General features: G+C 65.0%; 51 protein-coding genes and 4 pseudogenes (1 of these 55 cut by a window edge). 33 read left to right on the top strand and 22 right to left on the bottom strand.

What is annotated here, in order from left to right:
• Positions 1–1,942, bottom strand: a pseudogene (locus IPK65_03385) (cation:proton antiporter); it reaches 11 nt to the left of the window's first position.
• Positions 1,943–2,254: 312 nt separating this feature from the next.
• On the opposite strand from IPK65_03385, the pseudogene IPK65_03380 reads away from it, so the two are divergent.
• Together IPK65_03380 and IPK65_03375 are read left to right on the top strand one after the other, a co-directional pair.
• Positions 2,255–3,121, top strand: a pseudogene (locus IPK65_03380) (universal stress protein).
• A 68-nt stretch (positions 3,122–3,189) separates the two neighbouring features.
• A complete protein-coding gene (locus IPK65_03375; protein MBK8162215.1) occupies positions 3,190–3,651 on the top strand; it encodes a phosphate-starvation-inducible PsiE family protein in 462 nt (153 codons plus the stop codon).
• A 1,016-nt stretch (positions 3,652–4,667) separates the two neighbouring features.
• Here the strand turns inward: IPK65_03375 and IPK65_03370 are convergent.
• The gene (locus IPK65_03370; GenBank protein ID MBK8162214.1) at positions 4,668–5,948 is read right to left on the bottom strand and encodes a M48 family metallopeptidase; all 1,281 of its coding nucleotides are present in this window, start codon (positions 5,946–5,948) and stop codon (positions 4,668–4,670) included.
• Positions 5,949–6,028: 80 nt separating this feature from the next.
• Between IPK65_03370 and orn the strand changes: the two genes are divergently transcribed.
• Entirely contained in the window at positions 6,029–6,586 is a 558-nt protein-coding gene (orn, locus tag IPK65_03365; protein MBK8162213.1) for an oligoribonuclease, read from the top strand.
• A 209-nt stretch (positions 6,587–6,795) separates the two neighbouring features.
• Here the strand turns inward: orn and IPK65_03360 are convergent, their stop codons facing one another.
• A complete protein-coding gene (locus IPK65_03360; protein ID MBK8162212.1) occupies positions 6,796–7,398 on the bottom strand; it encodes a hypothetical protein in 603 nt (200 codons plus the stop codon).
• 26 nt (positions 7,399–7,424) lie between these two features.
• On the bottom strand, positions 7,425–8,537 hold the full coding sequence (queG, locus tag IPK65_03355) for a tRNA epoxyqueuosine(34) reductase QueG (GenBank protein ID MBK8162211.1): 1,113 nt from the start codon (positions 8,535–8,537) through the stop codon (positions 7,425–7,427).
• Positions 8,538–8,556: 19 nt separating this feature from the next.
• On the opposite strand from queG, the gene IPK65_03350 reads away from it, so the two are divergent.
• From IPK65_03350 to mutL, 4 genes are all read left to right on the top strand, one after another.
• Entirely contained in the window at positions 8,557–10,056 is a 1,500-nt protein-coding gene (locus tag IPK65_03350) for an NAD(P)H-hydrate dehydratase (protein MBK8162210.1), read from the top strand.
• 11 nt (positions 10,057–10,067) lie between these two features.
• Positions 10,068–10,553 (top strand): tRNA (adenosine(37)-N6)-threonylcarbamoyltransferase complex ATPase subunit type 1 TsaE, encoded by a 486-nt coding sequence (gene tsaE / locus IPK65_03345; protein ID MBK8162209.1) that lies wholly within the window; start codon positions 10,068–10,070, stop codon positions 10,551–10,553.
• A 226-nt stretch (positions 10,554–10,779) separates the two neighbouring features.
• Positions 10,780–12,183, top strand: a complete 1,404-nt coding sequence (locus IPK65_03340) for an N-acetylmuramoyl-L-alanine amidase (GenBank protein ID MBK8162208.1) — start codon at positions 10,780–10,782, stop codon at positions 12,181–12,183.
• 199 nt (positions 12,184–12,382) lie between these two features.
• Entirely contained in the window at positions 12,383–14,188 is a 1,806-nt protein-coding gene (gene mutL, locus IPK65_03335) for a DNA mismatch repair endonuclease MutL (protein ID MBK8162207.1), read from the top strand.
• 77 nt (positions 14,189–14,265) lie between these two features.
• Here the strand turns inward: mutL and IPK65_03330 are convergent, their stop codons facing one another.
• The 6 genes from IPK65_03330 to ald form a co-directional block, all read right to left on the bottom strand.
• The gene (locus IPK65_03330; protein ID MBK8162206.1) at positions 14,266–14,466 is read right to left on the bottom strand and encodes a hypothetical protein; all 201 of its coding nucleotides are present in this window, start codon (positions 14,464–14,466) and stop codon (positions 14,266–14,268) included.
• A 132-nt stretch (positions 14,467–14,598) separates the two neighbouring features.
• Positions 14,599–14,973, bottom strand: coding sequence for a fluoride efflux transporter CrcB (gene crcB, locus IPK65_03325; GenBank protein MBK8162205.1), 375 nt, complete (start codon positions 14,971–14,973; stop codon positions 14,599–14,601).
• A 24-nt stretch (positions 14,974–14,997) separates the two neighbouring features.
• Positions 14,998–16,329, bottom strand: coding sequence for a replication-associated recombination protein A (locus tag IPK65_03320; GenBank protein MBK8162204.1), 1,332 nt, complete (start codon positions 16,327–16,329; stop codon positions 14,998–15,000).
• A gap of 54 nt (positions 16,330–16,383) precedes the next feature.
• Entirely contained in the window at positions 16,384–17,052 is a 669-nt protein-coding gene (lolA, locus tag IPK65_03315) for an outer membrane lipoprotein chaperone LolA (protein ID MBK8162203.1), read from the bottom strand.
• Positions 17,053–17,063: 11 nt separating this feature from the next.
• Positions 17,064–19,373 (bottom strand): DNA translocase FtsK 4TM domain-containing protein, encoded by a 2,310-nt coding sequence (locus IPK65_03310; GenBank protein MBK8162202.1) that lies wholly within the window; start codon positions 19,371–19,373, stop codon positions 17,064–17,066.
• 49 nt (positions 19,374–19,422) lie between these two features.
• Positions 19,423–20,490 carry an alanine dehydrogenase gene (gene ald, locus IPK65_03305; protein MBK8162201.1) on the bottom strand — a complete coding sequence of 356 codons (1,068 nt, stop codon included), beginning with the start codon at positions 20,488–20,490 and terminating at the stop codon, positions 19,423–19,425.
• Positions 20,491–20,718: 228 nt separating this feature from the next.
• Here ald and trxB point away from each other — a divergent pair, with 228 nt between their 5' ends.
• The 6 genes from trxB to infA all read left to right on the top strand — a co-directional run bounded on the left by trxB (position 20,719) and on the right by infA (position 25,033).
• Positions 20,719–21,681, top strand: a complete 963-nt coding sequence (gene trxB, locus IPK65_03300) for a thioredoxin-disulfide reductase (protein MBK8162200.1) — start codon at positions 20,719–20,721, stop codon at positions 21,679–21,681.
• Between the two features lie 49 nt (positions 21,682–21,730).
• A complete protein-coding gene (locus IPK65_03295; GenBank protein MBK8162199.1) occupies positions 21,731–22,054 on the top strand; it encodes a PilZ domain-containing protein in 324 nt (107 codons plus the stop codon).
• A 59-nt stretch (positions 22,055–22,113) separates the two neighbouring features.
• A complete protein-coding gene (locus IPK65_03290; GenBank protein ID MBK8162198.1) occupies positions 22,114–23,238 on the top strand; it encodes an N-acetyltransferase in 1,125 nt (374 codons plus the stop codon).
• Positions 23,239–23,243: 5 nt separating this feature from the next.
• On the top strand, positions 23,244–23,990 hold the full coding sequence (locus IPK65_03285) for a leucyl/phenylalanyl-tRNA--protein transferase (protein ID MBK8162197.1): 747 nt from the start codon (positions 23,244–23,246) through the stop codon (positions 23,988–23,990).
• Positions 23,971–24,702 carry an arginyltransferase gene (locus tag IPK65_03280; GenBank protein ID MBK8162196.1) on the top strand — a complete coding sequence of 244 codons (732 nt, stop codon included), beginning with the start codon at positions 23,971–23,973 and terminating at the stop codon, positions 24,700–24,702. Before IPK65_03285 ends, IPK65_03280 begins: the two co-directional genes overlap by 20 nt.
• 112 nt (positions 24,703–24,814) lie before the next feature.
• Positions 24,815–25,033, top strand: a complete 219-nt coding sequence (infA, locus tag IPK65_03275) for a translation initiation factor IF-1 (GenBank protein ID MBK8162195.1) — start codon at positions 24,815–24,817, stop codon at positions 25,031–25,033.
• 3 nt (positions 25,034–25,036) lie between these two features.
• On the opposite strand, the pseudogene clpA reads toward infA, so the two are convergent.
• Positions 25,037–27,299, bottom strand: a pseudogene (clpA, locus tag IPK65_03270) (ATP-dependent Clp protease ATP-binding subunit ClpA).
• 32 nt (positions 27,300–27,331) lie between these two features.
• Entirely contained in the window at positions 27,332–27,655 is a 324-nt protein-coding gene (gene clpS / locus IPK65_03265) for an ATP-dependent Clp protease adapter ClpS (GenBank protein MBK8162194.1), read from the bottom strand.
• Positions 27,656–28,328: 673 nt separating this feature from the next.
• Here clpS and IPK65_03260 point away from each other — a divergent pair.
• Positions 28,329–28,541 (top strand): cold-shock protein, encoded by a 213-nt coding sequence (locus tag IPK65_03260; GenBank protein ID MBK8162193.1) that lies wholly within the window; start codon positions 28,329–28,331, stop codon positions 28,539–28,541.
• A 37-nt stretch (positions 28,542–28,578) separates the two neighbouring features.
• Here the strand turns inward: IPK65_03260 and icd are convergent, their stop codons facing one another.
• Positions 28,579–29,835 carry an NADP-dependent isocitrate dehydrogenase gene (gene icd, locus IPK65_03255; protein ID MBK8162192.1) on the bottom strand — a complete coding sequence of 419 codons (1,257 nt, stop codon included), beginning with the start codon at positions 29,833–29,835 and terminating at the stop codon, positions 28,579–28,581.
• Positions 29,836–29,942: 107 nt separating this feature from the next.
• Here icd and IPK65_03250 point away from each other — a divergent pair, with 107 nt between their 5' ends.
• The 6 genes from IPK65_03250 to IPK65_03225 all read left to right on the top strand — a co-directional run bounded on the left by IPK65_03250 (position 29,943) and on the right by IPK65_03225 (position 35,699).
• Positions 29,943–30,392, top strand: coding sequence for an NUDIX hydrolase (locus IPK65_03250; GenBank protein MBK8162191.1), 450 nt, complete (start codon positions 29,943–29,945; stop codon positions 30,390–30,392).
• Between the two features lie 82 nt (positions 30,393–30,474).
• Positions 30,475–31,623: a tRNA 2-thiouridine(34) synthase MnmA gene (gene mnmA, locus IPK65_03245; protein ID MBK8162190.1), complete on the top strand. Its 1,149-nt coding sequence runs from the start codon at positions 30,475–30,477 to the stop codon at positions 31,621–31,623.
• 57 nt (positions 31,624–31,680) lie between these two features.
• Positions 31,681–32,301 (top strand): high frequency lysogenization protein HflD, encoded by a 621-nt coding sequence (gene hflD / locus IPK65_03240; protein ID MBK8162189.1) that lies wholly within the window; start codon positions 31,681–31,683, stop codon positions 32,299–32,301.
• Between the two features lie 20 nt (positions 32,302–32,321).
• Complete coding sequence (gene purB, locus IPK65_03235) at positions 32,322–33,692, top strand: adenylosuccinate lyase (protein ID MBK8162188.1); 1,371 nt, start codon at positions 32,322–32,324, stop codon at positions 33,690–33,692.
• Between the two features lie 268 nt (positions 33,693–33,960).
• A complete protein-coding gene (locus tag IPK65_03230; protein ID MBK8162187.1) occupies positions 33,961–35,193 on the top strand; it encodes an alpha/beta fold hydrolase in 1,233 nt (410 codons plus the stop codon).
• Positions 35,190–35,699 carry an NUDIX hydrolase gene (locus tag IPK65_03225; protein MBK8162186.1) on the top strand — a complete coding sequence of 170 codons (510 nt, stop codon included), beginning with the start codon at positions 35,190–35,192 and terminating at the stop codon, positions 35,697–35,699. The genes IPK65_03230 and IPK65_03225 overlap by 4 nt, the downstream gene beginning before the upstream one ends.
• On the opposite strand, the gene IPK65_03220 is transcribed toward IPK65_03225, so the two are convergent.
• Positions 35,700–36,515 (bottom strand): 1-acyl-sn-glycerol-3-phosphate acyltransferase, encoded by an 816-nt coding sequence (locus IPK65_03220; protein ID MBK8162185.1) that lies wholly within the window; start codon positions 36,513–36,515, stop codon positions 35,700–35,702. It lies immediately after the preceding gene.
• A gap of 87 nt (positions 36,516–36,602) precedes the next feature.
• On the opposite strand from IPK65_03220, the gene IPK65_03215 reads away from it, so the two are divergent.
• The 10 genes from IPK65_03215 to IPK65_03170 all read left to right on the top strand — a co-directional run bounded on the left by IPK65_03215 (position 36,603) and on the right by IPK65_03170 (position 43,780).
• Positions 36,603–36,890 (top strand): Rdx family protein, encoded by a 288-nt coding sequence (locus IPK65_03215; GenBank protein ID MBK8162184.1) that lies wholly within the window; start codon positions 36,603–36,605, stop codon positions 36,888–36,890.
• Between the two features lie 94 nt (positions 36,891–36,984).
• Entirely contained in the window at positions 36,985–37,608 is a 624-nt protein-coding gene (locus IPK65_03210) for a methylthioribulose 1-phosphate dehydratase (protein MBK8162183.1), read from the top strand.
• Positions 37,605–38,162, top strand: coding sequence for a cupin (locus IPK65_03205; protein ID MBK8162182.1), 558 nt, complete (start codon positions 37,605–37,607; stop codon positions 38,160–38,162). Before IPK65_03210 ends, IPK65_03205 begins: the two co-directional genes overlap by 4 nt.
• Positions 38,159–38,845: an acireductone synthase gene (gene mtnC / locus IPK65_03200; protein MBK8162181.1), complete on the top strand. Its 687-nt coding sequence runs from the start codon at positions 38,159–38,161 to the stop codon at positions 38,843–38,845. Before IPK65_03205 ends, mtnC begins: the two co-directional genes overlap by 4 nt.
• A gap of 10 nt (positions 38,846–38,855) precedes the next feature.
• Positions 38,856–39,317: a CopD family protein gene (locus IPK65_03195; protein ID MBK8162180.1), complete on the top strand. Its 462-nt coding sequence runs from the start codon at positions 38,856–38,858 to the stop codon at positions 39,315–39,317.
• Positions 39,318–39,420: 103 nt separating this feature from the next.
• Positions 39,421–39,714: a DUF503 domain-containing protein gene (locus IPK65_03190; GenBank protein MBK8162179.1), complete on the top strand. Its 294-nt coding sequence runs from the start codon at positions 39,421–39,423 to the stop codon at positions 39,712–39,714.
• 58 nt (positions 39,715–39,772) lie between these two features.
• Positions 39,773–41,122 carry a 23S rRNA (uracil(1939)-C(5))-methyltransferase RlmD gene (gene rlmD / locus IPK65_03185; GenBank protein MBK8162178.1) on the top strand — a complete coding sequence of 450 codons (1,350 nt, stop codon included), beginning with the start codon at positions 39,773–39,775 and terminating at the stop codon, positions 41,120–41,122.
• 155 nt (positions 41,123–41,277) lie between these two features.
• A complete protein-coding gene (locus IPK65_03180) occupies positions 41,278–41,625 on the top strand; it encodes a c-type cytochrome (protein ID MBK8162177.1) in 348 nt (115 codons plus the stop codon).
• 113 nt (positions 41,626–41,738) lie between these two features.
• Positions 41,739–42,422: a response regulator transcription factor gene (locus IPK65_03175; GenBank protein ID MBK8162176.1), complete on the top strand. Its 684-nt coding sequence runs from the start codon at positions 41,739–41,741 to the stop codon at positions 42,420–42,422.
• Positions 42,419–43,780, top strand: a complete 1,362-nt coding sequence (locus IPK65_03170; GenBank protein ID MBK8162175.1) for a GHKL domain-containing protein — start codon at positions 42,419–42,421, stop codon at positions 43,778–43,780. The genes IPK65_03175 and IPK65_03170 overlap by 4 nt, the downstream gene beginning before the upstream one ends.
• Positions 43,781–43,992: 212 nt before the next feature.
• On the opposite strand, the gene IPK65_03165 is transcribed toward IPK65_03170, so the two are convergent.
• Together IPK65_03165 and IPK65_03160 are read right to left on the bottom strand one after the other, a co-directional pair.
• Positions 43,993–44,745, bottom strand: a complete 753-nt coding sequence (locus tag IPK65_03165) for a DnaJ domain-containing protein (protein MBK8162174.1) — start codon at positions 44,743–44,745, stop codon at positions 43,993–43,995.
• A gap of 5 nt (positions 44,746–44,750) precedes the next feature.
• Complete coding sequence (locus tag IPK65_03160) at positions 44,751–45,464, bottom strand: VWA domain-containing protein (protein MBK8162173.1); 714 nt, start codon at positions 45,462–45,464, stop codon at positions 44,751–44,753.
• 218 nt (positions 45,465–45,682) lie between these two features.
• On the opposite strand from IPK65_03160, the gene IPK65_03155 reads away from it, so the two are divergent.
• Positions 45,683–46,237: an O-acetyl-ADP-ribose deacetylase gene (locus IPK65_03155; protein MBK8162172.1), complete on the top strand. Its 555-nt coding sequence runs from the start codon at positions 45,683–45,685 to the stop codon at positions 46,235–46,237.
• A 93-nt stretch (positions 46,238–46,330) separates the two neighbouring features.
• On the top strand, positions 46,331–47,194 hold the full coding sequence (locus IPK65_03150; protein MBK8162171.1) for a DUF3014 domain-containing protein: 864 nt from the start codon (positions 46,331–46,333) through the stop codon (positions 47,192–47,194).
• Positions 47,195–47,203: 9 nt separating this feature from the next.
• Here IPK65_03150 and trxA read toward each other — a convergent pair whose 3' ends face one another.
• The 3 genes and pseudogenes from trxA to IPK65_03135 form a co-directional block, all read right to left on the bottom strand.
• Positions 47,204–48,067 carry a thioredoxin gene (trxA, locus tag IPK65_03145; GenBank protein ID MBK8162170.1) on the bottom strand — a complete coding sequence of 288 codons (864 nt, stop codon included), beginning with the start codon at positions 48,065–48,067 and terminating at the stop codon, positions 47,204–47,206.
• A 49-nt stretch (positions 48,068–48,116) separates the two neighbouring features.
• Entirely contained in the window at positions 48,117–49,454 is a 1,338-nt protein-coding gene (locus IPK65_03140) for a nicotinate phosphoribosyltransferase (protein ID MBK8162169.1), read from the bottom strand.
• An 18-nt stretch (positions 49,455–49,472) separates the two neighbouring features.
• Positions 49,473–50,071, bottom strand: a pseudogene (locus tag IPK65_03135) (isochorismatase family protein).
• 171 nt (positions 50,072–50,242) lie between these two features.
• Here IPK65_03135 and IPK65_03130 point away from each other — a divergent pair.
• Positions 50,243–50,686, top strand: coding sequence for an NUDIX domain-containing protein (locus tag IPK65_03130; protein MBK8162168.1), 444 nt, complete (start codon positions 50,243–50,245; stop codon positions 50,684–50,686).
• A 6-nt stretch (positions 50,687–50,692) separates the two neighbouring features.
• Here IPK65_03130 and IPK65_03125 read toward each other — a convergent pair whose 3' ends face one another.
• The 3 genes from IPK65_03125 to IPK65_03115 form a co-directional block, all read right to left on the bottom strand.
• Positions 50,693–55,192, bottom strand: a complete 4,500-nt coding sequence (locus tag IPK65_03125) for an EAL domain-containing protein (protein MBK8162167.1) — start codon at positions 55,190–55,192, stop codon at positions 50,693–50,695.
• 15 nt (positions 55,193–55,207) lie between these two features.
• On the bottom strand, positions 55,208–56,188 hold the full coding sequence (locus IPK65_03120; GenBank protein MBK8162166.1) for an ABC transporter substrate-binding protein: 981 nt from the start codon (positions 56,186–56,188) through the stop codon (positions 55,208–55,210).
• Positions 56,189–56,303: 115 nt separating this feature from the next.
• A partial coding sequence (locus IPK65_03115; GenBank protein ID MBK8162165.1) for a TonB-dependent receptor occupies positions 56,304–56,788 on the bottom strand: 485 nt, incomplete at its 5' end.

Raw genomic sequence — 56,788 nt, 5'->3', positions numbered from 1 at the left:
GGATCGCCTCGGCACGCTGCAGATCTTCGGGAGAACCGAACAGCACGACGGCATCGCCCGCTTCCAGTACGGTTTCGCCCGCCGGTGACAGCCGCCGCTCACCCTGGCGCACCAGCGCGGTCACCACTACGCCCGCGAAGTTGAGTTCGGCGAGGGTGTGGCCGATCGCCGGGCTGTCCGGCGGCAGCAGCACCGGCCGCAGCCGGTCGGCGTCCGCCTCCTGCGGGTCTTCTACGAGGGCGCTGTCGCCGCGGTACACTTCGCGCAGCAGGCGGTAGCGTGTCGTGCGCTGCTGCTGCATGCGGCGTACCACGCGCGCGAGAGGGACATTGAGCAGCAGCAGGGCGTGCGAGGCGATCATCAGGCCGGCCTCCAGCGTTTGGGCACCACTTCCGAGGCGCCGGCCTGTTTCAGCTCCTCGACGTGGGCCTCGTCGCGCGTGCGCACCATCACCGGCAGGTCCACGCAGCGCGCGGACGTGGTGCAGCACCTTGTGCGCGGCCGCGGTGTCGGCGTGGCTGATGACCACCAGCCGCGCGCGGTCGACGCCGAGCGCCTCGAGGAGGTCGCGTTCGGTGGCGTCGCCGTAATAGACACGTTCGCCGGCGAGGTGAGCCTCCTTCACCCGCGCGGGATCGAGGTCGAGCGCCACGCAGGGGATATGCTCCTCTTCCAGGAAGTGGGCCACGCTCTGGCCGACGCGCCCGTAACCGCAGATGATCACATGGTCGCGCAGCTGCGCGATCGACCCCGATGTCGATCCGCGCCGCCGCCCGGCGTCCGCCCGGCCGGTCGGCGCAGCAGGCGGCCCGCCAGCGCGTGGTTGTAGCGGATGAGGAACGGCGCCGCGATCATGGAGAGCAGCACGGAGGTCAGCACGATCTGTGTCCGGCGTCCTCCGCGATCACGCCGGCGTCATGCGCGATGGCGAGCAGCGCGAAACCGAACTCGCCGCCGACCGCTAGCAGCAGGCCGGTGCGCCAGGCGGTGAAGGCGTCGATTCCGGCCCGGCGCACGATCTGCGCCACCAGCAGGATCTTGACCAGCAGCAGGATCGCCGCGTACCTGCCAGGGTCCAATGCCAGATGCAGGATCGCGAACGGATCGAACAGCATGCCGATGCCGACGAAGAACAGCCCCAGCAGCACATCGCGAAAGGGGCGGATGGTGGATTCCACTGTTGGCGGAACCCTGGTCTCGCCGAGGATCATGCCGGCGAGAAAGGCGCCGAAAAGCCATCGACAGGCCGAGGCTGTGAGTGGTCCAGGCCGCTGCGAGCGAGATGAACAGCACGGTGAGCGTGAACAGCTCGGCGGAGCGCCGCGCCGTGACGGCATGGAACAGCGGACGCAGGAAGCGGCGGCTGATCTAGGAAAACCAGCGGCAAAGGCCAGCACCGCCTTGGCGAGCGCCCAGCCGAGCGCGCCGGCCAGCGCCGCGGAGCCGGTCGCCAGGCCGAGCACGGGGATGACGACGACGAAGGGGACGGCGGTGACATCCTGGAACACGGACATGGCCGTGCCCAGCCGCCCGTGCCGGCTGTATTCCTCGCCCCTGTTCGGCGAGCTGCTTGCTGATGATGGTGGTGGAGGACGGCGCGAAGCACGCGCCGACCACGAATGCCGCCGCAGGTGGCAGGCCGGCCAGCCAGCCGGCGACGCCGACCACGAGCGTGGTCAGCAGCACCTGGCCCGTCCCGACCCAGGCAACGGGATGCCGCAAAGGCGTGCGGATCTGCGGCAGCGAAAACCAGGACCGATCGGGAACAGCAGGAAGACGACGCCGAATTCTGCCAGCCCCTGATCTGCCCGCTCTCGATGACCGGGGCCGGCGGTGTGGGGCCGAGCAGGCCACCGACCAGCAGATAGCCCAGGCTGGCCGGAATGCGCAGGCGCTGGAACGCGATCACGATCACGACCGCGGTACCGAGCAGCAGGAGCACCTGGGTGAGGGCAGGTCAATCGCAAGCGCGGGGTAACTTGTGCGGGTATCCGATGTTGCACGCGGAATTCGCATCATGGAGGTCGGGTGTCTCGTCAAGGCCCATGGCGTCCGTGCCGGTTCGTGACAGCTGGGGAGGTGCTGGCCTGCATATCCGCGGCGCGAGACGGAATCCCGTGCAGCAGCAGAGTGCACCACCGGCGACGCTCTAAGTCTTCCATCTTGCGTCGAGAAGAAAATGGCTTAAGAATTCTATCGATTCCGGCACCCCCGCGTCTACCCGGTAAGGCACCCGCGGTGAAACCGGCGGCCGATCAGCAAAGGGTTACGCGGTGACACGCATCAAACGATTTCGGCCTCCACCGGCCTATCGGCGCCTTCGCGCCATGCGGCGGAGCGGGCGGCGCTGCACATCCACAGAGGCGGGGGTGCGCTCGATCTGCACGTCATCGCTGCCAGGTCGTCCGCTGGGCAAGCTGCGTCAGCTTGTGCGCGAGGTTCCCGCGGACGCCGAGCAGCGCCTGGTCGACGCCGTTCGGGAGGAAGTGCGCCAACTGGCCGGGAATCTGCTGAGCCAGCATGGAGTGACCGCCGGGGTGCATGTCGTGCTGGGCACGGTAATACATCGCCTGAACGAGGAAGCGGATGCCTTGGGGGCGGACCTGATCGTACTGGGCGCCCGGGGCACGAGCTTCGTGCAGCATCTGCTGCTTGGCTCGACTGCGAAAGATGGTGAGCCGGGCCGCGCTCCCGCTGCTGGTGGTCAAGCAGCCACTACACGAGGATATCGCAGGCTGTTGGTGCCGATCGATTTCTCGCCGGCCCCTGCCTGCGCTCACTCGTGCTGCTGCACGCCTTTGACGTGCCCTTCGAGGGCAAGTTGCGCCTCGCCGGGGTCTCGGAAGAAGCCGTGACATATTATCGCGCCGCAGCACGGGACGAGGCACTGCAGAGGATGCGCGAGCTGCTTGCCGGGGCCGGTATCGCACTGGAGGAGGCGCGCCTGCTTGTGCGGCACGGAGATCCTTGGCGGAATATCGTCGAGCAGGAACAGGAACAGATTGCGATCTTATCGTGATGGGGCCGGCACGGCGAAGGCATGCTTGAGGAATTTTTCCTGGGCAGTGTTACGAAGCGCGTGCTGATGGACTGTCAGGCTGACGTACTGGTGTCGGTGTGAGCCCCGTCGTATCGCCACAGGCTGGTCGTATGACGGGATTATTCGGTTTGGCAACATGAGAGCGGGATATGGGTGAGAAAGAGGAAAAACTGGCGAAGATCGGCGGGTATCTGGTCGACGGATTTCATTACCTCGCGCTGTTCGCCATCGGCGCCACCGTGGTATGGTCGGCCGTGCACGAGTACATCGGCATCGTCGAAAAGGGTTATGCCGACCTGAAGGACATCCTGCTGCTGTTCATCTACCTGGAATTCGGCGCGATGATCGGATGCTATTTCAAGAGCAACAAACTCCCCGTGCAGTTCCTGATCTTCATCGCCATCACCGCCCTGGCGCGGCACCTGGTGATCGACGTGCAGAAGGAGCTCACGGAATTCGGGCTCTATCTCTACCTCGCGGTGACCGGCGCGATCCTGCTGCTGAGCGGGGCGCTGTTCATCATCGCGTACGCGGAAAAGCGATACGGCAGCCCGGAAGACGGCATCGAACGCAGGCCGAAGTTCCCGCGCAGACCTGCTGCGACCGAGTGAATGCGGAAAAGGGGACGGATTTAAATCCGTCCCCCTCGGCACGGCTGAATGGAATCTGAATGGTGACAGATTTATAAATCTGTCACCTAGTCGTACTCCACCGCCATGCAGGATCTCGCGGTAACTGTCCAGGCGCAGCCGGCTGATCTTCCCCCGCTCCCGGGCGAGCGCGATCGCGCAACCGGGTTCGCCGTCGTGTATGCAGTCGCGGAATTTGCAGTCGCCCAGGAAGGGCCCGAATTCACGAAAGCCCCGCGCCAGCTCGGCGGGACTGATGTGCCACAGCCTGAATTCGCGCACGCCGGGCGAGTCGATGATGTCCCCGCCCTCCGGCAGGTGAAACAGGAGGGTGCTGGTGGTGGTGTGGCGGCCCTTGCCGCCGGCCTCGGACAGTGCGCCGACGCGGATCTCCAGTTCGGGCAGCAGCGACTGCAGCAGGGAGGACTTTCCGACGCCGGACTCGCCGACGAACACGCTGGTTCTGCCGTGCAGTTGCGTGCACAGTCCGGACAGGCCGAGTCGCGTCCTGGCGCTGAGGAAATGCGGCTCGAATCCCACCGCGCGGTAGCCGCCCATCTCATCCCGCAGCTTCATCGCCAGGGTTTCATCGATCAGGTCGAATTTGTTCACGACCAGGACGGCGCCTAGGCCGAGCAGCTCCGCGGTGACGAGGTAGTGATCGATGAGCGAGTGGTTGATGCCGGGCGCTGATGCGCCGGCGGCGGTATTCGGCTGCGCGGCCCCGACCACGATCAATTGATCGATGTTGGCGCACAGCGGTTTCGATTTTCCGCGCGCATCCATGCGCGCCAGCAGCGAGCGGCGCGGCTCGACCGCCACCACGGCGCCGTGCGCATTTCCGTGTCCCGCCTCCCACAGCACCCGGTCGCCGCACACGGCCTGTCCGGCCGATTTTCTCGCGACGCACGCGCAGGTCGTCCCGTCGGCGGCCTCGACCAGCAGGGTCTGGCCGTAATTCGCGATGACCAGTCCCGGCTGCGTCGCGGTGGCGGACGTCATGCGGGTCTGCCCTGTGCGCGCGCCGCGAGATGGGCGATGCGCGCGGCCGCCGGCGGGTGGCTGTAATGGAAGGCCGAATAATACGGATCGGGCGTCAGCGTCGAGGCATTGTCCTGGTAGAGCTTGACCAGCGCGCTGATGAGGTCGCCCGCGTCCGCCTCGCGCGCGGCGAAGTCGTCGGCCTCGTATTCGTGCCGGCGCGAGAGCATGCCCGTCAGCGGGCTGAGGAAGGTGCCGAAGACCGGCGCGACGAACAGGAACAGCAGCAGGGCACCGTGGTTCGAGGCGTGTTCCAGCCCGAGACCGGCGTAGAAGCCGGGCTGGCGGAGCAGCCAGTCGAGGATCAGCACGGCGCCGAGGCCGCCGATCGCCGCCAGCGCGATGCGCTTGGCGACGTGGCGGCGCTTGAAGTGGCCGAGCTCGTGCGCCAGCACCGCCTCGATCTCCGCCGGGCGCAGGGATTCGATCAGGGTATCGAAGAACACGATGCGCTTGCCGCGGCCGAAGCCGGTGAAATAGGCGTTGCCGTGCGCGGAGCGGCGCGATCCGTCCATCACGAAGACGCCGCGGCTGGCGAAGCCGGTGCGCTCGAGCAGCGCGCCGATGCGCCGCTCGAGTTCGGCGTCCGCGAGCGGGGTGAAGCGGTTGAACAGCGGCGCGATCACCAGCGGATAGATCCAGCTCATCAGCAGGGCGAAGGCGAGCCAGCCGGTCCAGACGTAGAACCACCAGAATGGGTCGGCCTGGCCACCGGCCGCCTGCGGCGCGGGCGCCATCAGCCACAGCGCGGCGAAGATCAGCGGGAATCCGATGATCGCGCCGAGGAGTAGACCCTTCAACAGATCCGCGATGAACAGCGCAGGCGTCATGCGGTTGAAGCCGAAGCGCTGCTCGATGACGAAAGTGTGGTAGATTGCGAAGGGCAGGTGCAGCAGCGTATTGATCAGCAGCGCGCTCGCGACGACGCAGGCGCCGGCAGCCAGCGGCGGGAGGTCGAGTCCGCGCCAGGCGAGGTCGATGAGATCGAGGCCGCCGCCCAGCGTCCAGCCCAGGAGCAGCAGGGCGTTGTACGCCAGCGCCGCCCGGGCCGCGCCGATGCGCGCGACGGTGTAGTCGGCCGCCCTCTGGTGATTCGCCAGGCTGATGCGGCCGGCAAAGGGTTCGGGGACACTGCCGCGATGGGCCCGCACGCTGCGCAGCTGCCGGCCGTCGAGCCACCACTCCACGGCGCTCGCCAGGGTGAGGGCGGCGAGAAAGACGAGGGTGAAGTCGTTCATCGGAGGATGGACAAGGAAGACGGTTCCGACGATATACTTGGACTGTTACGCAAACATGACGCGATGCGGGTAATGCGGCGATGGCACAGGATGCGAATCATCTGATCTGGATCGACCTCGAAATGACGGGGTTAAGCCCGGAAAGCGATTATATCATCGAGATCGCGACCATCGTGACGGACGGCACCCTGAATATCCTGGCGGAAGGTCCGGTGATCGCGATCCACCAGCCGGATTCGGTGCTGGACGGGATGGACGACTGGAACACGCGCCAGCACGGCCAGTCCGGATTGGTCGGGCGCGTGCGCAGCAGCGGGATCGGGGAGCGCGAGGCGGAGCGGCTCACCCTGGATTTCCTGCGCCAGTACGTCCCGCCGGGCAGGTCCCCGATGTGCGGCAACAGCATCTGCCAGGACCGGCGCTTTCTCGCGCGCTGCATGCCCGATCTCGAGCGCTATTTCCATTACCGCAATCTCGACGTCAGTACCCTGAAGGAGCTGGCGCACCGCTGGGCCCCGGAGGTCTACAACGGTTTCACCAAGACGAGCACCCACCAGGCCCTCGACGATGTGCGCGATTCGATCAACGAACTGCGCTATTACCGGGAACGCTTCATCAAGTTGCCGGTGAAGAATTAGGTGAGGCGTGAGGAGTTAGGCGTCAGGAGTAAGAAAGAAATACTGAAACATCGTCGGACAAAGTACTTGACAGGATATATGAGGCCGGCAAACATTTTGCTCACGCCTCACGCCTCACGCCTCACGCCTCACGCCTCACGCCTCACGCCTCACGCCTCACGCCTCACGCCTCACGCCTCACGCCTCACGCCTCACGCCTCACGCCTCAATCACCACCACTTCCCCACTGACCCGTGCGGCACGCTGTGGCAGCGCTCGCAGGTCCACAGCGAGAACGAGACCTTGTCGTGGCAGCGGCCGCAGTACTGGCCGTTGAGGATCTTGGTCATGGTGATCGGGTTGGCGTCCTTCTGCGGGATGAAGATCTCCGTGTGGCAGTTGCCGCAGGCGAGCCACTCGGTGTGCTGGCGGTGGGGGAACAGCACGTACGGCATGTCGGCGGTGGAGGTCATCAGGATGTTCATGTCCATGGGCTGCATCAGGGCGGTTTCCCAGGGATCGTCGGTGCGGCTCTTGCGCGGATTGATGACGCCCTGGTCGAGCGCCTTGACCCAGTCGACCTCGCCGCGCTTGTCCTTGGGGAAGGCCTTCATCGACTCGGTCGGATCCTGCAGGATGTTGATGGCCTCGCCGGTGGGATCGTGGATGCCGTCTTCGGCGAGCGGAGACAGCGGCGGGGCCTTGAGGTCGAGCGCCGCGGCCTCGGGCACGGGCGGCGTGTGCAGCAGCAGGGCGATGCCGGCGCAGGCGGCCAGGATGACGAAATTACGGATCCATCCCGCGGCGCGGCGCCGCGGTTGAGGCTGTTTCATGTCCCGGTCTCCCCCGCCTTCCGGCGCTATGCCGTTGCGGCCTGTTGTTCCAGCGCCCAGTGGACGTGTTCCCGCACCAGATCCGAGGGATCGTCGCTGCGCGCCGTCAGGCTCTCTGTGATGGTCGTTCTGTCCGGATCCTCCGCGGCGCGCAGGGCGTTGCCCAGCGCGACCGCGAGATTGCGCCGCCAGCCGTCGTAGCCGACGCGCCGGATGGCGGAACCCGATGTGTATTGTAAGAATTCCGCCTCGCTCCATGCAAACAATGCGCACAGCGCGGGTGCGTCGAGGCCGTGGCGAGGCGTGAAATCGGATTCGGCGGCAGGGACGGCGAAACGGTTCCACGGGCACACCAGCTGGCAGTCGTCGCAGCCGAAGACGCGGTTGCCGATCAGCGGCCGCAGCTCGACCGGTATCGGGCCGCGCAGCTCGATCGTGAGGTATGAGATACAGCGGCGTGCGTCGAGCTCGTAAGGTCCGACGATGGCCTGGGTCGGGCAGACGTCGATGCACGCGCGGCAGCTGCCGCAATGGTTCGTGCCGGGCGCGTCGGACGGCAGCGGCAGGTCGGTGTAGAGTTCGCCGAGGAAGAACCATGATCCGCTGCGCGCGTTGATCAGGTTGGTGTGCTTGCCGATCCAGCCGAGCCCGGCGCGCTCCGCCAGCGCCTTCTCCAGCACCGGCGCGCTGTCGACGAAGGCGCGGTAGCCGAAGGGGCCGGTGGCGGCGGCGATGCGCTCCGCCAGCGCCTGCAGGCGGGCGCGCAGCACCTTGTGATAGTCGCGCCCGAGCGCATAACGCGAGACGTAACCGAGCCGGGGATCGCCCAGCACCTCCCAGGGATCGCGCCCGCCCGGCGGAAGATAGTCCATGCGGACGGAGATCACGCGCAGTGTGCCGGGCAGCAGGTCACGCGGGCGGCTGCGGCGGGTGCCGTGGCGCGCCATGTACTCCATCTCGCCGTGGCGGCCCTGGTCGAGCCAGTTGAGCAGGCGGGTCTCGTGTTCACCCAGCGCGGTATCGGCGATGCCGGCCTCCGCGAAGCCGAGCTCGCGCGCCCAGGCCTTGATGCTCCGTGCGAGATCGGCGAAGGGCGCCGCATCGGATTCGGCCTGTCGGTTCTGTGCGCTGCCGGGCATAACCGCTATGATAGCGCGTATGCAAGAAAGATTGCCCCTGCAGCTCTACCGCGCCGCCCAGGTGCGCGAGTTCGACCGCATTGCGATCGAGGAGTACGGCATCCCGTCGGAGACCCTCATGGCGCGCGCGGGCGCGGCGGCGTTCCGCCTGCTGCGCGCGCAATGGCCGCAGGCGCAGCGCATCTGCGTGGTGTGCGGCACCGGCAACAACGGCGGCGACGGCTACGTGCTGGCGCGCCTGGCGCATGAGGCCGGTCTGGGCGTCGCGGTCTGCGCGGTGGGCGACGCGGACCGGCTGCGCGGAGCGGCGCAGCAGGCCGCGCGTTCCCTGCGCGAAGCCGGCGTGGAAGCGGCGGCCTACACCGGCGGCGCGCTGTCCGGCCATGATCTCGTCGTGGACGCGCTGCTCGGCACGGGGCTCGACCGCGACATCGGCGGCGCGCAGCGCGCCGCGGTCGAGGCGATCAATGCGGGCGGGGCGCCGGTGCTCGCCCTCGACGTGCCCTCCGGCCTGGATGCCGACAGCGGCCGCATGCGCGGCGCCGCCGTGCGTGCGGAGCTCACCGTCTGCTTCATCGGGCTGAAGCAGGGCCTGTTCACCGCCGACGGTCCCGACTGCAGCGGGCGCATCCAGTACAGCAGCCTCGGGGTGCCGGCGCAGGTATTTTCCCGGATCGAGGCGGCGGCCACGCGCTTTTCCTACCAGACCCTGGCGCACCGCCTCAAGCCGCGCGGCCGCGGCGCCCACAAGGGGCAGCATGGCCATGTTCTGATCATCGGCGGGGATCATGGCATGAACGGCGCGGTGCTGCTGGCCGGCAAGGCCGCCTTGCGCACCGGCGCCGGCCTGGTGAGCATCGCGACGCGGTCCACCCACGCCGCGCTGCTGAGCCTGGCGCAGCCGGAGCTGATGTGTCACGGCGTGGAGGACGCCGCCGCGCTGGAGCCGCTGATCGAACGTGCCACGGTGATCGCCATCGGGCCGGGCATGGGCCGCTCGTCCTGGGCGCGGGAACTGCTCGGCCGGGTGCTGGACCAGTCCAGGCCGCTGGTGGTCGACGCCGATGCCCTCAACCTGCTGGCCCAGGACCCCATGCGGCGCGATGACTGGATCCTGACCCCTCACCCCGGCGAGGCCGCGCGGCTGCTGGAGAGCACGGCGGCGAAGGTGCAGGACGACCGCTTCCAGGCAGTCGCGCGCCTGCAGTCGCGCTACGGCGGCGTCGTGATACTCAAGGGCGCCGGCTCGCTGGTGTGCGATCCCGGCGGTGCGATCGGCCTGTGCCAAGGCGGCAATCCCGGCATGGCGGCGGGCGGCATGGGTGACCTGCTGACGGGGGTGGCCGCCGGCCTGGTCGCCCAGGGCATGGGCATCGCCGAGGCCGCGCGCTTCGCGACGGCGCTGCACGCCGCGGCCGGCGACCTCGCCGCCGGTGAGGAAGGCGGCGAGCGGGGCCTGCTCGCCGGCGACCTGCTGGGGCCGATCCATCGGCTGATGAACCCCCGCCCGGGACCCTGATGGGAATCCGGATGGAGTTTCAGGCGGCGTCCGAGCAGGAGATGGAGGCCTTCGGCGCCCGGCTGGCGCGGGTGCTCGCGCCGGGCCTGATGATTCACCTGGGCGGGCCGCTGGGGGCGGGCAAGACCACCCTGGTGCGCGGGCTGTTGCGCGCGCTGGGTTGGACAGGGGCGGTCAAGAGCCCGACGTATACCCTGGTCGAGACTTATGTCCTTGGCGACATCCTCATTCATCATTTTGATCTTTATCGCCTTTCCGATCCGGAAGAGCTCGAGTTCATCGGCCTGCGCGATTACCTCGACGGGCATGCAATTTGCCTGATCGAATGGGCGGAGCGCGGTGCGGGCCTGTTACCCGAGCCTGACCTGGGGGTGGAGATCGCATTCCGGGACGGCGGGCGTGCCATGGCTTGTGCCCCCGGTACGGAGGCGGGAAGCCGCCTGCTGGACGGGATACGGGCGGATACGATTGACGCCCCATCTCCTCGCCGGACCTGACCCCGCCCGGGGTTGAGGCTGTCGCACGAGGATCTTAAGGAGATGACGGTATTCCGCCGCTAAAATCAGCGGGACATCCCGGTCTAGTAAATCTATCTTCAATGGCTTACTCGGGTGTCATCACGGCATGCCCAAGCACATGCGGGTATCTATCTAAAAAGCTTGCAATTGATTCCGGATTATATTAAACATTGCCCCACTGTGAGAGGGCGGGAATAAGCACGGAATGAAACGACTGTTCGCCATCCTGATGATGCTCTGCGCCCCGGCCGCCGCCTGGGCGGAGCGGATCGAAGTCCAGGGCGTGCGCGTCTGGCCGGCGCCGGATAATACCCGCGTCGTGTTCGACGTGAGCGCGCCGCTCGACTACAAGGTCGAACGCCTGTTCAATCCGGACCGGCTGGTGATCGACTTCACGAACGCGACGCTGGACAAGGCGGTGGAACAGCCCGTCGCGACGGACGTGATCATGAAGTCGATCCGCCACGCGCGGCGCAACAGCAGCGATCTCCGCATCGTGCTCGACCTCAAGCAGAAGACCGAATACAAGGCCTTCCTGCTCAAGCCCAACGAGGAATACGGCCACCGTCTGGTGTTCGACCTGATCAGCCAGGAACATCAGGCCCAGCAGGCGCAGCTCGATCAGCTGGTGCAGCAGGCACAGAAGGATGCGCCGGCGGACAAGGACAAGGCGCCGGTGAAGGCCCCGCCGGCACAGGCTGCCGCTCCCGCGGTCAAGGCTGCGGCCGTTCCCGAGGCGAAGCCGCGCGACATCGTGATCGCGATCGATGCCGGACACGGCGGCGAGGATCCCGGCGCGCGCGGTTATTCCGGCGCCTACGAGAAGGACATCGTGCTCGCGATCGCGCGCCGCCTGCAGGCCATGGTCGACCGCGAGCCGGGCATGAAGGCGGTGATGACGCGCGACGGCGACTATTACCTCAGCCTGCGCAAGCGCACGCTGAAGGCGCGCAACAGCCGCGCCGACCTGTTCGTGTCCATTCACGCCGATGCCTTCCGCGACCGCAGCGTGCGTGGCTCCTCGCTGTACGTGCTGTCCCAGAACGGGGCGACCAACGAGGCCGCGCGCTGGCTGGCGGAGAAGGAGAACGCCTCGGACCTGATCGGCGGCGTCAGCCTCGACGACAAGGACAACCTGCTCGCCTCGGTGCTGCTCGACCTCTCGCAGACCGCCACCCTCCAGGCCAGCTTCGAGGCCGGCGATGCGGTCCTGCGCAACATGCGCCCGGTCGCGCACATGCACAAGCACCAGGTCCAGCAGGCGGGCTTCGTCGTGCTGAAGTCGCCGGACATCCCGTCGATCCTGGTGGAGACCGCCTTCATCTCCAATCCCCAGGACGAGAAGAACCTGCGTACCTCCGCCTATCAGGAGAAGGTCGCGGGCGCGATCTTCACCGGGATCAAGGACTATTTCTCCAGGCACCCGCCCGCCGGCACCCAGATCGCCGCCGCCGGCCGCCGTCACACCATCTCGCCCGGCGACAGCCTGTCCGCGCTGGCCGTCCAGTACCGCGTCAGCGTCGAGCGCCTGCGCGCCGCCAACCGCCTCAAGAACGACCGCATCCGCGTCGGCCAGGTGCTGACGATCCCGGGCGACCGCGAAGGCTGATCTCCGTACCCGCTTATCCCGCGCCCCATCGTTTTCCGGCGGGACGTATTCACATAGCCCCGACTCCGCACTGTGTCAGCCGGATGATGCAGGTCGTTTCACGCATGTCCCCCGCTGCCTTGCCCGGGAGCCGGAGGCATGGCCTGCTTTCCTATATAATGCGGCGAGGTCAATCCGGGAACCAACCGCGGCATCCAGCATGAGAATCCACCGCCTGTCGACACAGCTCGCCAACCAGATCGCCGCGGGCGAGGTGGTGGAACGGCCGGCATCCGTGGTGAAGGAGCTGGTGGAGAACAGCCTGGACGCCGGTGCCGACGAGATCGCGATCGACATCGAGCAGGGCGGGCTGCGCCTGATCCGTGTCGCGGACAACGGCGGTGGCATCCACCGGGACGACCTGCAGCTGGCGCTGAGCCGGCACGCCACCAGCAAGCTGACCGACCTCGACGAACTGAGCCGCATCGCGACGCTCGGCTTCCGCGGCGAGGCGCTGCCGAGCATCGTGTCGGTCGCGCGGCTCGGCCTGTGTTCACGCGAGGCAGGCGCGGATTCCGCGTGGCGCGTCGACAACGACAGCCGCGGCGATCTCGGCGACCCGGTCCCTGCCGCGCACCCGCCCGGCACCACGATCGAGGTACGCGATCTGTTCTTCAACGTGCCCGCGCGGCGCAAGTTCCTGCGCAGCGAGCGCACCGAGTTCGGACATATCGAGGAGGTCTTCCGCCGCATCGCGCTGAGCCGCTTCGACGTCGCCTTCCGCCTCAACCACAACAAGCGCGCGGCGTACACCCTGCGGCCGGATGCCGGCGGCACGGCGCGCGTCGCCGAGCTGTGCGGGCGCGAGTTCATCGAGCACAGCCTCTCGATCGCGGGCGAGGCGGCGGGGCTGCGCCTGCGCGGCTGGATCGGCCTGCCCACGCATTCGCGCGGCCAGGCGGACCTGCAGTACTTCTACGTCAACGGCCGCGTCATCCGCGACCGCCTGGTGAGCCATGCGGTGCGCCAGGCCTATCGCGACGTCCTCTACCAGGGCCGCCATCCGGCCTACGTGCTGTACCTGGACATGCCGCCGGAGGAGGTCGACGTCAACGTGCATCCGACCAAGCACGAGGTGCGTTTCCGCGAGAGCCGGCTGGTCTACGACTTCCTGTTCCATACCCTGCATCGGGCGCTGGCGCAGGATCGGCCAGGCGCGGCGGGCGGAGACAATGTCGCCTCCGCTTCGGATACCGGCGGTGCGGCGCACGCGGCCCCGTCGGGGCCCTACGATCCGGCGCCGCGCGTCCATCAGCCCTCGTTCCCGTTTCGTGTCGCGGAGCCGTCCTATCGCGAGGCCTACGGCCTGCTCGATGCCGCCGTGGCGGAGGCGGTCGCGGCGGCGCCGGAACGGACCGGCACCGGGCCGGCCGTCCCCGAGCCCGGCTTCCTCGGGCGCGCCGTGGCGCAGATCCACGGCGTCTACATCCTGGCCGAGAATTCCGCGGGGCTGGTGCTGGTCGACATGCACGCAGCGCACGAGCGCATCGTCTACGAGCGCATGAAGGCGACCCACCACCAGGGCGGGATCCGCACGCAACCGCTGCTGGTGCCGCTGACGATCGGCCTGACGGCGCGCGAGGCCGCCCTGGTGGAAGACCGTCAGTCTCTGTTCGCGGAACTGGGCCTGGAGGTGCAGCGCATCGCCCCGGAGGCGGTGGCGGTGCGTGCGATCCCGAGCCTGCTGTGCGAGGCTGACGTGGAGAGGCTGGTACGCGACATCGTGGCCGACATCAGCATCCACGGCGACAGCGCGCGCGTGCACGAGCGTCTGGACGACATGTTCGCCACCATGGCATGCCACGGCGCGGTGCGCGCGAACCGCCGGCTCACGCTGCCCGAGATGGACGCCCTGCTGCGCGACATGGAGCGAACCGAGCGCAGCGGACAGTGCAACCACGGCCGCCCGACGTGGGTGCAGCTCAATATGAAGGAGCTGGATAAGTTGTTTTTACGGGGGAGATAACAAGTGAGGCGTTAGGCGTGAGGGGTGAGGCGATAATATATCGTCCTTACCTCCTTGCGCCTCCCCCTGACTCCTTACTAATCTTTATTCATATCCTTTAATGCTTTCCCGCCCTTCTCCAGCATCTCGCCGCTGGATTCCATCAAATCTCCGGTCAGGTCTTTGCCGGCGAACGGATTGGCGTAGAAGTCGCGTCCCTTGCCGATGTTGACGCCGAACCAGAGGCCGACGATCAGGCCTGTGACGATACCGAGGATTAAGCTTTTGAACGTACCCATGAACTGCTCCTGCTAACGAGTGAAGGGTGATGAGTGATACCTGTTTTGACGAGCCCGTCCGCCTGCAACTGCTTTATCACCCATTAAACATAACGATGAGACAGATCCGGACCACGGTCACTTCGATCGAGTTCACAACTGCCTCCCGGCGTAGAGCCCGACCAGCGCGGCGGCCAGGCACAGCAGGACGCTCGCGCCGATGTTGAGGATGGCCTTGAGGTGTTCGGCCTGTTCAAACAGGAGCAGGGTTTCAAGCGAAAAGGCGGAGAAGGTGGTGAAGCCGCCGAGGAATCCGGTGATCAGGGCGGCGCGCCATTCGGGTCCCAGGCTGCCGCGTTCCACCAGCAGCACGTAGAGCAGGCCGATCGCCAGCGAGCCCAGCACGTTGACCGCCAGCGTGCCGTAGGGAAAGCCGCGTCCGAACAGGTGATGGGCGCCGAGCGAGGTCCAGTAACGGAACACGGAACCGGCGGCGCCGCCGAGCGCGATCACCAGTACCTGGGTCATGGCCGCGCCTCGTGATGGCGGCGATCAGGATTTCTCATGCTTCTTGTCCAGTTCGCGCAGGTGGGCCAATTTTTCCGCGATCTTCGTCTCCAGGCCGCGCGGCACCGGCCGGTAGTACACCGGCCGCCCCATTCCGTCGGGGAAATAGTTTTCGCCGGCCGCGTAACCTTCCGCCTCGTCGTGGGCGTAGCGATAGTCCCTGCCATAATCCAGCTCCTTCATCAGCGCGGTGGGCGCGTTGCGCAGCGGCAGCGGCACCTCGAGTGAACCGTGACGCTGCGCGTCCCGCAGCGCGGCGTTGTACGCGGCATAGACCGCGTTGCTCTTGGCGGCACAGGCGAGGTAGACCACCGCCTGCGCCAGCGCCAGCTCGCCCTCCGGGCTGCCGAGCCGCTCCTGCACGTCCCATGCGTTCATTGCCAGCGCGAGCGCGCGCGGGTCGGCGTTGCCGATATCCTCGCTCGCCATGCGCACGACGCGCCGGGAAATGTAGCGCGGATCGCAGCCCCCGTCCAGCATGCGGCACAGCCAGTACAGTGCGGCGTCGGGCGCGGAGCCGCGCACCGACTTGTGCAGCGCCGAGATCTGGTCGTAGAAGATCTCGCCGCCCTTGTCGAAGCGCCGCGTGCCGCCTGCGATCACCTCGTTTACCAGCGTGTCGCTGACGATCCTGCGTCCATCGTGCTCGGGAACGAGGTCGGAGAGGATCTCGAGCAGGTTGAGCGCGCGGCGGGCGTCGCCATCCGCCGCCTGCGCCAGGCGATCGCGCTGTTCGGCCGCCATTTCCAGCTGCAAACCGCCGAGCCCGCGGGCCTCGTCGGCCAGTGCGCGGTCGATGATGCGGCGCAGCGCCGCCGCGTCGACGCCCTTCAGCACGTAGACGCGGGCGCGCGACAGCAACGCGTTGTTGAGTTCGAAGGATGGATTCTCGGTGGTGGCGCCGACGAGGATGAAGGTGCCGTCCTCGACGTGGTGCAGCAGCGCATCCTGCTGCGCCTTGTTGAAGCGGTGCACCTCGTCGATGAACAGGACGGTGCGCTGTCCCTGTTCGCGCAGGGTACGCTCCGCGTCGGCGACGGCGGCGCGGATGTCCTTGACGCCGGCGAATACCGCCGACAGGCTGATGAAAGGCGCATCGGCGCGCGCCGCCATGAGGCGCGCGAGCGTGGTCTTGCCGGTGCCGGGCGGTCCCCACAGGATCATGGAGTGCAGGCGGCCGGCCTCGAGTGCGCTGCGCAGCGGCTTGCCCGGCGCGAGCAGGTGATCCTGCCCGGCCACGTCGTCCAGCGAGCGCGGACGCATGCGGTCGGCCAGCGGCTGGAAGCCGGACTCCGGTTTTATTGCCTCATTGTCCATTGCGGTAGACGGGACGGCGGATGCGCGCGGATTCGCCGGCAGGCGACGCTTCGTTCAGTCGTCGCCGACGATGTCCACGCCGGCCGGCGGGATGAACTCGAACCCGTCCGGCTCCATCGCGGGATTGCGCCGCAATCCGATGAAGCGGATCTGCATGGTCTGGCCGAAGCCGTCGACGATCTCCATGGCGTGGAGCGTGTCCCGGTCGAAAGCGAGGCGGATGCGGGTGAAATTGGCGTCCTCCTGCCTCGGGTCGAGCTGCACCCAGGCGATGCCGTCCTGCGCCGGCAGTTCGGTGATCAGGAACAGGTCGTCGAGCGGTTGTTCGGTGCTGAGCAGCATCGCCGGGGTGTTGCCGATGGAGGCGTCGAGTTTCGAGATCGTGACCTGGGCGAGATCGGGATCGTATACCCAGAGCCTGGCGCCATCGGTGACGATGGTCTGCTCGTAGGGTTCCTCGTAGGTCCAGCGGAAGCGGCCGGGACGCAGGATCTGCAGTCTTCCGCGCGCGTGCTGGGTCGGCCTCTGCGCGCTGTCGCTGACGGTCTGGTCAAAATCCGTGGCCAGGGACCTGAGTCCGGAGAAGAAGCGGTCGAGGCGTTCCAGGCCGACGCCGGCCGCGGCATACTGCGGGAGCAGGGCGGCGCAGGCCAGCAGCGCGGCGCTGGCGAGCTTCCGCCAGGGCGTGCGGCCGGCTCGATAACGCGGAGGGAGTACGGTCATGGCGGGCGCGACTAGTCCGCAGGCGGCGGAGGGGCGATCACTTCGCGGCTGCCGTTGGACTCGAGCGGGCCCACGATGCCGGCTTTTTCCATCTCTTCCACCATGCGCGCGGCGCGGTTGTAGCCGATCTTGAGCCGGCGCTGCACGCCCGAAATCGAGGCCTTGCGGGTCTCGGTGACGATGCGCACGGCCTGGTCGTAGAGGGCGTCGGTTTCCCCGCTGTCCTCGTCGCCGTAGCCGTTGCCCCCTTCGCCGTCGGCGTCCGCAGTGCGCAGCAGCTCGTCGAGATATTCAGGCTCGCCGGATTTCTTCAGGAAGTCGACCACCTTGTGCACCTCGTGGTCGTCGACGAAGGCGCCGTGCACGCGCGTCGGCACGCTGGTGCCGGGCGGCAGGTACAGCATGTCGCCGTGGCCGAGCAGGGACTCCGCGCCCATCTGGTCGAGGATGGTTCGCGAATCGATCTTGGACGACACCTGGAACGCGATGCGGGTGGGGATATTGGCCTTGATCAGGCCGGTGATGACGTCCACCGACGGCCGCTGCGTGGCGAGCACCAGGTGGATGCCCGAGGCGCGCGCCTTCTGCGCCAGGCGCGCGATCAGCTGCTCGACCTTCTTGCCGACGACCATCATCATGTCGGCCAGCTCGTCGATCATCACCACGATGTAGGGGATCGGCTGCAGGGTGGCCGGCGGCTGGCCTTCCGGTACCTTGGCGAAGGGGTCGGGCAGCGGCTGGTTTTCCTCGATCGCCGCGGCGACCTTGCGGTTGTAATTGGCGATATTGCGCACGCCGAGGTGCGCCATCAGCGCGTAGCGGCGGTCCATCTCGCCCACGCACCAGCGCAGGGCGCTCGACGCCTCCTTCATGTCGGTCACCACCGGGGCGAGCAGGTGCGGGATGCCCTCATAGATGGAGAGCTCCAGCATCTTGGGGTCGATCATGATCATGCGCATCTCGCTCGGCGAGGCATTGTAGAGCATGCTGAGGATCATGGCGTTGACGGCGACCGATTTGCCCGAGCCGGTCGTGCCGGCGATGAGCAGGTGGGGCATCCTGGCGAGATCGACCACCACGGGGTTGCCGCTGATGTCCTTGCCCAGGCCGAGCGACAGCGGCGAAGCGGCCTCGTCGTACTGCTTGGACTGCAGGATCTCGCTCAGGCGCACGATCTCGCGGTGCTCGTTCGGGATCTCGAGTCCGATCACCGATTTTCCCGGGATCACATCGACGATGCGCACGCTCACTGTGGACAGGGCGCGCGCCAGGTCCTTGGACAGGTTGCTGATCTGGCTGACCTTGACGCCGGGCGCCGGCTGCAGTTCGAAACGCGTGATGACCGGGCCGGGGTTGACGGCGACCACCTGGGCCTCGATGCCGAAGTCCTGCAGCTTCATCTCAACCTGGCGCGACATCGCCTCCAGGGTGGCGGTGGAGAGCGCGTGCTGCGACGGCTCGGCCGGGTCGAGCAGAGACAGGGGCGGCAGCTCGCCGTTGGCCGGCGCGGTGAACAGGGGTACCTGACGCTCCTTCTCGACGCGTTCGCTGATCTCGATCTGCTTGATCACCGGTTCGATGCGCGGCGGCACGCGCGTCTTCTTCAATTCCTGTTCTTCCTTGACCGCTTCGGAGCGATGCAGGCGCAGCTGGCGCACCGTGTTCTCTTCCCGCCGCTCGGCAATGTAGTCCTGCAGCCGCCCTGCCACGCCCATCGCAGCTGCGCCGAGTCGATCCATCAGGGCGAACCAGGACAGCCCGGTTGCCAGCGTGATGCCGGTCATGAACAGCGCCAGCAGGAACAGGGTGGTGCCGATGAAGCTGAATGGGGCGATCAGGCTGCCACTCAGCACGCTGCCGAGGATGCCGCCGGGACCGGAGTCCGTCGGGTAGGCCTCCTGTGCGGAGCCGAAATGCAGGGTGGCGATACCGTCCCCGGCGAGGATGGTCAGGACGAAACCGATGCCGGTGAGGATATAGCTCCGCATGGCGAAAGGGGAGTCCCGGTCCGGCAGTCCGCGGTACAGCAGCCAGCCGCCGTAGGCGATGAGTATGGGAAACAGGTAGGCGAAATAGCCGAAACCGTGCAGCAGCGCGGACGCCAGCCAGGCGCCGACGAACCCGCCCGCGTTGGCGACTCTGTCAGGGTTGATCGGGCTGTAGGATACGCCCGGATCATCGTTGCTGTAGGTGGCGAGCGAGAGCAGCAGGTAGATCGCAATCGCGCCCAGGACGAACAGCGCGCCCTCTCTCAGGCCGTGGTGATGATGCGTTTCCGCGGCGGCGGTCGTCTTTGCGTTCTTGCGTGTTGCCTGTGCCATTCAGGATGTGCGGCCCGCAGCGGGGCGTCGGGTTTCGGTGAAGGGCAGATTATGCCACATATTGCTGCAGTGCCGGATGGGTGATCTGCCCGCCGCTCAGATTGATGCCGCGCGACAGCTCGGGGTGCCGCCGCCAGTCCTCGCGGGCGATCGCCAGCGCATAGGGGAGCAGTGCGGCGGAGAGCGCCTGGGAGGCGCTTCTGGGTACCGCGCCGGGCATGTTGGTGACGCCGAAATGGACGATGCCTTCCCAGACGAAGGTCGGATCCGCGTAGCTCGTCGCCCGGGTGGTCTCGATGCAGCCGCCCTGGTCGACGGCGACGTCGATGATGACGCTGCCGGGCTGCATCGTGCGGACCATCTCCGCCGACACCAGGTGCGGTGCTCGCGCACCGGTGATGAGGATCGCTCCGATCAGCAGGTCTGCGCGGGCCACCTCGCGCCGGATCGCATCCGCGTAGGGATAGAGGGCGGTGACGTTGTGGCCGAGCGCGCGCATCGCCTCCAGGCGGTCGCGGCGGCGATCGAATACCACGACCTCCGCCCCGAAGTTGGCGGCCACCTCGGCGGCGGCGCCGCCGACCACACCGCCGCCGAGGATGACCACCCGTCCGCGCTCCGCCGCCGGCAGGCCTCCCAGCAGCAGCCCCTTTCCGCCGGCGGGAAGCTGCAGCAGGTTGGCGCCGATCTGCACGGCGAGCCGCCCCGCGATGTCACTCATCGGCGCCAGCAGGGGCAGGCGGCCGGCCGGGTCCTCCACCGTCTCGAAGGCGACCGCGGTGAGGCCGATCTCCCGCAGTCTGTCCAGCAGCGGCAGGTTGGCGGCCAGGTGCAGGTAGCTGAACAGCAGGTGGTGTTTGCGCAGCAACTGCAGTTCGGGACCGACGGGTTCCTTGACCTTTATGATCAGATCGGCCGCGCCGTACAGCGCGGCGGCATCCGTTACGACGCGCGCGCCGATGTCGCGGTAGACCTGGTCGGGGTACCCGCTCAGTTGACCGGCCGTCTGTTCGACCAGAACTTCGTGCCCCTGGTCCACCAGTTCGTGCGCGGCGGCCGGTATCAGGCCGACACGGCCTTCCAGGGGTTTGATCTCGCGGGGGATGCCGATGCGCATGATGCCGTGGTGTCGTCCTGACCGGGTTGACTCGTATAAACGACAACGAGTTGAAACAGGCTGAAGCGTTAATACTATAATGTAATGGAGTTTGGGTTTTGCGGGCAATTCTCAGTCTAATCCGGGGTGGGTCACGCAGCGGCCGGCTTCAACCACGGTAGGGTCTGCTGTTGCCGATGCATGGATCTGTCGCCGCGGGCGTCCGGCCATATATATCACGGAGACATTATGAGCGAAATCAAGCATTGCCGCCTGTTGATCCTGGGCTCGGGCCCGGCCGGCTATACGGCGGCAGTCTATGCGGCGCGCGCCAACCTGCGTCCGGTCCTCGTTACCGGACTGGAGCAGGGCGGACAGTTGATGACCACCACCGACGTGGACAACTGGCCTGCCGATGCCGACGGCGTCCAGGGGCCCGAGCTGATGGAGCGCATGCGCCGCCACGCCGAGCGCTTCGAGACCGAGATCGTGCACGATCACATCAACGAGGTTGACCTGAAACGTCGTCCGTTCCTGCTCCGGGGCGACAACGGCAGCTACACCTGTGATGCCCTCATAATCGCGACCGGCGCATCGGCCAAATATCTCGGGATGCCGTCGGAAGAGGCCTTCAAGGGGCGCGGTGTGTCCGCCTGCGCCACCTGTGATGGCTTCTTCTACCGCAACAAACCCGTCGCCGTAATCGGTGGGGGCAATACCGCGGTCGAGGAGGCGCTGTATCTCTCCAACATTGCCTCCCGGGTCGATGTCATCCACCGGCGCGACAGGTTCCGCTGCGAGAAGATCATGGCGGACAAGCTGTTCGGCAAGGCGGAACACGGCAACGTGGCGATTCACTGGAATTCGGTGCTGGACGAGGTCCTGGGCGACGACGCCGGCGTGACCGGCATTCGCATCCGGGATGTGGCGGGCGGTGGGACGCGCGAGCTCGACGTGCACGGAGTCTTCATCGCCATCGGCCACCAGCCGAACACCGGCCTGTTCGAGGGACAGCTGGAGATGCGCAATGGTTACATCATTGTCAACAGCGGTATAATGGGCAATGCCACCGCGACGAGCGTGCCCGGCGTGTTCGCCGCCGGCGACGTGGCTGACTCGGTGTACCGCCAGGCGGTGACCTCGGCGGGCACCGGTTGCATGGCGGCGCTGGACGCGGAGCGATATCTGGACCATCTGGAAGAAACCCGCTAGACACGGTGCGGATAACGCGCCCGCCGGCGCGAAGGGGGAGGCCGCCGACGTGATCACATCGCCCGAACAGAGAGGCTTCCCGCGCATCGCGACCGATTGTGATGCCCGCTACGGCGTTGCAGGCGCGCAGGCCGCCCGCGGCGCCGTGATCAAAAATATCAGTGCCAGCGGCATGCTGTTCATCGCCGCGGACGGGCTGGAGGTCGGTACGACCATCGAGCTGCGGGTCGGCCCCGGCCAGCTTTCGATCCCGATGCTGAGCGCCGTTGTCGAAGTGGTGCGCAGCGCCCCGGTGCGCAATGAGGGGACGGTGATGCACGACGACGGCCCGGATACCTATGAGATCGGCGTGCGTGTGTTGTCGGTGAAATAAGGGCGTGCAGAATTTTTCTCAGGCGGCCTCCGTGTGTTTCTCGCGCCGCGGCCCGGTCAATGCCGATACGCATTCTTCCCACCATTGATCAGGTCGATCCCGCGCAGTGGAACGCGCTCGCAGGAGCGGAAATGCCGTTCCTGCGTCACGAGTTTCTCGCCGCCCTCGAGCATCATGGCGCTGTCGGCGGACGCAGCGGCTGGCAGGCCTGCTACCTTGTCCACGAAGATTCCGGGCGTCTGCGCGGGGCCTTGCCGATGTATCTCAAGGCGCATTCCTTCGGCGAATTCGTCTTCGACTGGGCCTGGGCCGACGCCCATGAACGCATGGGAAGGCCCTATTATCCCAAGCTGGTGGTCGCCGTTCCCTATACCCCCGTGACCGGACGCCGCATCCTGTGCACGGACGCGGGGCTGGCGGACGGACTGGTCGATGCGGCGCTCTCGCATGCCCGTGCCGCGGGCGTGTCGTCACTGCATTGGCTGTTCACCTTGCCGGAGGAACGCGCCGTTCTCGAACGCCACGGGCTGCTGGCGCGCACCGGCTGCCAGTTCCACTGGCACAACCGCGGCTATGCCGATTTCGACGATTTCCTCGCACGTTTCTCCGCCCGACACCGGAAAAATGTGCGCGCCGAGCGCAGACAGGTGCGGGAGCAGGGGGTGGAGATCGAGGTGGTGCAGGGAGGCGAGGCCGATCCCGCGACCTGGGACCGGTTCCACCGGTTTTATCTGAACACCTTCGAGAAGAAGGGGAATCATGCACCCTTGAGTCGCGGCTTTTTCCGCGAGATCGGCCGGGTGATGGGCGACAGCTCATTGCTGATCCTGGCGCGCCATGCCGGGGACTATGTCGCGGGCGCGCAGTTCTATCTCGGCGGCGATTCCCTGTACGGGCGCCACTGGGGTGCCGCCGGAGAGTATCGCCATCTGCACTTCGAGCTGTGTTATTACGCGGCGATAGACTATTGCATCAAACGGGGGTTGCGGTGCTTCGAGGCCGGTGCGCAGGGTGAGTACAAGGTCCGGCGCGGCTTCGAGCCGTCGCCGACATACTCCCTGCACTGGATCGCGGATCCACGGTTTCAGGCGGCGGTCGGCGATTTCCTTGTGCGCGAGGGCCGCGCGATGGAGAATTACCTGGTTGAGATGCGCGGCCAGCTCCCGTTCAAACACCCCGGGTGATGACGATGCGGTTTCCCGTACTGCTGGATCCTTATGCCGTGGCGGACCGGTTCCCCGCGGTGGAGCGCGCCCTTGAGGAGCCGAACGGCCTGCTCGCGATCGGCGGTTGTCTCGATCCCGACTGGCTGCTCGAGGCCTACCGGGGGGGAGTATTCCCATGGTTCAGTCCTGGTCAGCCGATCTTGTGGTGGTCGCCCGACCCGCGCATGGTGCTGTTCCCGGAACGGCTGGCGGTCTCACGCAGTCTGGACAAGCTCATCCGGCAGGGCGTGTATGCGGTGACCTTCGACCAGGATTTCGCGGCGGTCATCCGCGCCTGCGCCGAGCCGCGCTGCGCTGACGGCGGTACCTGGATCACCGAGGACATGGTGGATGCGTACACGCGGCTGCACGATCTCGGCCACGCGCACTCGGTCGAGGCCTGGTTCGAGGGGGAGCTGGCGGGCGGTCTTTACGGCGTCGCGCTCGGCGGGGTCTTCTTCGGTGAATCGATGTTTTTCCGGCGCCGGGACGCCTCCAAGGTCGCCTTCGTGCAGCTGGTGCGGCAGTTGCAACGCTGGGGTTTCACCATGATCGACTGTCAGATGACCACCGACCATCTGAGGCGCTTCGGCGCGGCCGAGATATCGCGGGCGGAGTTCAACGGGCTGCTGAGCGAGTGTGTCCGCGAGGGACCGCGAGTTCCCTGGTGTTTTGATCACGCCGCCCCTTCGGGGCCGCACCCGGATGACCATGGCCTCACCGGGCGGTAAGGACGAGGCAGTCGCTTTTTTTCTGACCGCTGTGCATGATTGCGGTTACCTGCCCGGCCGGCAGGCGGTCAATGTCGTGGTCGATCCCGGCCTGGCGGTCGGGACGCGGCTGTACAGCCGGCTGGCGCCACTGGGTTTCCGGCGCAGCGGAAATCGCGTCTACCGTCCCGCCTGTCCCGCCTGCGCGGCCTGTGTACCGCTGCGCGTTGCGGTCGATGCTTTCCGGCCTCAGCGCACCCAGCGCAGGATCTGGTCCCGCAACAGCGATCTGCTGGTGCGGGAACGTCCGCCCGGCTTCGATGCGGAGCACTATGCACTCTATTGCCGTTACATCGAAGGCAGGCATCCCAATGGCGGGATGGAGGAGACGACGCCGGACGGTTACCTGGGATTCATCTCCGGGCAGGGGATCGAGACGCGGCTGATCGAATTCATCGATTCCGGTCACTGCGTGGCCGTCGCGGTCACGGACGTGCTGGCGGACGGGCTGTCCGCCGTCTATACCTACTTCGATACCGCGCAGGCCAGGCGCAGCCTGGGGGTATACGCGGTGTTGTGGCAGATCGAGGCGGCGCGCAGCCTGGGGAAGAAATGGCTTTATCTTGGCTATTGGATCGAAGATTGCCGCAAAATGAGTTATAAAGTCGCCTACCGTCCCTATGAGCTGCTGCTTGACGGACATTGGCGGCGGTGCGACGACCCTGCCGGGTAATCCCGGCGCAGATATCCCAGTCAGGTACTTGACAGGGGCGGTATAAAGGTTAACTTATCCGCGGCCCCGACCGCTTTACTTTGGCGTGGAATCCACGACCCTTTAGGAGTGTATGGCAAAAGAAGAACACATTGAAATGGAAGGCACGGTGATCGAGACCCTGCCGAACACCATGTTCCGCGTTCAGCTGGACAACGGGCATGTGGTGACTGCCCATATATCGGGCAAGATGCGCAAGCATTACATCCGGATACTCACCGGTGACAAGGTCACCGTGCAGCTGACGCCCTATGACCTGACCAAGGGACGGATCTCGTTCCGCGCCAAGTAAGACTCAGCTTTCCACCGGCTCTTCGACGCTTTCGACCTCGAACTCCAGCTTGTCCTGCGCGACGCTGATGCACACGCGTCCGCCCTTGGACAGGCGGCCGAACAGCAATTCTTCCGCCAGCGGACGCTTGATGAATTCCTGGATCGTGCGCGCCATCGGGCGGGCGCCCATCTTGGGATCGAAACCGTGCACCGCCAGCCATTCGCGTACGCTGTCGTCGATGCGCAGCGAGACTTTTTTCTCCTCCAGCTGGTGCTCCAGCTCGATCAGGAACTTGTCCACCACGTGACTGATGGTCTGCGGCGACAGCGGCTTGAACTGGATGATGCCGTCGAGCCGGTTGCGGAATTCGGGCGAGAAACCGCGTTTGATGACCTCCATCGCATCGGTGGAATGGTCCTGCTGGGTGAAGCCGATTGACGCGCGGCTGGCCTGTTCGGCGCCGGCGTTGGTCGTCATCACGATGATGACGTTGCGGAAGTCGGCCTTCCTGCCGTTGTTGTCCGTGAGCGTGCCATGGTCCATCACCTGCAGCAGCAGGTTGAACACGTCCGGGTGCGCCTTCTCGACCTCGTCCAGCAGCAGCACCGCGTGCGGGTGCTTGGTGATGCCCTCGGTCAACAGGCCGCCCTGGTCGAAGCCGACATAACCGGGCGGGGCGCCGATCAGGCGTGACACCGTGTGGCGCTCCATGTACTCCGACATGTCGAAGCGGAGCAGTTCAATGCCGAGCGATCTTGGCCAGCTGGCGCGTCACCTCGGTCTTGCCGACGCCGGTCGGACCGGCGAACAGGAAGGAGCCGATCGGCTTCTCTTCGTTGCCGAGGCCGGAACGCGCCATTTTGATCGAATTGGCCAGCGTCTCGATGGCTTCATCCTGGCCGAACACGACCATCTTGAGGTCGCGGTCCAGGGTGCGCAGCTTGTCCTTGTCGGAGTTCGACACCGTCTTCGCCGGGATGCGCGCGATCTTGGCGACGATGGCCTCGACTTCCTTGACCCCGATGGTCTTCTTGCGCTTGGACGGAGGCAGCAGGCGCTGGTAGGCGCCGGCCTCATCGATGACGTCGATCGCCTTGTCGGGAAGGTGGCGATCGTTGATGTAGCGCGCGGCGAGCTCGCAGGCCGTGCGCAGTGCCTCACGGGAATACTTGACCTTGTGGTGCTGCTCGAAACGCGCCTTCAGGCCCTGCAGGATCCTGTAGGTCTCGTCCACGCTCGGTTCGGTGACGTCGATCTTCTGGAAGCGGCGCGCCAGCGCACGGTCCTTTTCGAAGATGGTGCGGTATTCCTGGTAGGTGGTCGACCCGATGCAGCGCAGCTCGCCAGACGAGAGCATCGGTTTGATCAGGTTGGAGGCGTCCATCACGCCGCCCGAGGTGGAGCCCGCTCCGATGATGGTATGGATCTCGTCGATGAAGAGGATGGCGCCGGGTTCCTTGCGCAACTGGGCCAGGATGCCCTTGAGGCGCTTCTCGAAGTCGCCGCGGTACTTGGTGCCGGCGAGCAAGGCGCCCATGTCGAGTGAATACACCGTGCTCTGGGCCAGTACGTCCGGGATGTCACCGTCGATGATCTTCTTGGCCAGACCCTCCGCGATGGCGGTCTTGCCCACGCCGGCCTCGCCGACCAGCAGGGGATTGTTCTTGCGGCGGCGGCACAGCACCTGGATCATGCGCTGCAGTTCCTGCTCGCGGCCGATGAGGGGGTCGATCATCCCCATGCGGGCGCGCTGGTTCAGGTTGGTCGCGTAGTTGTCGAGCGGGCTGCGCGCCGGGCTTTCGGCCTCCGTCTCGCTGTCGGTCGACAGCATGCCTTCGCTCTCTTCCTCCCCCTCGGCCTTGGTGATGCCGTGGGAGATGTAGTTGACGATGTCGAGTCGCGTGATGTTCTGCGTGTTCAGGCAGTAGACCGCCTGCGAATCCTGTTCGCCGAAGATCGCCACCAGCAGATTGGCCGCGCCGACTTCGCGCTTGCCGGACGATTGCACATGGAATACCGCACGCTGCAACACGCGCTGGAAGCCGAGCGTGGGCTGCGTGTCGCGTCCGTCGTCCTGCAGGATGGGGGTGGTTTCCTCGAGGAAGACGGTCAGGTCGTGCTTGAGGCTGTCGAGGTCCGCCCCGCAGGAGCGCAGTATGGCCACCGCCGAGGGATTTTCCAGCAGGGCGAGCAGCAGGTGCTCGACGGTGATGAACTCATGATTCTTGTCGCGAGCCTCCTGGAAGGCGACGTTCAGCGTATATTCAACGTCCTTGCTTAGCATCATCACCACCTGATCATTGTAGTCGGATCGTGTTAGACCTTTTCCATCGTGCACTTGAGCGGGTGCTGGTTTTCCCGTGCGAACTGGTTGACCATCGCCACCTTCGTTTCCGCGATGTCGCGGTTGAAGATCCCGCACACGCCCATCCCCCGGGTGTGAACATGGAGCATGATCTGCGTCGCTTTCTCATGGTTCATGGCAAAGAATTTCTGCAGCACCTGAATGACGAAATCCATCGGGGTGTAGTCGTCATTCAGCAGGATGACCTTGTACAAAGGCGGGCGCTTGAGCTTGGGCTTGGCCTCCTGGAGGGCCAGGCTGTCGCTGGTGGTATGACGCTGCTTAGTCTGTTTCATGACGCACCAATTATATCCTAGTCAATGACAAAATTCTTTATTGGCCAAAGAGTAACACACCGTCATTGTCCGATCTCAAGCCGACTTGCCGGCGCTGGCCGAGCTGTTCTGTGCGTACCAAGTATAGCGTCAAGATTTAGGGAAATGTTTAGGCTCCGGAGTTAAAGTGCAAAATGCTTGCCAAACGCGGGGCGGGTTGATTCTGTGCTGTCCATGCCATTTATGATTGGGGCAGCGCGAGCGGATTAAAGGGGCGGCCGCATGATTGCCGGGTGCGCGCGTGTCGCGGTTGAGCCGACACCGGCTTCGCCTCCGAGACGGCTCCCGGGCGACGGACGCCAGGCCGGTGCCGGGTCCGGACGCGCCACTCCGCTGACGGATCTTGACTCGTCGATCAAACTTACGCAAAGTGAAGCGCGATAGTGGGTGTTTGACCTATTATCAATGTGTCAAGGTGGCATCGAGAGGGGAGAGTATGTTCGGGGGTGACGGCGTCGTTTCCCGCGTGCATTCCTTGAGCGAGGCAATCGTAATCCCGTACGGTGTGGATACTGGGGATCCTGCCGTGTCAGCGTGTTTCCATATCCAGCAGTCCCGATATTTCCTGATGCTATTCGCACAACAATAGCAGGCGGTGTTTTACTGCGCATAACTCGAAGAGGTGGCAGGTAAAATGACCACAGGTATCGTGAAATGGTTCAACAATGCCAAGGGGTTTGGATTCGTTTCACCCGACGGCGGGGGCGACGACGTGTTTGCCCACTTCTCGGCGATCGAGATGGAAGGCTATAAAAGCCTCAAGCAGGGCCAGAAGGTGGAATTTGATATCTCGAATGGCCCCAAGGGGCTGTTTGCCGAAAAGATCCGCCTCAGCCCGGAGGGCTGAAGCGCCGGGAGGCGGCCCGTCCGGCCGCCGTGGCGGTTCACATCCGGTTGACGATGGCCTTGCCGAAACCGGAACAGCTTACGAGGGTCGCACCTGACATCAGGCGTTCGAGGTCGTACGTGACCTGCTTTGCCGAAATTGCCCCCATGATGCCCTTGATGATCAGGTCGGCGGCCTCGGTCCACCCCAAATGCCGCAACAGCATCTCTCCGGACAGGATCAGCGACCCGGGATTCACCTTGTCCTGGCCTGCGTACTTCGGGGCTGTCCCATGGGTGGCCTCGAACAGGGCGACGGAATCGGACAGATTCGCCCCCGGCGCCATGCCGATCCCTCCCACCTGGGCGGCGAGGGCATCCGAGATGTAGTCTCCGTTGAGGTTCAGCGTCGCGATGACGCTGTAATCCTCGGGGCGCAGCAGGATCTGCTGCAGGAAGGCGTCTGCGATCACGTCCTTGACCACGATCGGCTTGCCGGTGACGGGATTGCTGAAGCGGCACCACGGGCCGCCGTCGATCTCCGTCGCCCCGAATTCCTTCCGCGCGATCTCGTACCCCCAGTTCTTGAAGGCGCCCTCGGTGTATTTCATGATATTACCCTTGTGCACGAGGGTCACCGATTCCCGGTTATTGTCGACGGCGTAACGAATCGCCTTGCGCACGAGGCGGGCGGTACCCTCCTGTGATACGGGTTTGATCCCGATGCCCGAGCTGCCCGGGAAACGGATTTTTTTCACGCCCATTTCCTGCTGCAGGAACTGGATGACCTTGCGCACTTCCGGCGAGCCGGCCTCCCATTCGATGCCGGCGTAGATGTCCTCGGCGTTTTCGCGGAAGATCACCATGTCGGTCTTTTCCGGGTGTCTCAGCGGGCTCGGCGTGCCGGAGAAGTAGCGCACGGGGCGCAGGCAGACGTAGAGGTCGAGTTCCTGGCGCAGTGCGACGTTGAGCGATCGTATGCCGCCGCCGACGGGAGTGGTCAGCGGGCCCTTGATCGCGATCAGGAAATCGCGGATCGCTTCCAGGGTCTCCCCGGCCAGCCAGGTGTCCTTGCCGTAGACGCGGGTGCATTTTTCGCCCGCGTAGATCTCCATCCAGACGATCGAACGCCGGCCGCCGTAGGCCTTGCGGACGGCGGCATCGACGACGTCGCGCATCACCGGCGTGATGTCCACGCCGATCCCGTCGCCCTCGATGAAGGGTATGACCGGGCGGTCCGGGACATTGAGTGAAAGATCCTTGTTAAGGGTGATCCTGCTGCCGGCGGCGGGGATTTCGACGTGCTGATAGGTCATTTATACTCTCACTCATGCGGTTGAAGAAGAAATGCTATGCTAATACTAACAGCAAGAGGTGCGAAACCTGAAGCGCGCGGAGGCTCCGCGCTCCGGTGAATCACGACATGAGATGGAAACCCCACGTCACCGTCGCGGCCGTTGTCGAGCATGAGGGACGCTTCCTGATTGTTGAGGAGGAAGCGGAGAATCGTATCGTCTACAACCAGCCGGCCGGACATCTGGAGCGGGGCGAGAGCCTGCTTGATGCCGTGGTACGCGAGACGCGTGAAGAGACCGGATGGCGGATCCGTCCGACCGCCGTGGTGGGTATCCATCAGTGGACCTCGCCCAGTGCACGGAGCTTTCTCCGCGTCGCCTTCGCCTGCAACGCCCTGGACCATGACCCGGCGCTCGAACCGGACGACGGCATCCGCGCCGTGATGTGGCTGACGCGGGCTGAAGTGGCCGCCCGAGGCGATGCGCTGCGCAGCCCGATGGTCTTGAAGTGCATCGATGATTTTATGGCGGGAAAATGTTACCCGCTTGACCTGCTCGTGTGTCTGGACGCCGCCTGATCGAAGCGTCCGGGGATACATCCAGGTCATCGATCCGTTGTGAAGAGACTGTTTTAATCAACTGAATCACAGTTCTATTTTCATGAAAAAACCGGGGTGTTCCAGGGTCGTCGTCGGGATGTCCGGGGGAGTGGATTCCTCCGTGGCGGCGCTGTTGCTGCAACAGCAAGGACACGCGACGATCAGCGGTCTGTTCATGAAGAACTGGGAAGAATCAGACCCTGGCGGTGAATGCCCGGCCGAGCGCGACGTGCGCGATGCGCTGGAAGTGTGCGACCGGCTCGGCATCGAGCTCGATGCCGTCAATTTTGCCAATGCTTACCGCGAACGTGTGTTCAGCTATTTCCTGCGGGAATACCAGGCGGGGCGCACGCCGAATCCGGACATCCTGTGCAACAGCGAGATCAAGTTCCGCGTATTCCTCGATCATGCCCTGGCGTCCGGTGCGGAACGGATTGCCACCGGGCACTATGCCCGGGTCGAAGAGCGGGACGGTATTTTCTATCTTCTCAAGGGGCGCGATCCGGACAAGGACCAGAGTTATTTCCTGCATGCATTGACGCAGGAACAGCTTTCCCGTGCCGTGTTCCCGCTCGGCGGCATGCTCAAGAGCGAGGTGCGCCGCATCGCCCGGACCGCCGGTTTCGCCAACCACGCGAAAAAGGACAGCACGGGGATCTGTTTCATCGGTGAGCGCCGGTTCAGGGAGTTTCTCGGCCGCTACCTGCCGGCCCGGCGGGGAGAGATCCGCTCGCTGGATGGTCGTCAGATTGGAGAGCACGAGGGACTCATGTTCTATACTCTCGGACAACGCAAGGGGCTCGGTATCGGCGGCAGCGCCGACGGGAGCGGCGAGGCATGGTACGTCGTGGCGAAGGATCAGCGGGACAACACGCTGGTGGTGGCGCAGGGCCACGATCATCCGTCCCTGTACAGCCGGTCGCTCAGCGTGGAACGGTTTCACTGGATCACCGGACAGGCGCCGGTGCGGCTGCCGTACCGGTGCCGCGCGAAGACCCGCTATCGCCAGGGCGATCAGCCCTGTGTTGTCGAAATCGATCCTGATACGAGGCATTGTCACGTGCTGTTCGATCAGCCGCAGCGCGCGGTGACCCCCGGACAGTACGTGGTGCTGTATGACGGAGATCGCTGCCTCGGAGGAGGGGTGATCGACGCGACCGAGCCGGCGTTTGCCCGGGCGGACATGGCCCGTGTAAGCGGGCTCGTTTGATGAGATTGCTGCGGCGCAGCCACATGTTAAGCCGAAGCTGAGGGGCGGCACCGGAACATGGCAAATTCCATGGAGAATGCGACGCTGGCGCTGGGCGGGGTGTTTCTGGCGACCCATCTGGTGCGGGAAATCGCACACCGCGGTGCGGTGGAGCCCGCGCCATTCGAGGTCTGCATGCGGAGCATATTCGAGCTGGACCCGCCGGATACCGAATCCGTCTACGGCGGCAGGGCCGGCCTGCGTGCCGGGTTGCAGCTGGTGGCCGCCCAGCTTGGCGGGCCGGGCAGCAAGCGCGATTTCGAGATCACCAAGTATGTCGTCGCGGTGCTGCACCTGGAGCGCAAACTGGCGCACGACGCGCCCATGCTGCAGCGGCTGCGCGACGGCGTGGAACGGGTTCGCGCGCAGGCCGGGTATTTTTCCTCGCACACGCATGATAGTGTCGTTGCCGGCATCGCCGATCTGTACGTGAACACCATAAGCACACTGACGCCCCGCATCATCGTCAGCGGCAGCCAGGGGCACCTGAACGACCCGGGCAACGCCAACAAGGTGCGCGCGCTGCTGCTGGCTGCGATCCGTTCCGCGGTATTGTGGCGTCAGAACGGCGGCAGTCGCCTGCAACTCATGTTCAGGCGCCGCCAGATCGCTCAAGTGGCGGACCGACTCATCGTTTAAGAGGAAGAAGCGAGCGTCCAATGGAACTGACTACGTTAACCGCAATTTCACCCATAGACGGCCGCTACGGCGAAAAGGTCAATGACCTGCGGCAGGTCTTCAGCGAATACGGGCTGATCCGCTACCGCGTCATGGTGGAGATCCGCTGGCTGCAGGCGCTCTCCAAGCGGACCGACATCGCGGAGATCGCCCCGTTCAGCGACAAGTCCAATCAGCTGCTGGAAGGCTGCATCGAGAAATTCACCCTCGACGATGCGCAACGCGTGAAGAACATCGAGCGCACCACCAACCATGACGTCAAGGCGGTCGAGTATTTCCTCAAGGAGAAGGTCGCCGGCAACGCAGAGCTGGAGAAGGTGCGCGAGTTTTTCCATTTTGCCTGCACCTCCGAGGACATCAACAACCTGGCCTATGCGCTGATGCTGCGCGAGGCGCGCACAGCGGTGATCCTGCCGCTCATGGACGAGGTCTTAGATAACGTGGTGGCGCTCGCCCATCGCCACGCAGCGTGCGCGATGCTGTCGCGTACCCACGGCCAGCCGGCTACCCCGACCACGCTGGGCAAGGAGATGGCAAATTTCGCGGCGCGGCTGAAGCGCCAGCGCGAACACCTGATCAGCGTACCGCTGCTCGGCAAGATGAACGGCGCAACCGGCAATTACAACACGCACCTCGTCGCGTATCCCGAGGTGGACTGGCCTAAGGTCGCGCGCGATTTCATCGTCGGGGAGCTCGAGCTCGACTGGAATCCGTACACCACCCAGATCGAGCCGCACGATTACATGGCGGAGTACTTCGACGCCATCGCGCGTTTCAATACGGTGCTGATCGGATTCTGCCGCGACATCTGGGGCTACATCTCGCTGGGGTATTTCAGGCAGAAAGCCGTGGCCGGCGAGGTGGGTTCCTCCACCATGCCGCACAAGGTAAACCCGATCGATTTCGAGAATGCGGAGGGCAACCTGGGCGTCGCCAATGCGATCTTCGGCCATCTGACGGAGAAGCTGCCCGTATCGCGCTGGCAGCGTGACCTGACCGATTCGACTGTGCTGCGTAATCTCGGGGTCGGCATCGCGCATGCGGTGATCGCCTTCCAGGCCTGTTTGAAGGGCATGGCAAAACTCTCCGTGGACGAGGCGCGCATCTCCGGCGATCTGGCGGACGCCTGGGAACTCCTTGCCGAACCGATCCAGACCGTGATGCGGCGCCACGGTATCCAGGACTCCTACGAGAAGCTGAAGGATCTGACCCGCGGCCGCCGGGTGGACCGCGCCACCATTCAGGCCTTCATCCAGGGCCTGGAGATACCCGATGCGGCGAAGCGAAGACTGCTCGAGCTGACTCCGGAGCGCTACATCGGTTTCGCCGAAAAACAGGCGAAGAGCATCTGAACGGCGTTGCGCATCCGTCCGGAGGACGCGTCTGTGATGCGGTTCACAGTTGCCCGGCTGGAGGTATGGATAATGGACTGTGCTGGGTTGAGAGGGTGGCGATGCGGCTTTCTTTCCTCCTCCTCCAAAGTCATGCCACCGGATAACCCACGCACCCGGACACGCGCGCTCCCTCCCCATGCGGTCCGGGTTTTTTTTTGCCTTTCGATTCAGCCCGCGCCGGTAAGGCGTGGTCCGCGATGAACACCGGGCCGTTCGAGGCGCGCACATGAAGTCGGTGCGGCTGCGCTTCACAAATTCTCTCGGGATCGAGCTGGGGGCGCGTCTGGACCAACCGGACGCACGCGTGCCCGCGGCATATGCCGTGTTCAGCCACTGTTTCACCTGCAACAAGGACTACAAATACATCCGCCAGGTGTCGCGCGCCCTCACGGAGCACGGTATCGCCGTGCTCTGCCTGGATTTCACCGGCCTGGGGGAGAGCGACGGCAGCTTCGAGGACAGCAATTTCAGCACCAGCGTCGCCGACGTGATCGCGGCGGCAGGTTTCCTCGCCGAGTCATATCGTCCTCCCGCCCTGTTGATCGGGCATTCGCTGGGCGGTACTGTGATGCTCGCGGCGGCCCCGGAACTGCCCTGTGCGCGCGCGGTCGCGACCATAAACGCCCCGTTTGAGCCCAGACATATATTTCATCATTTCAGTGATGTAGAAGATAAAATTGACAGGGAAGGTGAGGCCGAGTCCCGGATCGGCGGCAAGACGTACCGCATCACGCGGCAGCTGCTGCAAGACCTGCGCGGGCGCCGCATGGCGGAGGCGGTCCGCGATCTGGACGCCGCGCTCCTGATCCTGCACGCCCCGGACGACGAGACCGTGGCAATCGAGAATGCCGGACGCATTTTCGAAGCGGCGCGGCACCCGAAGAGCTTCATCGCACTCGACAGCGCCGATCATCTGCTTTCGCACGAGGCGGATGCGCGTTACGCCGGGCAGATGATCGCCGCGTGGTCCGCACGGTATTTCGCGCCTGAAACCGGCGTCGTCGCGGCTGCGACGCGGGAGGCGGGAGCGGTGACCGCCTCCATCGGTACGCGGTCATATCGGACGGAAATCACAGCCGGAGGCCATCGCCTGCTGGCGGACGAACCACCGACCTCCGGCGGGGAGGGCCACGGTCCGACCCCCTATGAACTGCTGGCCGCCTCACTCGGCGCCTGCACCTGCATCACGCTGCGCATGTATGCGGACCACAAAGGCTGGCCGCTGGAGGCGGCCACCGTCCGTCTGCGTCACGAGAAGGTCCACGCGAGCGACTGCGCCGATTGTCCGGACGCACAGCGCCGGATCGACCGTGTCGTGCGCGAGATTGAGTTCACAGGCGGACTGGACGCCGGACAGCGCCAGCGCCTGTTCGAGATCGCTGACCGCTGTCCGGTCCACAGAACACTGCAGGATCACGTCGTGATAGAGACGCGGCCCGGAGAACCGGAGCCGTCATGAAGATCTTTCAGGGCCGCATCATCGAGGTCGAAGTGGAGACCGTCGAGCTCCCGAACGGCAGCAGTCTCGAACTGGAGATCGTGCGCCACCCGGGCGGTGCCGCGGTGGTGGCGCTGGACGAACGCATGCAGGTCTGCCTGTTGCGACAGTACCGCCCCGTGCTCGGTGCATGGCTGTGGGAGCTCCCGGCGGGCAAGATCGATGATGACGAGCCACCGCTCGAGACCGCGCGGCGTGAATTGGCGGAAGAGGCCGGTCTGGCCGCCGGGCGCTGGGTGGAACTCGGCAGCATGGTCAGCTCGCCGGGGGTGTTCACTGAACGCGTCCATTTATATCTGGCGCGCGAGCTTTCGCCGGTGCCGGCGACACCGCATCCGTCCGAGATATTCGAGCTGCACTGGGTATCGCTGCATGACGCGGTGGAACGCGCCCGCAGCGGTGCGATCTCCGACGCCAAGTCCGCGCTTGCCCTGTTCCGGGCGGCCGCCGCGCTCGACATTTACTGATCATCGCGCAGAAGGCGCTGCCCGGCCCGCATGTACCTGCGCGGGAGTTTCACCGCAGTATTCCAGAATCGCCGCGCGCGCCGCATCGCGCAGCGCCTGGGCCGTCTGGCGCGTGTCCCCTGCGCCGGCGCCGAAGTCGCGCGGATGCAGCGGGCGGCCGACGGTGATGTTGACCTCGCCCCGGCGCGGCCACCGGTCCCCGTCCGCGAACAGTGAGCGGCTGCCTTTGATCGCGACCGGCACGACGGGGATATCTTCGCCCGCCGCGGTGATGAAGGCGCCCATGCGAAACGGCAGCAGGCCCGCGTCGCGGCGGATGGTCCCTTCGGGAAAGAACAGCAGTGATCTGCCCTGGCGTGAGAGCGCCGACAGGGCGCGCAGGTCCCGGGTCGCAATACGCGCATTGCGGCGCTCGATAAATTCAGTGCCGATGCGGCGCAGGAACAGGTGAACGGCCGGGTTGGCGCGCAGTTCCGCCTTGGCGACGAAGCTGAAGCTGCGCGGCAGCGCATGGATCAGCAGCGGATTGTCGAGGTAGCTGGAGTGGTTGGCGACCAGGATACAGCGCTGTTCCTGCGCGGGGAGGTGGTGTAGCCCGTGGACGCGCACGCGTATCCCGGTCACCTTAGCCAGCACGCCGATTGCGCGCCGCATCAGACGCCAGCGCATTCCGGTGGAGGGCAGCACCAGCGCCGCCAGCCAGATGAACACCGCGGTACCCCAGAACGCCGCATGGGCGTAGAGCCCGTATAACAGGCCGCCCGAGGGGCGATCCTGGTCCATTCCCACGCTGGTCTTGTCTCCTGGAAACGTCATGCGCCGGCTCCTTGTGCGTGCCTGGTCCGCCGGCGGGCCGGCGCACGCTATTATAATGACCGTATTGTCGGCCGACGAGGTGACGGGGTGAACAAACCTAGAGTTGTGGTGGAATACTGCGCGCGCTGCGGTTTCATGCTGCGCGCCGCCTGGGTCGCGCAGGAGCTGCTGAAGACTTTCGAGGACGAGCTCGCCGAAGTGGTCCTGAGGCCGGGCGGGGGCGGAATATTCGCCGTGAGCATGGATGAGGCGCCGCTGTTCTCGAATAAGGAGGAGGGACGCTTTCCAGAGATGCGGGAGCTCCGTGAACGGCTGGCGCGGGCACTCGGCAGCGACAAGCGCTTCGGTCATGGGACATCCGCGGAAAATCCCTAGTTTTCACCCGGCGGAAGCTGCGGTTGCGGGATTGCGCCGAACTACTCAAGCATGCGCAATCTACGCTATGATGGGCGCCTGACTAGGATGCGGGATGAGCAGCGTGACATACAGTTTTGAGGCAGCCGCCGCCGAGCTGGTCCGGGTTGGTCATGCCGCCGCGGTGCGCGGCTGGGTGCCGGCGACGAGCGGGAATTTTTCCGTGCGCCTGGACAACGGCGAGGTGGCGATCACGGTGTCGGGCGCCCACAAGGGAGAGCTGACGGCGGGCCGCATCATGCGCGTCGACCTGCAGGGGCGGCCGCTGGAGGACAAGCGTCCGTCGGCGGAGACCCTGCTGCACGTCCAGCTCTACCGGCGCGATCCGGCGATCCGGGCCGTGTTTCACACCCATTCGATCGGCAGCACCGTGCTGTCGCGCCTGGCACAGGATGAACTCGTTCTCACCGAGCTCGAGGTGATGAAGGCCTTCGCCGGCATCGATACGCACGAGACGACGCTGCGCGTCCCGGTGTTCGCCAACGACCAGGACATGACGCGCCTGGCGGCGCGCGTCGCAACCTTTCTGGACAGCAACGACCCGGTACCGGGATACCTCATCGCCGGGCACGGGCTGTACACATGGGGGGCTTCCGTGGCCGAGACCCTGCGCCACCTCGAGGCCTTTGAATTTCTGTTTCAATGCGAACTGGAGACGAGGAGGTTAACCGCCCGATGAGCATACTGAGGATCTACGACGAACAGGCGCGTGAACTCGAGCGGCACAGCCGGCACGCGGATATCGCATCCCGCCTGCGGGAGATCGGCGTTGCGTTCGAACGCTGGGAGGCCGGCCGGTCTCTGACACCTGCCGCGACCCAGGACGAGGTGCTCGCGGCCTATAAGTCACAGGTCGAGCGGCTCAACGCCGAATACGGCTTTACCAGCGTGGACGTGGTCAGCCTGCGGCCCGACCACCCCGACCGTGCGGCGATGCGCGGCAAGTTCCTCAACGAGCACACCCATGATGATTTCGAGGTGCGCTTCTTCGTCGAGGGCAAGGGTATCTTCTACCTGCATGCGGCCGACAAGGTGCACGCCATCCTGTGCGAGCAGGGCGACCTGATCAGCGTGCCGGCCGGCACCCGCCACTGGTTCGACATGGGCACGGCGCCGGATTTCAAGTGCATCCGCTTCTTCACCAGGCCGGAGGGCTGGGTGGGCAACTTCACCGGCAGCGACATCGCGCAGCGTTTCCCGACCTTCGACAATCTGGTGCGCGCCGCCGCATGACCCGCGCTGTGCTGACGGACATCGAAGGGACGACCTCGTCGCTCTCCTTCGTCAAGGACGTGCTGTTTCCCTACGCCCGGCGCAACATCGGACGCTTCGTGCGCGAGCACGCCGGCGAGGCACAGGTTGCCGCTCTGCTCGACGAGGCGCGCAGCGAGATGAACGCCCCCGGGGCCAGCATCGACGCGGTCGTTGCGCAGCTCATCGAGTGGATCGACCGTGACCGCAAGGTCACGCCGCTGAAGGCGCTGCAGGGCCTGATCTGGCAGGCCGGCTATGAGGCCGGGGATTTCACCGGACATATATACGAGGATGCCGTGGCCGCACTGCGCGCCTGGCATCAGAGAGGCATGAGTCTCTACGTCTATTCCTCCGGCTCGGTGCACGCCCAGAAGCTGCTGTTCGCACACACCGCCTTCGGAGACCTGACGCCACTGTTCAGCGGCTATTTCGACACCCGCATCGGCGCCAAGGCCGAGACCGCCTCCTACGAGCGCATTGCCGCGCAGATCGGGACTGCGCCGCAGGCGGTCGTGTTCCTCTCCGACATCGTCGCCGAGCTCGACGCCGCGCAGGGGGCGGGCATGCAGACCTGCCAGCTGGTGCGGGAAGGCGACCTCGAGCGGGGTTCGGCGCACCGGCAGGCAAGGGACTTCGGACACATAACACTGGAGGGGATATGAGGATTCTGCCATGACTTCGATTGCGCTGGTTCTGCATCTCCTCTCGGCGGTCGTGTGGATCGGGGGGATGTTCTTCGCCTATATGATCCTGCGGCCGGTTGCGGCAAGCCGCCTCGATCCGCCGCAGCGCCTGACACTGTGGGACGGCGTGTTTGCACGCTTCTTTCCCTGGGTATGGGCCGCCGTCATCATCCTGCCGGCGACCGGCCTGTTCCTGAGCTACCGGCTCTTCGGCGGCATCGGCGGCAGCCCGCCCTTCGTGCACCTGATGCTGGCGCTCGGCACTGCCATGGTGCTTGTCTATTTTCATGTCTACTTCGCGCCGTATCGGCGCCTGCGCGCGGCGGTCGCGGTGTCGGACTGGTCTGCCGGCGGCAAGGCGCTCGCCACGATCCGGAAGCTCGTCGGCCTCAACCTGCTGCTCGGCCTGCTGCTGCTGACCGGCACCGCCGGTGGGCGGTTCATGGTCTGAGACGGAGAACAGCGTGATGGGTGATCATGGCCTCATGCCGGCCCATCACTCGTCACCCGGCCCGCAGCATCGTCCATGTTTACATCCAGCAAGGTAGCCAAACATGTCCGCCACCGCCCATGTCGTTCTGCTGACGTTCGACCTGATGATACCGTTCTCGCAGTCACTCAAGGCGAAACGCAGGGTGATCAAGAGCCTGAAGGATCGGGTGCGGGGTCGCTTCAACGCGGCTGTGGCCGAGATCGACTATCTGGAGGAATGGCAGCGTGCGCTGATCGGCGTCGCGCTGCTCGGGAACGATCCCCGGCATCTCGAGCAAGGCTCCAGCGCGATCAACCGCATGATCGGCGATATCGCCGACATCCAGCTGTTGAACGCCAGGCTGGAATGGCTGTAACGCAGCCTGCTGCGGCAGCTCGCTGCACGGGAACCTGGAAACTACAAGCGACCAGCAGATGAGCAGACGTGGATTCTCACGGCGGGCCCCCCAGGCCGGCATCGACGCGGAGCCGCGCCTGGCGCGCGTCGATGCCCTCAACGACGACGGTCGAGGGGTGGCGCGTGTAGATGGAAAGGTGACATTCATCGACGGTGCCCTGCCGGGCGAACTGGTCAAATACCGCGTGCTCAAGGGCAAGCGCAACCTTGACCAGGGCGAGCTGGTGGAGGTCGTCGAGCCCTCGGGGCAGCGGGTGACGCCTGCCTGCGGCCATTTCGGCGTCTGCGGCGGATGCAGCCTGCAGCATCTGGACGCCTCGGCGCAGATCGTCGAAAAGGAACGCATCCTGCGCGACAAGCTGCGCCAGTTCGGCGGCGTTGAACCGGAGGGCTGGCTGGCGCCTCTGACCGGCCCGGTCTGGGGCTACCGGCGCAGCGCGCGCCTCGGCGTGCGCAACGTGCCGAAGAAGGGCGGCATCATCATCGGCTTCCGCGAGCGGCGCAGTTCCTACCTGACACCGCTGCTCGACTGCCGCACGCTCGATGAGCGCGTCGCCCGTCTGCTGCCGGCTCTGGTCGGGCTCATCGGCGGACTGTCACGCAACGACCGCATCCCGCAGGTCGAGGCGGCCTGCGGCGACGACGAGGCGGCGCTGGTGTTCCGCCATCTCGAACCGTTCAGCCCGGCGGATCTCGCGCGCCTCTCCGCCTTCGGACGCGACAACGGCGTGCGGGTCTACCTCCAGCCGCAGGGACCGGAGAGTGTCGCGCCTCTGGAGCCGGCCGATCCGCAACCACTCAGTTACCGCCTGGCGGAATTCGACGTCACCATCCATTTCCGGCCGACCGATTTCATCCAGGTGAACGCCGGGATCAACCGCCGGATGGTGGCGCAGGCCGTGCACCTGCTGGACCCGCAGCCGGCGGAGCGGGTCGTCGACCTGTTCTGCGGGCTGGGCAATTTCACGCTGCCGCTCGCGCGCCGCGCCGGGCAGGTGGTCGGGGTCGAGGCCGAGCGCAGACTGGTGCTCGGCGCACGCGAAAACGCCGCGCGCAATGCCATCGCCAATGCTGAATTCCGCCAGGTGGATCTGTACGACGAGGCACAGGCGCGGGATTTCTGGTCCGGCGCGCGTTTCGACAAGCTCCTCATCGACCCGCCGCGCAGCGGGGCGATCGAAGTGCTCAAGCACCTGCCGGAGGCCGGTGTGCGGCGGCTGGTCTACGTCTCGTGCAATCCCGCCACACTGGCGCGCGACAGCGAATACCTGGTGAACTCGCGCGGCTACCGTATGACCCTGGCCGGCGTGATGGACATGTTCCCGCACACCAGCCATGTCGAGTCCATCGCGGTGTTTGAATATTAGAGAATGGGGACAGACTTGAGTCTGTCCCCATACCTGATCCGTAATGCCTTCCCGTTCAGCTCCCGTTCAGCCAACGGTCGCTATGCTTCCTTCCAAGGCCAGGGAGGAGAGGCCGCGACACGGCGGGAAGCCAGTTCACAACGAGGAGGCAAACCATGAAAACACGACACCTGATCCTAGGCGTAATCGCCGCGGCGGCGACCATCGTATCGGTCCAGGCACCGGCGGCGATGGGCAGGGACGAGGGCCTGGCGCTGGCGCAGCAGAGCGGCTGTCTCGCCTGTCACAGCATCGAGAAGAAGGTGGTCGGCCCGGCGTGGCAGGACGTCGCCGCGCGCTACAAGGGCAATGCCGCGGCGCGCGCCGATCTGATAGCCAAGGTCAAGAGCGGCGGCAAGGGCAACTGGACCGAGGTGACTGGCGGCGTGCCGATGCCCCCCTACAGCCCGCGCGTGACGGATGAGAACATCGCGGCCTTGGTGGATTTCGTGCTGTCCCTCTAGGCATGCCGGCTCCGGCGCCGCGCCTATTGACCGGGCGCGGTGCCGGCCGCCTGTAGGAAAGCCGTAGCTTTATGCTATCGTCTCCCGAGGTTGGCGTGAGGGTGAGCGATGGCATGAGGGTACTGGTTGTCGAGGACGAGGCCGACCTGCGCCGGCAACTGTCCGACCGCCTGCACGAGGACGGCTGGGCAGTCGACGCTGCGGCGGACGGGGAGGAGGGACTCTACCTCGGCCGCGAATATCCTTTCGACGTGGCGGTGGTGGACCTCGGCCTGCCGAAGCTCACCGGCATCGAGCTGATCCGCCGCCTGCGCGCCGATCAGAGGAAGTTTCCGATCCTGATCCTGACCGCACGCGGGCGCTGGCAGGACAAGGTCGAGGGGCTGGAGTCCGGGGCGGACGATTACCTGGTAAAGCCGTTTCACGTCGAGGAACTGCTGGCGCGCCTCAAGGCGCTGGTGCGGCGCAGTGCCGGCTGGACGAAACCCGTTCTGGCGTGCGGGCCGATCCGGCTCGACACGGCGGCCAGAACGGTCACGGTGGAGGGCGTGCCGGTCGAGCTCACGACCTTTGAGTACCGCGTCCTGGAGCAGCTCATGCTGCGCCCGGGCGCGGTACTCTCCAAGACGGAACTCACTGAACATCTCTACGACCAGGATTCCGACCGCGACAGCAATGTGATCGAGGTCTTCATCGGGCGCCTGCGCCGCAAGCTCGATCCGGCCGAGCGCCATCACCCGATCGACACCGTCCGCGGCCAGGGTTACCGATTCGCGCTGAAGCCGGACTCCGCATGACCCTGTCGCTCAATCTCCGCCTCTTCCTCGCCGCGAGCGCGGTGCTCGCCGCGTTCTTCGGCGTCACCGGCCTGGTGCTGGACAAGGTGTTTTACGCCACGGCGCGCAGCGCATTGCAGGAACGACTGCAGTCCTACGCCTATTCGCTCATCGCCGCCGCGGAGCTCGATGCGGGAGGCGCGGTGCTGCTGGCGCACCCGACCATCGCTGATGAACGTTTCTTCAGGCTTGACTCGCGTATCTACGCGCGCATTGTGCGCAATGACGGGCGCTATCTCTGGCGCTCGCCCTCGAGTTTCGCGGTGGAGCCGCCGTTTCCCGCCGGCTTCGAGCGTACCCAGCGCGCATTCGCGCCGCTGACGCTTCCGGGTGGCGCCGAGTTGCTCAGTTTCAATACCGGCGTCGCCTGGAGCGGCGATACGCCGCGCGAACGCGTCTACACCGTGAACGTCGCCGAGGACCTGAGGGATTTCAACGCCCAGATCCGCGGTTACCGCCGCACCCTGTGGGGGGCGCTCGGCATCGTCGCCGTCGTCCTGCTGGCGGTGCAGGGGGCGGTCCTGCGCTGGGGCTTGTCGCCGTTGCGGCGCGTCGCCGCGGACCTCGCCGCCATCGAGGATGGCCGGAAGGTCGAGCTCGACGCGGATTATCCGCGCGAACTGCTGGGCCTCACCACCAATCTGAACACGCTGGTGCGCCGGGAACGCGAGCGGCGCGAGCGTTACCGCCACGCGCTCGACGATCTGGCGCACAGCCTGAAGACCCCGCTTGCAGTGCTGCGCGGGGCGACCGAGGCCCATTCCGCGCCGCAGGACCTGGATATCGCGGTGCGCGCCCAGGTCGACCGCATGGCGGAGATCGTCGATTACCAGCTGCGCCGCGCCTCCACCTCCGGTCGCAGCGTGATGGAGGCCGCCGTACCGGTCGCCGTCGTCGCGCGCAAGGTGGCCGACGCGCTTGCCAAGGCCTACCGCGACAAGCAGGTGCATTGCAGTCTAGATATCGACCCTGAGCTGCACTTCCATGGCGACGAGGGCGACCTGATGGAGATTCTCGGAAACCTGCTCGACAACGCCTACAAATGGTGCCGGCACGAGGTGAGACTGACGGCAGGTCCGGTCACCGCCGGATCGGGTGATGCGTGCGATATCACACTCCGCGTCGAAGATGACGGGCCCGGGATGCCGGAGGCCATCGGCGACCGCCTGTTCGAGCGCGGCGCGCGCGCGGACACGGCGCGCGAAGGCCATGGCATCGGGCTTGCGGTGGTGCGCGATATTGCGCGGGTCTATGGCGGCTCGGTCGAGCTCGCGCGCGGCAAGTCGCTGGGCGGGGCGGAAGTCAGGGTAAATATGTGAGGCGTGAGGCGTTAGGTGTGAGGAGAAAAAGAACCAGGAATTTAATCCACAATATGCTTGACAGGAAAAGCCAGTCCGGCAGGCTTTTCTGCCTCACGCCTCACGCCTCACGCCTCACGCCTCACGCCTCACGCCTCACGCCTCACGCCTCACGCCTCACGCCTCACGCCTCACGCCTCACGCCTCACGCCTCACGCCTCACGCCTCACGCCTCACTTCCCCAGGAGCACGTCCTTCGCCTGATTGATCCTGGCGGCCAGGTAATCCGACCCGCCGCGGTCGGGGTGGAACTTCTGCATCAGGCGGCGGTGCGCGGTGATGATTTCCTGGTCGCTGGCGCCGGACTCCAGACCGAGGATCTCGTAGGCCTCGCCGCGGGTCATGGCGCCTGCGGAGGCTGCGCCTCCGGCGCCCGCGGAATCGGCGCCGGCCTGCGCATGCCAGGCCTCGCCATGCACGCGGTCGAGGTAGGCCTGGATCAGGCGGGCGGATTCCTCGTCCTGGGTTCGGCATTCTCGCCACAGTTCGACTGCCTGGGCCAGCGACAGCTCGCTCAGACGCCTGCCCTTCAGTCCACCCGTCAGGACGATGCCGTCGATCTCGCCGCTGGCGTGATTCAGGCTCATGCGCACGTAGCGGCTCTCCACCTGCGATGACTGGCCCGCCTGCGAACCGGCGCCGGCAGCGCGCCCTGTCTGGTAACGCTGATAGAGCCGCTTCACGACAGGGATGTATTGCAGCATGGGGAGCAGGCGCGGCAGGAATGCTATTGCGGCGCCGATCGCGGCGAACAGCCAGTTCAGATGGCCGCGCGCGGCGAGCAGGATCAGCAGGCCCGCGCCGAGATAAAACGGCAGGCGGCGCAGCATGCGGCGGGCATCCTGCGGAGACGTGCGCGCGAACCAGCGGATCGCGAAGAGTATCAGGAAGAGGAACGCCGCGGCGGCGAGCAGCTTCAACAGCATCGGCCTCAGTCCTTGCTGATCTGGTGGGCGAGGCGGTGCACGACCTCTCCGGCGCCGCGGCTGAAATCGGCCAGCGCCTGGCGGCCACCCGCGGCATAGACGGCGACAGCGTTCAACAGGTCGCGCAGCTGCTGCGGGCTGGAGGTGTCGAACGGGCAGTAGGCGCCGCGGCTCAGGCGCGCGATCTCGCGGAACACGCGGCCGGCGGCGGGGTCGCCGCCTTCGTGAAACACGAACACCGGCAGGCCGCGCAACCCGAGCTCTCCGGCACGCCGCCACAGCGGTTCAGGATCCTCTTCCACGTAATCGCCGACGTAGACGAGCGCATCGACACGCCCGCCGCTGACCTCGTCCTGCGCATGCCGAAGGACCTGCTCAATCTGCGTATGACCGGCCTGGCAGGATACCTCGCTCATGTTCGCGAGCAGCCGTTCCGGGGTGTTCGTCCAGGGGCAGCAATGAAATTCCAGCAAGCCGCGGAAATAGCACAAGCGGATCTCCAGGCCGCCGAGCGCGGCGGTCTGCGTGAACATCTGCGCCTGGATATGGCAGGCCTGGTCCCAGGTCGGTTGCCGGCTCGCGGTGGCGTCCATGGCGAAGATGAGCCTCCCGCGCCGTGCGGGCACGGTGACCCTGGGTGTGGCGGCGAGCGTGCGCAGGAAGCCGTCTATCTCCGCGCGCCTGGATTCACCGCTGAGGGCCTTGTCGTCTTTGCTCATGCCGGGAAACGCTGCACAGGGGCGCGGGTCATGTCAAGCCGCGCAACGCTGAACGGGGCTGGCCGGGCAGGCGGTGACCATCTTGATGTGCACGTATGCTTGCTCGCTATTGTCAACGACAGTGATGCCCCCTATTCTAGCGCAAGACCGCCGCGGAAAGCTTGCGCGGTCCCGGAAACCATACCGGCGGAGCAGTGAGCCAGGGAGTGACCAAGCACATGCCATCACCCGATGAATTCGAGCTGGATACCGCGTCCGACCCCGGCGATCGCATCGAGGTGCTCGACGGCGATATCACGCGCATCAGGGTTGACGCCATCGTCAATGCCGCCAACGAGACCCTGCTCGGCGGCGGCGGCGTGGACGGCGCCATCCACCGCGCGGCCGGACCGGATCTGTTGCGCGAGTGCGAAACGCTGGGTGGCTGTGAAACCGGGCAGGCGAAGATCACGCGCGGTTACCGCCTGCCGGCCAGCTACGTGATCCACACGGTCGGACCGGTGTGGCGCGGCGGCGGACACGGCGAGGCCGGATTGCTCGCCTCGTGTTACCGCAGTTCCCTGCGCCTTGCCGTGCAGCATGGATTGGAAACCGTTGCCTTTCCCGCCATAAGCTGCGGTATCTACGGCTATCCGGTCGATCAGGCCGCGCGCGTCGCGGTGCGCACGGTGCGCGAGTTCCTCGCCCACGACGCGACGCTCGCCAGGGTTACCCTGGTCTGTTACGGCCGGGAGATTCTCGACGCGTATCAGCAGGCGATAGCCTCCCGTTAGACAGACCGGTTGACGCGTGGCGAGCCGGGTAGAAATGCGGGTGCACAGGCCGCGAAACATCTGCCACCAGACCACCAGCGCAGGAGCACACAGATGAACAAGGATCCGATCGGAGAGAACACGGAAACAGGCGAAACTGAGGTGCGCCGGCGCGGACGCGGCATCGTGCCGGGGATCGCTGCCGTGATCGTGATCATCGTCGGCGGATATCTCTACCTCACTTACCAGGACAGGCAGTCCGGCGCCCCGGCGCCGGCACCGCAGGCGGTCGAGGAGGCGCCACCGCAGGAGCCTGATGCCCTGGTGCGCAATCCGGTACCAGAGGCCGCGCCGACCGAGCCTGCGGATCCGTTTGCCGCGCTGCTGCCCGACCCGCTGCCGGCGCTCGGCGACAGCGACGCCGTGATGCTCAAGCTCGCCGAATTCCTGCTTGCCCGGCCGGATCTGGTCGCACTGGTGGTACCGCAGGAGGTGATACGGCGTATCGTAATCACCGTGGAAAACATCCCCGCCCGCAATGTTCCGCAGAATCGTCTCCCGCTGATGCAGCCGGAAGGCAAATTCGCGTCGGTGAAGGGCGGCGAAGAGTTCGTTATCGATGAGGCCAACTATGCGCGCTACACCCGCTACGCCGCACTGATGGACGCCATCGACGCCAGGCGCCTCGTTGACGCCTATGTCCACCTCTATCCGCTGTTCCAGAATGCCTACCGGGAGCTGGGCTATCCCAAGGCCTATTTCAATGACCGTCTGATACTCGCGATCGACAATCTGCTCGCAACGCCCGAGGTGACGGGGCCGGTCTCGCTGGTTCAGCCCGCGGTGTTTTTCCGCTATGCCGATCCGGGGCTCGAGGCCTTGTCGGCGGGCCAGAAGCTCCTGCTGCGCATGGGGCCGGAAAACGCGGCGGTCGTGAAGGTCAAGCTGGCGGAACTGCGCAAGGAACTGATGCGCTGACCCTCCGTTTCAGTGCAGTGCGCTGGCCAGCCTGCGGCGGAAGCGGCTGACCAGTTCCGGCTGGCCGGACATCAGGTCGAAGGCCATGAGCAGCGCCTTGCGCGCACCGTCGTCGCGGAATTTCCGGTCGCGGCGGATAATTTCCAGCAGCTCTTCCATGCCCTGTTCGGCGGCGGTATCCACGATCCGGCGCAGCGCGAGCAGATAGCAGGCATCGAGGCCGCCGGGGTTGGTGCCGATGCGAACCTCCAGCTCTGCCGTATCGGGCGCGCCTTCGAGCTCCCGCAGAAAAAAGACGCGGGCGAGCAGGGTCTGCACCTCTGCCGACCGCTGCGCCTCCGGCGGCAGACCGTCCAGCAGCTCCAGCGCCGCCACCAGTGCGCCGTCCCGCAGCGCAAGGCCGGCAAGATCCAGTGTAACGCCGTGATTGCCGGGATCGGTGCGATGGGCTGTCTCGAGAAGTTCACGCGCCTGCGCGGTGTCGCCGGCATCCAGGAGGGTCCGCGCCTCGGCGCGCAGCGTGTCCGACGCGCGTTCAATGTGACGGTCTATCAGTTGGCGGATCACGCCTTCCGGCTGTGCGCCGACGAAACGGTCGACGGCCTCGCCGTGGCGGATCACGAGCACGGTCGGCAGGCTGCGCACGCCGTACCGTGTGGCGAGATCCTGTTGTTCATCGCTGTTTACCTTGGCCAGCAGGAACTTGCCGCGGTATTCCCCGGCGAGCTGCTGCAGTACCGGCATCAGCGCCCGGCAGGGGGCACACCAGTCTGCCCAGAAATCGACCAGCACCGGGACGGAGCGGGATCGCAGCAACACCTCATCAGCGAAGGTCTGCGCCGTGGCTTCGAAGATGTATGGCGACTCCGTCATGCGATATTTAATATCATATTTTTGTGATTATTATTTGTTTTAATTGGGTTTATTTAGTTATTTGATCAACGGCGTCGGCCAGGTCGCGCACTGCGCCGGATACGATGACCGGATATTCATACCCCGTCTCCAGTCGGGCCAGCGGTGGCGGCAGGCGCTCGAGCTGATGCTGGGTGCGCCGCCGGATCTGTTCGAGCGATTCCGCCGCGGCGAGGCGGTGGCCGCCCAGCATGAAGAGCTGGACCAGCGCCTCCCCGTCCTGACGGTCGTCCTCCAGGGTCAGGATATCTTCCTTCATACGTCCCTCGGCGTCGTAGCGGCGGAACACCTGTTTGCGTCCCGGCCAGGTGGCCTTGCCTTCGGATCGCTTGCGGCGGGCCACGCCGGCATACTCCTGCAGCTTGTAGGCGCAGTCGAGGTAGGGTGCGTCGGAGGAGGTGTCGAGGTGGGTGCCGATGCCGAAACCGTCGATCGGGGCGCCGGCGGAGAGCAGCCGCAGCAGTTTGGTCTCGTCCAGCCCGCCGCTGCAGAAGATCCCGGTGGCGTCCAGGCCGCCCGCGTCGAGGATGGCGCGGACACGCCGGCTGTGCTCGAGCAGATCTCCGCTGTCGAGGCGCACGGCCTTGATCTCGATGCCCCGGTCGCGCAGACGCGGCGCGAGGCGCACCACCTTCCGCGCCGCCGCCTCGGTGTCGTAGGTGTCGATGAGCAGGACGACTCCGCCGCGACTGGATGCGGCGAAATCCTCGAAGGCGGCGCCTTCGTCATCATGTGCCTGTATGAAGGAATGTGCCATGGTGCCGAAGATCGGGATGCCGTAGTGAGGCTCCGCCAGCACCGTTGAACTCCCTGCGAAGCCGGCGAGGTACGATGCGCGGGCGGCGAACATCCCGGCCTCGGCCCCATGGGCACGGCGCAGGCCGAAATCCACCAGCAGCTTGCCTGGCGCCGCCAGCACGCAGCGTGCCGCCTTGCTCGCGATCAAGGTCTGAAAGTGCAGGATGTTGATCAGGCGGCTTTCGACCAGCTGTGCCTGTGGCAGCGGAGCGGTGACCCGCAGGATGGGTTCCCCGGCGAAACACAGCGTGCCTTCGGGGAGGGCGTGCACATCACCTGTGAAGCGCAGCGACGCGAGCCGGTCGACGAAGCCTGCGTTGAAGCGGCCGCACGTACTGAGCCATTCCAGTTCATCGGGTGTGAAATGCAGATGCGCGAGGAAATCGAGCGCCTGTTCGAGGCCTGCCGCCAGCAGGAAACCGCGCCCGGGAGGGAGTCGGCGCACGAAGAATTCGAATACGGCCGTCTCTTCCATGCCGCGGTCGAAATACGCCTGCAGCATGGTGAGCTGGTAGAGATCGGTCAGCAGCGGGCTGGCGGAAGGATTCATCGCAGGCAGGCGGGGGCCTCAGTCGGCTGCGACCGCGAAATATTCCACCGGTATCGCTCCAAGCCGCTCCATTTCTTGCACAGCCTGCGCTCCATCCCGGGCATGGATGTTCACCGCCCGGCAGGCGTCGCGCAACAGCACAGCACGCAGGCCCGCGGCGAGCGCATCCCTGACCGTGCTGAGCACGCAATAATCCGTGGCCAGGCCGCCGACGAAGACACGGCTTACGCCCAGCCGTTGAGCCGAGGGCCGAGGTCGGTGCCTTCGAAGGCCGAATATGCATCTTTTCCGGGATCCGTGCCTTTCGAGATCACGGGGGTGTCAGGAGAGAGGGCCAAACCGGGGCCGAATTCCGCCCCGTGGCTGCCGGCAACGCAATGCGGCGGCCAGGGACCGCCCCGCGGCTTGAACGAACAATGATCCTCCGGATGCCAGTCGCGCGTTGCGAAAATGGGCAGGCCGCGCGCGAGGAACAGCGCGATGTAGCGGTTGAGTGCGGGGATCACCTCGTCGCCGTGACCGACGGCGAGGCTGCCGCCTGGCAGAAAATCGTTCTGGACGTCGACGAGTATCAAGGCGTCGCCTTTTGCCGGAGCGGGGCTTGCTTTCCCTGTCATCATTGCGCGCGATCTGCTCCGGGTTGGTACGGGGCCTTCGCTGATAATAACAAATCAGGGCCGAGCCTCAACCCCGTGACAGCGGGTCACGGTGCGATGGTGGCAGAGGAGGCGGGTCAGGTATACTGCAGTCCTGTTGCCTGAACGGAATTTCCCTTTCGTACGACCACCATGACAACGTACACCCTTTCCGCCGGCGCCGTCATCGTACGCCAGCCGGACCGTGAGCCGCGCTATCTGCTGTTGCGCGCACGCGATTACTGGGATTTTCCCAAAGGCATCGTCGAGGAAGGCGAGGAGCCGCTTGCCGCGGCGGTGCGCGAGATCGAGGAGGAGACGACGCTGACCGGCCTCGCCTTTCCCTGGGGCGCCGATTTCCGCGAAACCCCGCCCTACGGCCGGGGCAAGGTCGCACGCTACTATCTGGCAGATTCGCCGCGCGGCGAGGTCGATCTCCCTGTCAGTCCGGAGCTCGGTCATCCGGAACACGACGAGTTCCGCTGGCTGGCCTATGACGACGTCGTCGTGCTGCTCAATGACCGCCTGCGCCCGATCATGGCCTGGGCACACGAGATGGTCATGCGTGGACGGCCGGCCGGAGGCGGTGCGCCCTGAAGCCGATTACGGGAATTTCCTGGGTTTCAGCACGGTGATGTTCTCGCCGTTGCCGATTTTGTCGAGATAGGCCGGCATCAGGAACGTGTTTTCGAAGTCGTCCGCGGACACCGGCTTGCTCAGGTAAAAGCCCTGCATGTAGTCGCACTGCTGCTGCTGCAGGAACGCCTTCTGCTCTGCGTTTTCGACCCCCTCGGCGACCACCTTGAGGTCGAGGCCCTTGGCCATGGCGACCACGCCGGTGACGATGGCGACGTCTTCGGAATCCTTGGGAATATCCTGTACGAACGAGCGGTCGATCTTGATGATGTCGATCGGGAAGCGCTTCAGGTAGGCCAGCGAGGAATAGCCGGTGCCGAAGTCGTCGATGGCGAGCAGTATGTTCATCTCCTTCAGCTTGCGGAAGATCTGAATCATCTCCTCTGCGTGTTCCATGATCACGCTCTCGGTGATCTCGAGCTCCAGACAATCCGGCGGTATTCCGGTGGTGTCGAGGATGTCGGCGATGACCGCGATGAAGTCGTTCTTCTCCAGTTGTCGCGCCGAGATGTTGATGGCAAGACGCAGCGGTCCGTAGCCGCGGTCCAGCCAGCTGCGCAGCTGGCGGCAGGATTCGCGCAGAACCAGCTCGCCGATAGGATTGATGAGGCCGGTCTCCTCGGCGAGCGGGATGAACTCCAGCGGAGAGATCATGCCGCGCTCCGGATGCATCCAGCGCACAAGTGCCTCGGCGCCGACGATCTTGCCGGTCTTGAGGTCCTCCTGGGGCTGGTAATAGACGATCAGTTCGTTGCGCTCCAGCGCACCCCGCAGGCCGTGCTCGAGTTCGAGGCGCTCGGAGGCCCCGGCCTCCATGTCCGCCTCAAAGAACTTGTATTCGTTCCTGAAACGTTTGGCATGGAACATCGCCGTATCGGCGTGTTTCATCAGTGTGGCCAGGTCGGTGGCGTCGCCCGGGAACATTGAGATGCCGATGCTGACCGATACGAAGATCTCCTGGTCGAGGAAGGCCACCGGCTTGGAAAACGAGGCGCTGATCTTGCGCGCGATGGCATCGAGAATGTCGCGCGATCCGACGTTGTCCAGCACGACGGTGAACTCGTCCCCGCCGAGGCGTGCGACCAGGTCGTCGTCGCGCACGCAGTTATGGATGCGCTCCGCGACGATCTTGAGCAGCATGTCGCCGGCATCGTGTCCGAGTGTGTCGTTGACCAGCTTGAAGCGGTCAACGTCGAGGAACATGATCGCCAGGGGTTCCTTGCTGTCGCGCCTGGCCTCGAGCAGGTTGCTCAGGTGGCTGGTGAAGCGGGCGCGGTTCGGCAGTCCAGTGAGCGTGTCGTTGAAGGCGAGATGCCGCATGTGACGCTCGGCGCGGCTGGCATGCATGAGGTGGGCGATGCGTCGGCGCATCACGGAAAAGTTCACCGGCTTTGAGATGTAATCGGTCGCGCCGACGGAGAATGCCCGCTCGATGGAGTCCTCGTCGTCGAGTCCGGTGATGATCAGGATCGGCGTGTGCGCGCTCTCCGGTATCTGGCGTATCTGTTGACAGGCCGAGAAGCCGTCCATGACCGGCATCTTGGCGTCCATCAGGATAAGGTCGGGTACGCGATACCTGCACAGCTCGATCGCCTTTGCGCCATCCTCCGCCTCGATCACGTTATATCCTTCCTCCTCGATGATGTTGCGGAAGGCGAAGCGGGTCGAGCGGTCGTCGTCGACCACCAGTATGAATGCGCTATGGTGCTTCTTTTCCCGGTCGCGCGGCTGCTGTCCCGCCAGCTCGGTTTTCAGCAGGCCCTTCAGTACCTTTGCCTCCGCCACGGCCGAGGCGAACAGTTCGCGCACCGCGGCGGCATCACCGGCGTTGTTCGCGGTTTCAATGCGCCGGCACAGGTCGGCGAGTTTGTTGGCACCGATATTGAACGAGCTTCCCTTGATCGTATGGGCGATGTTCCCGATCTGGTCTTTTTTGCCCTCGTTGACGGCCGTTCCCAGCTCGTCCATATAGACCGGAATGTCTTCCAGGAACACATTGATCATGTTGACGAAGGCATCACCGATGGTTTCGCGCAGTTCGGCGAAAAATTCCCGATCAATGGATTCGTCGTTGTTCCGGGTTTCGTGCGCCCTGGCCTGCAGGGTGCGGGCCGATTTCCTGGGCTCCTGTTCCACGCCCGGCTTCAGCCATTTCTTCACGACCTCGCCCAGGACGGTGAGCTTGAGCGGTTTCGAGATATAGTCATCCATGCCTGCCTGCAGGCATTTTTCTATGTCACCCTCGAGTGTATTCGCGGTCATGGCGACGATCGGCGTGCGTTTCCTTCCCGCTTCCTGGGTGCGGATGTGGGCGGTGGCTTCATAGCCATCCATGCCCGGCATATTGCAGTCCATCAGGATGACGTCGAAGTCCTGATGCCGCAGTCTTTGCAGCGCTTCTATGCCTCCTGACACGAGTACGGACTTTATCCCGAGCCGTTCGAGCATTCCGGCGACGACGATCTGATTCGCCCGGTTGTCCTCCACGACCAGCACCCCGGCTCCATGAACGGGTATATCCTTGTCCGGCAGCGCGAGCGGCTGGCTCGCGGCCTGGCCCATATTCGCCAGCAGGCACTTATACAGAAGACTGACGCGCAGCGGCTTGTCGAGATAACAGCCATGCTCCAGGCTTTCGAAATGGCCATGTGACGTCGGTGCGTTGGTCATCAGTATCAGCTTGCCCTGCATGAACGCCGGGTGTTTCGCCAGGATATCCGTATGGCTGCCACCGGAGATGCCGTGCAGGCTGTCATCGAGGAGTATGAAATCGACGTGCTTTCCGCGCGACTTGCCGGCCATGAGGAGATTGATCGATTCCTGGACGGTATCCGCATACAGGCATTCGATGCGCCAGCTTTCGCACAGCTGTCCGATCATCTGGCGGACGATCTCGCTGTCATCCACGACGAGCACGCGCAGGCCGGCCAGTGCGGAATAGTCCTCGTCTGCAGCCGGGAAGGCATCCTGCCGTTCCAGCGGTAGTGTGAACCAGAAGATACTGCCTCCCGCAGGGTTTTCATTGATGCCGATCCGCCCGCCCATGATCTCGATGATCTGCTTGCTGATGGCAAGACCGAGGCCGGTGCCCCCGTATTTGCGCGTAGTGGAGGCATCGGCCTGCCGGAAAGGCTCGAAGATCTTTTCTCTGACCTCCACCGGCACGCCGATCCCGGTATCCCGCACTTCGAATCGCAGTGTGGGCTTGCCTGGGTCTGAGGCCTCATCCTGGCCGACGTAAACAGAGATTTCACCCGTTTCGGTGAATTTGATCGCATTCCCTATGAGGTTGATCAGGATCTGCTGCACCCGGTTGACGTCGCCGAGCAAGTACATCGGGAGTTCGCGCTGGATGGAGAATCCCAGGTCCAGCCCCTTGCGGCGCGCCTGACTGCCCACCAGTCCGACAACTTCATCCAGCACCTTGCGCAGCGAGAAGGATTCATTGTGAATGACGAGATTGCCGGAGTCATTGCGCGAGAAATCAAGGATATCGTTGATCAGCGTCAACAGGGTTTCACCTGAATTCTTCGCTACCTCCACGTAGTCCGCCTGCTTGGGATTCAGGCCCATGCCCTGCAGGAGTTCGAGCATGCCGAGGACGCCGTTGAGCGGGGTGCGCAGTTCATGGCTGACGGTGGCGGCGAATTCACCTTTGATGCGCGCCGACTCCAGCGCTGCATCGCGTGCGCTCTTGAGCTCGTCATCGCGGGCATCGAGCACCTGCATCATCTTGTTGAAGGCGTTCTGCATCAGGATGACGTCCTTGGGGCCCTCGATGGCCGCCCGCACATCCTTTTCGCCTGATGTCGCCTTGTGCATCGTGTCCGCGAGTTTCTTGATCGGCTGCGTCACGCGCCTCGTTACGAAGAGCAGGACGAGCAGCAGTGTGACGGCAAGTGCCAGGGAGACCAGGAAGTTGGTTTTAAGGATGCCGTCCGCCAGCGTATGGAGCGTGTTCTTCCCCATGGCAAGCTGGACGTAGCCAAGCAGTTCCGGTTTCGCCGGATTGACGGTGAAGGGCGATTCGTTCGCCAGCGAAGAAACCGGCGTGGTGTAGACGGGGGAAAGAAAATACCAGGCAGAGTCGGTCTCCCGCGCCAGCATGGCCCGCGCGGGTGCGACATTCAGCGAGTCCAGGACCTGGGTCGCGTCGCCGATCGCCAGCAGGACAGTATGTTCCGTATCGAAGATTGCCACCCCCAGCACGTCGGGCGATGTGAGCAGGGCCTCGGCATAGTCGCGGCCATTCTCCTCGCTGTGGTAGAGCAGGGCGAGCGTGCTTTGTGAGGCCAGTGTTTCGACGGATTGGTAGCCCTCCATCACCAGGCGGTCGTACACGGCCCGGCTCGACAGCATCGATATCACGATCGAGGAAACGAGCGAGGTGAGCAGGATTCCGATGCCGAACGTGATCGTCAGCTGCTGGCGGAATCCCAGTCGTTTTACCGTTTTTGCCGCGTTCATTCCCATATTGGCTCGTCAGCGCGACGGAAACACCAGGTCGAAGCTGTTCGCCTCTTCACGGGAGAATTTGATGTCCAGATGTGCTGCAGTCCTGACATTGAAGGCGATCAGCAGGTCGCGCAGCGCTTCGATGTTCTGGGCAGCGGGATCGACCCGGTATCCGGGCGCTTGCAGGCGCCTGGCCATGGCGCCGAGGCTGCGCCCCATGTTGTAGTTGTCCGGGTACAGGGCGAACAGCACGCCCTTCTTGACGAAAGACGGGTTGCTTGAAAAGACAATCAAACGCCTGTCCCAGGCTTCCTTCAGGATCATCGGCAGTATCGCCTGCTCATCCAGCACTGCGCTGTCTTGGGGCAACCACAGGGCGTCGGAGTCGCTCAGCTGATTATTTAGAATTTCTCGATATTTATTAGCGGCTTCCTGCAGATTTTCTGCAGGCACCGCATGCAGGCTGAGGCCGAGATCCTGTGCAGCGCGGGTCGCCTTGTCAATCATCCAGCCATCCTGTTCGCGCTGGTAGATGACGTGAACCCGCGTAACCTTGGGGACGATGGTCTTGAGACGCTGGAGAAGGGCGACTGGATCAGGGTTGAGCGTGATGCCGTAAAATGTGCCGCCCAGCAACTCCGGTGACATGTTGACTGCTCCGACGACCATCGGGATTTCACGCGGCAGTACAGAGGCCACGGTGAATGCCTGGTTGCCTAGAGTTACGACCGACCCGATGTTGTTCTGACGTGTCCACTCCAGTACCTCGGCGGCGCTGTCCGTACTGGTCAGGGCGCGAGCCTCGATATTGCCGCCCAGAGATTCATCGATCCCCTTGATGATACTCATGAACACGCTGCGGAACGGCTCGCGGATGTCGGGATAGAGTACCGCCGTGGTTACCGGCTGGGCGAGTGAAAACGTCGGGAAAAAGAGTACGATACCGGCAAGCGCCGCAAATAATACGGATCGCCCGATATTTTTATTTATGCTTCTAATATCGGTCATGTGAGTTGTGATATGACGCGCCTGATAAACTATCGGCGCCTCCTCCAGATTATCGGAGGATATTAAATTATTCCCCGAAGTAATAACCGTCCGGATTTATCCGGGCCACCAGCTGTCAGTCAAATCGATAAGACGCTTCGGCAAAAAAACTTCTCTCGGCCAACGGGAGGTCGTTTGGTGTCAGGGCAAGACCCGCGATCAGAGGTGTCCTGTTCGGGAACAGCCTGGGGCTTGGCTCGCGCGCATCAGCGTCAAAGAGATTGAGTGCAGAGATGACGAATTCCCACGGGGAATTGACCGGCATGAAGCGGATATTTGCGTCTACCGTGGTGTAATCATCAATCGCTGGCCGTGAATCGGCAACGTCGCGTTCACGATCGCCAACCCAGTTTGCCTGTGCGTTCGCGCTCCAGCCGGGTGCCGGCTTCCACTCTGCGCGGACGTAGGCCTGATGTTGTGGCGCATTGGCAACATCGTTGTCAGAATCATCCTCTACCGAGCGCTGGAGTGAATAGTTTCCACTGATGCTGACATCTGAACCAGCGTCATAGACTGCTTCGAGCTCGAAGCCCCGTCCATTGATTTCACCCGTATTCTGCG

It is taken from the genome of Gammaproteobacteria bacterium (genome assembly GCA_016712635.1).
Taxonomy (GTDB): domain Bacteria; phylum Pseudomonadota; class Gammaproteobacteria; order SZUA-140; family SZUA-140; genus JADJWH01.
Note: the sequence above shows the minus strand (reverse complement) of the source record. Positions and strands in the feature narration are given on the sequence as shown.

Coding starts and splice junctions, on each gene's coding strand:
- lolA (MBK8162203.1), bottom strand. CDS start 17,052: ATGACCGTACTCCCTCCGCGTTATCGAGCCGGCCGCACGCCCTGGCGG.
- IPK65_03125 (MBK8162167.1), bottom strand. CDS start 55,192: ATGAACGCGGCAAAAACGGTAAAACGACTGGGATTCCGCCAGCAGCTG.
- IPK65_03285 (MBK8162197.1), top strand. CDS start 23,244: ATGCGGTTTCCCGTACTGCTGGATCCTTATGCCGTGGCGGACCGGTTC.
- IPK65_03155 (MBK8162172.1), top strand. CDS start 45,683: ATGCCATCACCCGATGAATTCGAGCTGGATACCGCGTCCGACCCCGGC.
- purB (MBK8162188.1), top strand. CDS start 32,322: ATGGAACTGACTACGTTAACCGCAATTTCACCCATAGACGGCCGCTAC.
- IPK65_03225 (MBK8162186.1), top strand. CDS start 35,190: ATGAAGATCTTTCAGGGCCGCATCATCGAGGTCGAAGTGGAGACCGTC.
- IPK65_03230 (MBK8162187.1), top strand. CDS start 33,961: ATGAAGTCGGTGCGGCTGCGCTTCACAAATTCTCTCGGGATCGAGCTG.
- IPK65_03165 (MBK8162174.1), bottom strand. CDS start 44,745: ATGCTGTTGAAGCTGCTCGCCGCCGCGGCGTTCCTCTTCCTGATACTC.
- IPK65_03170 (MBK8162175.1), top strand. CDS start 42,419: ATGACCCTGTCGCTCAATCTCCGCCTCTTCCTCGCCGCGAGCGCGGTG.
- IPK65_03220 (MBK8162185.1), bottom strand. CDS start 36,515: ATGACGTTTCCAGGAGACAAGACCAGCGTGGGAATGGACCAGGATCGC.
- crcB (MBK8162205.1), bottom strand. CDS start 14,973: ATGACCCAGGTACTGGTGATCGCGCTCGGCGGCGCCGCCGGTTCCGTG.
- IPK65_03310 (MBK8162202.1), bottom strand. CDS start 19,373: ATGGCACAGGCAACACGCAAGAACGCAAAGACGACCGCCGCCGCGGAA.
- IPK65_03130 (MBK8162168.1), top strand. CDS start 50,243: ATGACAACGTACACCCTTTCCGCCGGCGCCGTCATCGTACGCCAGCCG.
- IPK65_03340 (MBK8162208.1), top strand. CDS start 10,780: ATGAAACGACTGTTCGCCATCCTGATGATGCTCTGCGCCCCGGCCGCC.
- IPK65_03150 (MBK8162171.1), top strand. CDS start 46,331: ATGAACAAGGATCCGATCGGAGAGAACACGGAAACAGGCGAAACTGAG.
- IPK65_03330 (MBK8162206.1), bottom strand. CDS start 14,466: ATGGGTACGTTCAAAAGCTTAATCCTCGGTATCGTCACAGGCCTGATC.
- IPK65_03370 (MBK8162214.1), bottom strand. CDS start 5,948: ATGAACGACTTCACCCTCGTCTTTCTCGCCGCCCTCACCCTGGCGAGC.
- icd (MBK8162192.1), bottom strand. CDS start 29,835: ATGACCTATCAGCACGTCGAAATCCCCGCCGCCGGCAGCAGGATCACC.
- IPK65_03195 (MBK8162180.1), top strand. CDS start 38,856: ATGACTTCGATTGCGCTGGTTCTGCATCTCCTCTCGGCGGTCGTGTGG.
- IPK65_03375 (MBK8162215.1), top strand. CDS start 3,190: ATGGGTGAGAAAGAGGAAAAACTGGCGAAGATCGGCGGGTATCTGGTC.
- IPK65_03320 (MBK8162204.1), bottom strand. CDS start 16,329: ATGGACAATGAGGCAATAAAACCGGAGTCCGGCTTCCAGCCGCTGGCC.
- ald (MBK8162201.1), bottom strand. CDS start 20,490: ATGCGCATCGGCATCCCCCGCGAGATCAAACCCCTGGAAGGCCGTGTC.
- IPK65_03250 (MBK8162191.1), top strand. CDS start 29,943: ATGAGATGGAAACCCCACGTCACCGTCGCGGCCGTTGTCGAGCATGAG.
- trxB (MBK8162200.1), top strand. CDS start 20,719: ATGAGCGAAATCAAGCATTGCCGCCTGTTGATCCTGGGCTCGGGCCCG.
- trxA (MBK8162170.1), bottom strand. CDS start 48,067: ATGACGGAGTCGCCATACATCTTCGAAGCCACGGCGCAGACCTTCGCT.
- mutL (MBK8162207.1), top strand. CDS start 12,383: ATGAGAATCCACCGCCTGTCGACACAGCTCGCCAACCAGATCGCCGCG.
- IPK65_03160 (MBK8162173.1), bottom strand. CDS start 45,464: ATGAGCAAAGACGACAAGGCCCTCAGCGGTGAATCCAGGCGCGCGGAG.
- IPK65_03350 (MBK8162210.1), top strand. CDS start 8,557: ATGCAAGAAAGATTGCCCCTGCAGCTCTACCGCGCCGCCCAGGTGCGC.
- IPK65_03175 (MBK8162176.1), top strand. CDS start 41,739: ATGAGGGTACTGGTTGTCGAGGACGAGGCCGACCTGCGCCGGCAACTG.
- mtnC (MBK8162181.1), top strand. CDS start 38,159: ATGACCCGCGCTGTGCTGACGGACATCGAAGGGACGACCTCGTCGCTC.
- IPK65_03120 (MBK8162166.1), bottom strand. CDS start 56,188: ATGACCGATATTAGAAGCATAAATAAAAATATCGGGCGATCCGTATTA.
- IPK65_03280 (MBK8162196.1), top strand. CDS start 23,971: ATGGCCTCACCGGGCGGTAAGGACGAGGCAGTCGCTTTTTTTCTGACC.
- infA (MBK8162195.1), top strand. CDS start 24,815: ATGGCAAAAGAAGAACACATTGAAATGGAAGGCACGGTGATCGAGACC.
- IPK65_03360 (MBK8162212.1), bottom strand. CDS start 7,398: ATGAAACAGCCTCAACCGCGGCGCCGCGCCGCGGGATGGATCCGTAAT.
- IPK65_03190 (MBK8162179.1), top strand. CDS start 39,421: ATGTCCGCCACCGCCCATGTCGTTCTGCTGACGTTCGACCTGATGATA.
- IPK65_03260 (MBK8162193.1), top strand. CDS start 28,329: ATGACCACAGGTATCGTGAAATGGTTCAACAATGCCAAGGGGTTTGGA.
- IPK65_03290 (MBK8162198.1), top strand. CDS start 22,114: ATGCCGATACGCATTCTTCCCACCATTGATCAGGTCGATCCCGCGCAG.
- hflD (MBK8162189.1), top strand. CDS start 31,681: ATGGCAAATTCCATGGAGAATGCGACGCTGGCGCTGGGCGGGGTGTTT.
- clpS (MBK8162194.1), bottom strand. CDS start 27,655: ATGAAACAGACTAAGCAGCGTCATACCACCAGCGACAGCCTGGCCCTC.
- tsaE (MBK8162209.1), top strand. CDS start 10,068: ATGGAGTTTCAGGCGGCGTCCGAGCAGGAGATGGAGGCCTTCGGCGCC.
- IPK65_03205 (MBK8162182.1), top strand. CDS start 37,605: ATGAGCATACTGAGGATCTACGACGAACAGGCGCGTGAACTCGAGCGG.
- IPK65_03180 (MBK8162177.1), top strand. CDS start 41,278: ATGAAAACACGACACCTGATCCTAGGCGTAATCGCCGCGGCGGCGACC.
- orn (MBK8162213.1), top strand. CDS start 6,029: ATGGCACAGGATGCGAATCATCTGATCTGGATCGACCTCGAAATGACG.
- queG (MBK8162211.1), bottom strand. CDS start 8,537: ATGCCCGGCAGCGCACAGAACCGACAGGCCGAATCCGATGCGGCGCCC.
- IPK65_03210 (MBK8162183.1), top strand. CDS start 36,985: ATGAGCAGCGTGACATACAGTTTTGAGGCAGCCGCCGCCGAGCTGGTC.
- mnmA (MBK8162190.1), top strand. CDS start 30,475: ATGAAAAAACCGGGGTGTTCCAGGGTCGTCGTCGGGATGTCCGGGGGA.
- IPK65_03140 (MBK8162169.1), bottom strand. CDS start 49,454: ATGAATCCTTCCGCCAGCCCGCTGCTGACCGATCTCTACCAGCTCACC.
- rlmD (MBK8162178.1), top strand. CDS start 39,773: ATGAGCAGACGTGGATTCTCACGGCGGGCCCCCCAGGCCGGCATCGAC.